Source organism: Rhizobacter koreensis (assembly GCF_013366375.1).
GTDB lineage: Bacteria > Pseudomonadota > Gammaproteobacteria > Burkholderiales > Burkholderiaceae_C > Schlegelella_A > Schlegelella_A koreensis.
Window position 1 is genome coordinate 281,647 of the sequence record NZ_JABWMJ010000003.1, and the last position, 56,655, is coordinate 338,301.

Annotated in this window: 50 protein-coding genes and 1 pseudogene (2 of these 51 cut by a window edge); 26 read left to right on the forward strand and 25 right to left on the reverse strand. The window is 70.3% G+C overall.

Annotated elements, in window-relative coordinates:
• A protein-coding gene (locus HQN59_RS08260) for an ATP-binding response regulator (protein WP_176068002.1) crosses the window boundary here: on the reverse strand, positions 1-776 show its 5' end (the start). The gene continues 913 nt to the left of window position 1, outside the view; the window shows 776 of its 1,689 coding nt (coding positions 1-776); the start codon lies at positions 774-776; its stop codon lies beyond the left edge, outside the window.
• Positions 777-953: 177 nt separating this feature from the next.
• Between HQN59_RS08260 and HQN59_RS08265 the strand changes: the two genes are divergently transcribed.
• On the forward strand, positions 954-2,741 hold the full coding sequence (locus tag HQN59_RS08265) for an ATP-binding protein (RefSeq protein ID WP_176068004.1): 1,788 nt from the start codon (positions 954-956) through the stop codon (positions 2,739-2,741).
• Between the two features lie 9 nt (positions 2,742-2,750).
• Here the strand turns inward: HQN59_RS08265 and HQN59_RS08270 are convergent, their stop codons facing one another.
• Together HQN59_RS08270 and HQN59_RS08275 are read right to left on the reverse strand one after the other, a co-directional pair.
• Positions 2,751-3,692 carry a crotonase/enoyl-CoA hydratase family protein gene (locus HQN59_RS08270; protein WP_176068006.1) on the reverse strand — a complete coding sequence of 314 codons (942 nt, stop codon included), beginning with the start codon at positions 3,690-3,692 and terminating at the stop codon, positions 2,751-2,753.
• Positions 3,693-3,697: 5 nt separating this feature from the next.
• The gene (locus HQN59_RS08275) at positions 3,698-4,402 is read right to left on the reverse strand and encodes an iron-containing redox enzyme family protein (RefSeq protein WP_176068008.1); all 705 of its coding nucleotides are present in this window, start codon (positions 4,400-4,402) and stop codon (positions 3,698-3,700) included.
• 38 nt (positions 4,403-4,440) lie between these two features.
• Between HQN59_RS08275 and argJ the strand changes: the two genes are divergently transcribed.
• A complete protein-coding gene (gene argJ, locus HQN59_RS08280; RefSeq protein WP_176068010.1) occupies positions 4,441-5,673 on the forward strand; it encodes a bifunctional glutamate N-acetyltransferase/amino-acid acetyltransferase ArgJ in 1,233 nt (410 codons plus the stop codon).
• A 143-nt stretch (positions 5,674-5,816) separates the two neighbouring features.
• On the opposite strand, the gene ugpQ is transcribed toward argJ, so the two are convergent.
• The 5 genes from ugpQ to ugpB form a co-directional block, all read right to left on the reverse strand.
• Complete coding sequence (ugpQ, locus tag HQN59_RS08285; RefSeq protein ID WP_176068012.1) at positions 5,817-6,590, reverse strand: glycerophosphodiester phosphodiesterase; 774 nt, start codon at positions 6,588-6,590, stop codon at positions 5,817-5,819.
• Positions 6,587-7,663 carry a sn-glycerol-3-phosphate ABC transporter ATP-binding protein UgpC gene (locus HQN59_RS08290; RefSeq protein WP_176068014.1) on the reverse strand — a complete coding sequence of 359 codons (1,077 nt, stop codon included), beginning with the start codon at positions 7,661-7,663 and terminating at the stop codon, positions 6,587-6,589. Before HQN59_RS08290 ends, ugpQ begins: the two co-directional genes overlap by 4 nt.
• A gap of 31 nt (positions 7,664-7,694) precedes the next feature.
• Complete coding sequence (ugpE, locus tag HQN59_RS08295; RefSeq protein WP_176068016.1) at positions 7,695-8,546, reverse strand: sn-glycerol-3-phosphate ABC transporter permease UgpE; 852 nt, start codon at positions 8,544-8,546, stop codon at positions 7,695-7,697.
• A 37-nt stretch (positions 8,547-8,583) separates the two neighbouring features.
• Positions 8,584-9,471, reverse strand: coding sequence for a sn-glycerol-3-phosphate ABC transporter permease UgpA (ugpA, locus tag HQN59_RS08300; RefSeq protein WP_176068018.1), 888 nt, complete (start codon positions 9,469-9,471; stop codon positions 8,584-8,586).
• A 149-nt stretch (positions 9,472-9,620) separates the two neighbouring features.
• Positions 9,621-10,934: a sn-glycerol-3-phosphate ABC transporter substrate-binding protein UgpB gene (gene ugpB / locus HQN59_RS08305; protein ID WP_176068020.1), complete on the reverse strand. Its 1,314-nt coding sequence runs from the start codon at positions 10,932-10,934 to the stop codon at positions 9,621-9,623.
• A gap of 216 nt (positions 10,935-11,150) precedes the next feature.
• Here ugpB and HQN59_RS08310 point away from each other — a divergent pair, with 216 nt between their 5' ends.
• From HQN59_RS08310 to HQN59_RS08325, 4 genes are all read left to right on the forward strand, one after another.
• Positions 11,151-15,206, forward strand: coding sequence for a DUF3683 domain-containing protein (locus tag HQN59_RS08310; RefSeq protein WP_176068022.1), 4,056 nt, complete (start codon positions 11,151-11,153; stop codon positions 15,204-15,206).
• 125 nt (positions 15,207-15,331) lie between these two features.
• On the forward strand, positions 15,332-15,754 hold the full coding sequence (locus HQN59_RS08315; RefSeq protein ID WP_176068024.1) for a gamma-butyrobetaine hydroxylase family protein: 423 nt from the start codon (positions 15,332-15,334) through the stop codon (positions 15,752-15,754).
• A 58-nt stretch (positions 15,755-15,812) separates the two neighbouring features.
• The gene (gene ubiE, locus HQN59_RS08320; RefSeq protein ID WP_176068026.1) at positions 15,813-16,544 is read left to right on the forward strand and encodes a bifunctional demethylmenaquinone methyltransferase/2-methoxy-6-polyprenyl-1,4-benzoquinol methylase UbiE; all 732 of its coding nucleotides are present in this window, start codon (positions 15,813-15,815) and stop codon (positions 16,542-16,544) included.
• Positions 16,538-17,407 carry a Tim44 domain-containing protein gene (locus HQN59_RS08325; RefSeq protein WP_176068028.1) on the forward strand — a complete coding sequence of 290 codons (870 nt, stop codon included), beginning with the start codon at positions 16,538-16,540 and terminating at the stop codon, positions 17,405-17,407. The genes ubiE and HQN59_RS08325 overlap by 7 nt, the downstream gene beginning before the upstream one ends.
• Before the next feature lie 79 nt (positions 17,408-17,486).
• Here HQN59_RS08325 and HQN59_RS08330 read toward each other — a convergent pair whose 3' ends face one another.
• On the reverse strand, positions 17,487-18,977 hold the full coding sequence (locus HQN59_RS08330) for a protein adenylyltransferase SelO (RefSeq protein WP_217703961.1): 1,491 nt from the start codon (positions 18,975-18,977) through the stop codon (positions 17,487-17,489).
• Between the two features lie 152 nt (positions 18,978-19,129).
• Between HQN59_RS08330 and HQN59_RS27010 the strand changes: the two genes are divergently transcribed.
• On the forward strand, positions 19,130-19,432 hold the full coding sequence (locus tag HQN59_RS27010) for a DUF1328 domain-containing protein (RefSeq protein ID WP_425342698.1): 303 nt from the start codon (positions 19,130-19,132) through the stop codon (positions 19,430-19,432).
• A 43-nt stretch (positions 19,433-19,475) separates the two neighbouring features.
• On the opposite strand, the gene rfbD is transcribed toward HQN59_RS27010, so the two are convergent.
• Complete coding sequence (gene rfbD / locus HQN59_RS08340; RefSeq protein ID WP_176068030.1) at positions 19,476-20,372, reverse strand: dTDP-4-dehydrorhamnose reductase; 897 nt, start codon at positions 20,370-20,372, stop codon at positions 19,476-19,478.
• A complete protein-coding gene (gene galE / locus HQN59_RS08345) occupies positions 20,369-21,403 on the reverse strand; it encodes a UDP-glucose 4-epimerase GalE (RefSeq protein WP_176068032.1) in 1,035 nt (344 codons plus the stop codon). The genes rfbD and galE overlap by 4 nt, the downstream gene beginning before the upstream one ends.
• 139 nt (positions 21,404-21,542) lie before the next feature.
• On the opposite strand from galE, the gene HQN59_RS08350 reads away from it, so the two are divergent.
• The 5 genes from HQN59_RS08350 (at position 21,543) to aspS (ending at position 26,737) form a co-directional block, all read left to right on the forward strand.
• A complete protein-coding gene (locus HQN59_RS08350; protein WP_176068034.1) occupies positions 21,543-22,085 on the forward strand; it encodes a hypothetical protein in 543 nt (180 codons plus the stop codon).
• A complete protein-coding gene (ubiB, locus tag HQN59_RS08355) occupies positions 22,082-23,629 on the forward strand; it encodes a ubiquinone biosynthesis regulatory protein kinase UbiB (protein WP_176068036.1) in 1,548 nt (515 codons plus the stop codon). The genes HQN59_RS08350 and ubiB overlap by 4 nt, the downstream gene beginning before the upstream one ends.
• A gap of 227 nt (positions 23,630-23,856) precedes the next feature.
• On the forward strand, positions 23,857-24,207 hold the full coding sequence (locus HQN59_RS08360; RefSeq protein ID WP_176068038.1) for an FmdB family zinc ribbon protein: 351 nt from the start codon (positions 23,857-23,859) through the stop codon (positions 24,205-24,207).
• Between the two features lie 7 nt (positions 24,208-24,214).
• Entirely contained in the window at positions 24,215-24,862 is a 648-nt protein-coding gene (locus tag HQN59_RS08365; RefSeq protein ID WP_176068040.1) for a DUF502 domain-containing protein, read from the forward strand.
• Positions 24,863-24,946: 84 nt separating this feature from the next.
• Positions 24,947-26,737, forward strand: a complete 1,791-nt coding sequence (aspS, locus tag HQN59_RS08370) for an aspartate--tRNA ligase (protein WP_176068042.1) — start codon at positions 24,947-24,949, stop codon at positions 26,735-26,737.
• Between the two features lie 44 nt (positions 26,738-26,781).
• On the opposite strand, the gene HQN59_RS08375 is transcribed toward aspS, so the two are convergent.
• Both HQN59_RS08375 and HQN59_RS08380 read right to left on the reverse strand, forming a co-directional pair.
• Positions 26,782-29,598 carry a putative bifunctional diguanylate cyclase/phosphodiesterase gene (locus HQN59_RS08375; protein WP_176068044.1) on the reverse strand — a complete coding sequence of 939 codons (2,817 nt, stop codon included), beginning with the start codon at positions 29,596-29,598 and terminating at the stop codon, positions 26,782-26,784.
• Between the two features lie 11 nt (positions 29,599-29,609).
• The gene (locus HQN59_RS08380) at positions 29,610-30,080 is read right to left on the reverse strand and encodes a type IV pilin protein (RefSeq protein WP_176068046.1); all 471 of its coding nucleotides are present in this window, start codon (positions 30,078-30,080) and stop codon (positions 29,610-29,612) included.
• A gap of 174 nt (positions 30,081-30,254) precedes the next feature.
• Here HQN59_RS08380 and nudB point away from each other — a divergent pair, with 174 nt between their 5' ends.
• The 6 genes from nudB to HQN59_RS08410 all read left to right on the forward strand — a co-directional run bounded on the left by nudB (position 30,255) and on the right by HQN59_RS08410 (position 36,403).
• A complete protein-coding gene (gene nudB, locus HQN59_RS08385) occupies positions 30,255-30,728 on the forward strand; it encodes a dihydroneopterin triphosphate diphosphatase (protein ID WP_176068048.1) in 474 nt (157 codons plus the stop codon).
• A gap of 4 nt (positions 30,729-30,732) precedes the next feature.
• The gene (locus HQN59_RS08390; RefSeq protein WP_176068051.1) at positions 30,733-31,521 is read left to right on the forward strand and encodes an endonuclease/exonuclease/phosphatase family protein; all 789 of its coding nucleotides are present in this window, start codon (positions 30,733-30,735) and stop codon (positions 31,519-31,521) included.
• Positions 31,522-31,604: 83 nt separating this feature from the next.
• A complete protein-coding gene (locus HQN59_RS08395; RefSeq protein WP_176068052.1) occupies positions 31,605-33,107 on the forward strand; it encodes a phospholipase D-like domain-containing protein in 1,503 nt (500 codons plus the stop codon).
• A gap of 27 nt (positions 33,108-33,134) precedes the next feature.
• Positions 33,135-34,538 (forward strand): non-homologous end-joining DNA ligase, encoded by a 1,404-nt coding sequence (gene ligD, locus HQN59_RS08400; protein ID WP_176068054.1) that lies wholly within the window; start codon positions 33,135-33,137, stop codon positions 34,536-34,538.
• A gap of 208 nt (positions 34,539-34,746) precedes the next feature.
• A complete protein-coding gene (locus HQN59_RS08405; RefSeq protein ID WP_176068056.1) occupies positions 34,747-35,121 on the forward strand; it encodes a DUF995 domain-containing protein in 375 nt (124 codons plus the stop codon).
• A gap of 115 nt (positions 35,122-35,236) precedes the next feature.
• Positions 35,237-36,403 (forward strand): ligase-associated DNA damage response exonuclease, encoded by a 1,167-nt coding sequence (locus HQN59_RS08410; protein ID WP_176068058.1) that lies wholly within the window; start codon positions 35,237-35,239, stop codon positions 36,401-36,403.
• 35 nt (positions 36,404-36,438) lie between these two features.
• Here the strand turns inward: HQN59_RS08410 and HQN59_RS08415 are convergent, their stop codons facing one another.
• Positions 36,439-37,098 carry a glutathione S-transferase family protein gene (locus HQN59_RS08415; protein ID WP_176068060.1) on the reverse strand — a complete coding sequence of 220 codons (660 nt, stop codon included), beginning with the start codon at positions 37,096-37,098 and terminating at the stop codon, positions 36,439-36,441.
• 86 nt (positions 37,099-37,184) lie between these two features.
• Here HQN59_RS08415 and HQN59_RS08420 point away from each other — a divergent pair, with 86 nt between their 5' ends.
• Positions 37,185-38,993: an ATP-dependent DNA ligase gene (locus HQN59_RS08420; RefSeq protein WP_176068062.1), complete on the forward strand. Its 1,809-nt coding sequence runs from the start codon at positions 37,185-37,187 to the stop codon at positions 38,991-38,993.
• An 18-nt stretch (positions 38,994-39,011) separates the two neighbouring features.
• Here the strand turns inward: HQN59_RS08420 and HQN59_RS08425 are convergent, their stop codons facing one another.
• Together HQN59_RS08425 and HQN59_RS08430 are read right to left on the reverse strand one after the other, a co-directional pair.
• On the reverse strand, positions 39,012-39,827 hold the full coding sequence (locus HQN59_RS08425) for a 2OG-Fe(II) oxygenase (RefSeq protein ID WP_176068064.1): 816 nt from the start codon (positions 39,825-39,827) through the stop codon (positions 39,012-39,014).
• Between the two features lie 97 nt (positions 39,828-39,924).
• Complete coding sequence (locus HQN59_RS08430; protein WP_176068066.1) at positions 39,925-40,971, reverse strand: asparaginase; 1,047 nt, start codon at positions 40,969-40,971, stop codon at positions 39,925-39,927.
• 330 nt (positions 40,972-41,301) lie between these two features.
• On the opposite strand from HQN59_RS08430, the gene HQN59_RS08435 reads away from it, so the two are divergent.
• The 6 genes from HQN59_RS08435 to HQN59_RS08460 all read left to right on the forward strand — a co-directional run bounded on the left by HQN59_RS08435 (position 41,302) and on the right by HQN59_RS08460 (position 49,946).
• Positions 41,302-42,186 (forward strand): EamA family transporter, encoded by an 885-nt coding sequence (locus tag HQN59_RS08435; RefSeq protein ID WP_176068068.1) that lies wholly within the window; start codon positions 41,302-41,304, stop codon positions 42,184-42,186.
• A 158-nt stretch (positions 42,187-42,344) separates the two neighbouring features.
• A complete protein-coding gene (locus HQN59_RS08440; RefSeq protein ID WP_176068070.1) occupies positions 42,345-43,751 on the forward strand; it encodes a cation:proton antiporter in 1,407 nt (468 codons plus the stop codon).
• A gap of 232 nt (positions 43,752-43,983) precedes the next feature.
• Positions 43,984-46,449 (forward strand): ligase-associated DNA damage response DEXH box helicase, encoded by a 2,466-nt coding sequence (locus HQN59_RS08445; protein ID WP_425342703.1) that lies wholly within the window; start codon positions 43,984-43,986, stop codon positions 46,447-46,449.
• Positions 46,450-46,668: 219 nt separating this feature from the next.
• Positions 46,669-47,895: an aspartate aminotransferase family protein gene (locus tag HQN59_RS08450; RefSeq protein ID WP_176068072.1), complete on the forward strand. Its 1,227-nt coding sequence runs from the start codon at positions 46,669-46,671 to the stop codon at positions 47,893-47,895.
• Between the two features lie 2 nt (positions 47,896-47,897).
• Positions 47,898-48,779: a class I SAM-dependent methyltransferase gene (locus HQN59_RS08455; protein WP_176068073.1), complete on the forward strand. Its 882-nt coding sequence runs from the start codon at positions 47,898-47,900 to the stop codon at positions 48,777-48,779.
• Between the two features lie 3 nt (positions 48,780-48,782).
• Positions 48,783-49,946 carry an ATP-grasp domain-containing protein gene (locus HQN59_RS08460; RefSeq protein ID WP_176068076.1) on the forward strand — a complete coding sequence of 388 codons (1,164 nt, stop codon included), beginning with the start codon at positions 48,783-48,785 and terminating at the stop codon, positions 49,944-49,946.
• A 39-nt stretch (positions 49,947-49,985) separates the two neighbouring features.
• On the opposite strand, the gene HQN59_RS08465 is transcribed toward HQN59_RS08460, so the two are convergent.
• A complete protein-coding gene (locus HQN59_RS08465) occupies positions 49,986-50,567 on the reverse strand; it encodes a putative glycolipid-binding domain-containing protein (protein ID WP_176068078.1) in 582 nt (193 codons plus the stop codon).
• Positions 50,568-50,636: 69 nt separating this feature from the next.
• On the opposite strand from HQN59_RS08465, the pseudogene HQN59_RS26030 reads away from it, so the two are divergent.
• Positions 50,637-50,768, forward strand: a pseudogene (locus HQN59_RS26030) (KUP/HAK/KT family potassium transporter); the annotation flags it as partial.
• 78 nt (positions 50,769-50,846) lie between these two features.
• On the opposite strand, the gene HQN59_RS08470 reads toward HQN59_RS26030, so the two are convergent.
• The 8 genes from HQN59_RS08470 to HQN59_RS08505 all read right to left on the reverse strand — a co-directional run.
• Positions 50,847-51,569, reverse strand: a complete 723-nt coding sequence (locus HQN59_RS08470) for a sulfite exporter TauE/SafE family protein (RefSeq protein ID WP_176068080.1) — start codon at positions 51,567-51,569, stop codon at positions 50,847-50,849.
• A 246-nt stretch (positions 51,570-51,815) separates the two neighbouring features.
• A complete protein-coding gene (locus tag HQN59_RS08475) occupies positions 51,816-52,763 on the reverse strand; it encodes an aldolase/citrate lyase family protein (RefSeq protein WP_176068082.1) in 948 nt (315 codons plus the stop codon).
• A gap of 369 nt (positions 52,764-53,132) precedes the next feature.
• Positions 53,133-53,843, reverse strand: coding sequence for an alpha/beta hydrolase (locus HQN59_RS08480; protein WP_176068083.1), 711 nt, complete (start codon positions 53,841-53,843; stop codon positions 53,133-53,135).
• Positions 53,844-54,259: 416 nt separating this feature from the next.
• A complete protein-coding gene (locus HQN59_RS08485; RefSeq protein ID WP_176068085.1) occupies positions 54,260-54,742 on the reverse strand; it encodes a DUF421 domain-containing protein in 483 nt (160 codons plus the stop codon).
• Positions 54,742-55,275: a hypothetical protein gene (locus tag HQN59_RS08490; RefSeq protein ID WP_176068087.1), complete on the reverse strand. Its 534-nt coding sequence runs from the start codon at positions 55,273-55,275 to the stop codon at positions 54,742-54,744. Before HQN59_RS08490 ends, HQN59_RS08485 begins: the two co-directional genes overlap by 1 nt.
• Before the next feature lie 354 nt (positions 55,276-55,629).
• Complete coding sequence (locus HQN59_RS08495; protein WP_176068089.1) at positions 55,630-55,932, reverse strand: BON domain-containing protein; 303 nt, start codon at positions 55,930-55,932, stop codon at positions 55,630-55,632.
• 179 nt (positions 55,933-56,111) lie between these two features.
• A complete protein-coding gene (locus tag HQN59_RS08500) occupies positions 56,112-56,465 on the reverse strand; it encodes a hypothetical protein (RefSeq protein WP_217703965.1) in 354 nt (117 codons plus the stop codon).
• Positions 56,466-56,579: 114 nt separating this feature from the next.
• Positions 56,580-56,655, reverse strand: the 3' end of a protein-coding gene (locus HQN59_RS08505) for a hybrid sensor histidine kinase/response regulator (RefSeq protein ID WP_176068091.1). 1,925 nt of this gene lie beyond the right edge of the window; only the last 76 of its 2,001 coding nucleotides appear in the window; the start codon falls outside the window, past its right edge; the stop codon is at positions 56,580-56,582.

A 56,655-nucleotide genomic window follows, 5' to 3' on the forward strand; every position in this document is an offset into this window, starting at 1 on the left:
GCGAGCGTCAACAGATCGCGCAGTTGCGCGTTCAGCAGGAGCGACGAACGACGTATCCGCGCAATCAGCTCGTCGCCGTCAGGCAACGCTCCGCGATGACGGTGCTCAAAGACGTCGAGGGTTGAGATGATCGCCTGCAGAGGGGATCGGAGCTCGTGACCGATCTTCGCTAGGAAGCTGCTCCGTGCGGCGACGTTTCGCTTAGCAGCCGCCAAACGGGCGCGCTCCTGCTCAATTTCGCGGACGCGGTGAATGCGATCGATCAAGGATACAAAGAACACGGGGATGAGCGCGATCATCAGAATATAGGACGCGGTGAGCTGAAAGTACAGCCGCCAGAAGTCATCCAGCAACAGTGCGGTCGCTGCGAGCAGGGTTGTCACCCACGTCAGATACATCGATCGAACCCCGAACCGGATTCCAGACTTCACGATGACGACCAGCAGAAACGGGTTCAGGAATGCGAACGTATCGGGGTCTTGAGCGAGCACTCCCGTCAGAAGCACCGGGTCGAGCAGAAGGCACAAGTACTGGCAAGCCACACACGCCGACGGTTTGGAACGCAAGCGAACCCAGTACCATAGTGTCCCTACGAAGTACCCGAGGGTGACCAAGACAAACCATCTAGAAACGCCGAAGGATTCACTCTGGAGAGCCTTTGCGCCCCAGAACAGAAGCAAGCCGCCGCTCACCAGCGCGCGCTGAGAAGCGCGTTCCTGCTCCTGCTCTCCTCGGTCGTCAATTTCGTGCGCCCCGAAGTAGCTTGCGAGTTTCATTGCCAAACCGCGTGCACCCTTCGGCGCGCGTTGGGTCGAGTCCGCGCTTCTCGATGAGTTCGTCATGTGCGAAATGCCTCGTCTGCCAAGCCCCTTTGCCGAGAACTTCCAGCGATTGAACCATACTCGTGGACCGAAGGCCTGACCGGTGCTCTCCAGGTGAGCAGTAACCCCAAGATGACTAACGAGACGCCGCCAAGCCCGGCAACAGAGATCGAGGTGCAGCGCGAGGTCATGCGTCTCGTGCTGCATAACTCGGCCCGCAGTGTTCCAGTCCAGATCGGCGCTGTCGTGGTACTGGTCCTTATCGGCGCGGAGAATGGGCGGTACCTTGCAGCCGGTGCAACCGCGGTGGTCGGCATTGCAGTCGCCATCTGGCGCCTTCAGATTTCACGCTGGTTTCAGCAAGGAGCACTGTCGAAGTATCAGTTACGCCGAGCACAGCTGCATCTCGAAGGTAACTCTCTTCTCTCGGGATGCATGTGGCTGATCAGCGCGTTTGGAATTTATGCGCATACCAGTGGGCAGACGGCGATCGCCTACATCATGTTCGCCTGTGGATCGGTGTGCGTGGCTGCCCTTTTCATGTCCCTCGTGGGCCGCTCCTTCCTGTTGCTCGCAATTCCGGAACTCGGCGGAATTATTGCAGTCACACTTGACGCAGGCGGTATTAGCGCCCTCCCACTGAGTCTCTTGACCGCCCTGTTCGGGTACACGATGTACAAGGCCTCTCGCAAGTTTACGGATACCACGGCAAGCGCCATTCGTCATCGTCTAATGGCAGAGTCGCTCATCGAGTCGCTGGCTGCAGCCAAAGAAGCGGCCGAAGCTGCCAACCGGGCGAAATCGCAGTTTCTTGCGACCATGAGTCACGAGATCAGGACGCCAATGAATGGTGTGCTGGGCGCGCTCGACTTGCTGCGCCACTCGCGGCTCGACGCGAACCAGCGAGCGCTCGTTCGAACTGCCGCCTCATCCGGTACGTCTCTTATGGCCATATTGAACGACGTGCTCGATCACTCAAAGATTGAGGCCGGTAAGCTCGCGCTCCACTCGGCGCCGTTCTCTCTTCGAGCCATGTGTGCTGCCGTAATCGGGCTTTTCGAGGCCAATGCCGAGGCCAAAGGCCTTTTGCTGCAGCTCGATTTTGATGCCGACACGGTGGATTGGGTGCTTGTCGACGGTCAGCGGCTAAAGCAGGTGGTTCTCAATCTGCTGGGCAACGCCATCAAGTTCACTGAGCGCGGCGAGGTGACTTTGCGCGTGAGTTCACGCCCGCATGGGGATGACCATCACCGCGTCTCATTCGAGGTGCTGGATACCGGCATCGGAATGACGCCCGACGCACTGACAGGGTTGTTTCAGCCGTTTCATCAGGTCGACGGCAAGCGCAACCGCCGCCAGAGTGGTACCGGCTTGGGGCTGGCGATCAGTCAGCGCATTGTGGAAGCAATGGGGGGACGCATCGTCGTGACGTCGAGTGTCGGCAGCGGCTCACGCTTTCATTTCTCCTTGCTTCTCGAGGCTGATCCGCAGCGTGAGCATCCGCCGGTGGCGGACTCGGCGATGGGTAGTCTTGACGCGTCCGGCACCGTCAGGGGCATTATCCTTCTGGTCGAAGACAACGAAGTGAATCGACTTATTGGAACGCAGACCTTGCATTCGATGGGTCTAGACGTCATCGAGGCGACCGACGGTTTGGAAGCGCTCTCCGTGCTTCAGGAACAGCACGTCGACTTGATTCTCATGGACTGCCAAATGCCCGTGATGGACGGTTATGAGGCGACGCGGGAGATTCGCAGGCGTGAGGCGGCGGCGGGCCGGGCGCGCACTCCCATTGTCGCCCTGACGGCGGATGCTTTCGACGACGATGCCGCGCGGTCTAGGCAGGCCGGGATGGACGCCCACCTTGCCAAGCCTTACACCCGAACCCAGCTGTTGTCGGTGATCAGCGCCTGGATCTGAAGCGCTCACTCAGGACAGGGCGGTCCACTCGGTGATGCCGGTGCGCTCTTCGCCCCATGCCGTGTCGAGTTCAATGCGCTTGATCTCTTCCACCGCGCCTTCCGAGCCTCCCCCGACTTTCTTGACCTGCGCCCTGGCAAGCCGCTCCATCAGGCGCAGGTCTCGATTGGTCAACCCGAGAGCCGATTCGGCCCACAGGTCGACGATGTCCTCGAGGTTCTTGAGAGAAATTGGAGAGGCGAGGCGCTGCGCGCGCAGCGCAGCCATCGTCCCGCGGAATTTGGTATCAACCGAATGGATGACGTACTCGATCGCGGATTCGCCAGCACCATCGTCGACCACCAGATCCACCATGCTGCGCCGGAACAGCTGATCCGCCGAGTAGAGGCGGCCCGACAGAATCATCTCGTTGGCGACCGCAAACCCTGCCTTTCGCACGGTGAAGTTCCACGCGCCCATGCCCGGGAAGAGGTTGAACAGCACCTCGGGAAATCCTGCTTGGGCGCTGCGCTCGAAAATGACCTTGTGAAAAGGCATGACCGATTCGAGCCCCCCGCCTAGGGTGTCACCCTGCACCAGAACGATGGTGTGCACGTTGCGCAGCGCGGCTTCCTCAAGCCACCAGACCATCTGGATGCACCGCCGGCCGTAGAGGCGCAGCGAGTCGACGTCCTGCGCGCGCACCAGAAGCACGAACAACGCTAAGTCGCCGCCGAAATTGAACACCCCGGCGACGTCCGACGACACGACGAGGTGCTTGATCAAACCGGGATTCGCGGAGATGTCATCGAGCACCCGCTGCATCTCGGAAATCCCCGCCAAGCTGAAGCACTGAATTGGGGTGACGCATGTTCGCACGCGCAAAAGTCTGAGGCTTTCGTTCCATGAGAGCCTCAAGAAGCGGTAGTGGCGCGCAAGCGCCGCAGGCGGTGGTCCGTATTCGACGGTCACGCTGCTTAGATCCCCGAGAAGATGCGCGTAACCATCTCGAAGTTCACGCGGGTCGAAGCGACGACGGCGCGCCGAGCAACTGGGTCTTCCACGGTGTTGAGGATCTCGCGCAAGTCCTTCATGTGCTCGGCATCGAGTTCCGCATGCGAGTTGATGAAGGATGTTCCCGCAGAACCTTCGAGCAGCAACGCTTCACGGATCGCCGAGCTGAAAGTGCCGCCGTAGACCGATGCGATCACCTCAAGGGTGTAGAGCATCCCGAGCGCGGAGCACGGGTGGCCGCGGTCCGCGCCCCAATAGTTGTAGCCAATGAGCGCGCGAGTCGTCGCGCACGCCTCGTACTCCGATACTGCGACCAAATCGACACCGACGGCGCGCAGATCGTTCGCGACCCACTGCTCGTGACCGCTTTCCTCCTGCATATGCGAGTAAAGGAAGTAGCGAACTTCGCGCTCCGAGTCCGCGATCCGACTGGCTGCAGCTGCGCAGATTGGATTGAAATGCCAGACGATCTGGTAGAGCTCGGATAGCAGGCGTCGATAGCGCTCGAGTGACATGCCTTCCGCCACCGCGGCAAGAATCACGGGATCTGTTTCAAAGCTTCTTCGAGCCTCGTCCGTCTGCAGGATCAACTCCGAAAAAAAGGCTGGCATGAGGTTCCAGTGTTGACGTAAGCGTCCGGCGGCGCCGTTTCGCTGCGGCAGATCCAACTCCTACAATGGTCTTCGAACCACTACACGCCCTCGGAATGCCTGTTCATCTGCAAGCCCCTGTCGCCTCGGATCTATACCCTGTCGCCGGTGTCGAGCTCGGCACTGCCAAGGCGGCGATCCGCAAGCCGAACCGCCGTGATCTGTTGGTGATTCGAGTGGCCGAGGGTGCGAGCGTTGCGGGGGTGTTCACGACGAACCGGTTTTCGGCTGCGCCGGTCCAATTGTGCCGCAGGCATCTGGCGGGGGAATACGGGGGGATCCGAGCGTTGCTCGTGAACACCGGCAACGCCAACGCGGGCACCGGCGCCGACGGGCTCGAGCGGGCGATGTCGACTTGCCGGGCGCTGGGTGGCCTGCTCGGCGTGGCCCCGGAGCAGGTGCTGCCGTTCTCGACCGGCGTGATCATGGAGACGCTGCCGAACGACCGCATCGAGGCGGGCTTGCCTGCCGCGATCGCCGACCTTGATCCGGCGCACTGGCTGGACGCCGCCGAGGCGATCATGACCACCGACACGGTGCCGAAGGCAGCGTCGCTGCAGGTGCGGCTCGGCGACCGGCTGGTCACCGTCACCGGCGTCAGCAAGGGCGCCGGGATGATCCGTCCGAACATGGCGACGATGCTCGGCTTCATCGCGACCGATGCCGCGATCGAGCCGCGCCTCCTCGACCAGCTGGTGCGCGAAGCGGCGGACGAGTCGTTCAACCGCATCACGATCGACGGCGACACGTCGACCAACGATTCGCTGGTGCTGATCGCGACGCAGCAGGCCGGCAACCCGCCGGTCGCTGACCTCGCCTCGGCCGACGGGCAGGTGCTGCGGCAGGCGATCAACGACGTCGCGGTCCGCCTCGCGCAGGCGATCGTCCGCGACGGCGAGGGCGCAACCAAGTTCATCACGGTGCGCATCGAGGGTGGGCGCGACGAAGCCGAGTGCCGCCGCGCCGCCTACGCAATCGCGCATTCGCCGCTCGTGAAGACGGCCTTCTATGCGAGCGACCCGAACCTCGGCCGCATCCTCGCGGCGGTCGGCTACGCAGGCATCGACGACCTTGATGCGACGCTGATCGATCTCTTCCTCGACGACGTGCGGGTCGTGACCGGTGGCGGGCGCGACCCCGCTTATCGCGAAGAGGACGGGCAGCGGGTGATGCGTCAGAGCGAGATCGTGGTCCGCGTCGAGCTGCACCGTGGCGGCGCGGCAACCAGCGTCTGGACCTGCGACCTCAGCCTCGACTACGTGAAGATCAACGCGGACTACCGCAGCTGATCGTGGCGGGCGGATGCGTGGCGCCCACGCTTCGCCCGACGTTTTTGTCCGCTTGCTTGCACTGCCCTGCCGGGAGCGTGGCACCGCCTGTTTCATCGCTGATCGGTGCCAGCGGGTGCGCTCAGCCTGCCGCGCGCTCGCCTTCAGACCAGTAGCTCCGCGCCCGGCGCGAACCGGTCGACCGCATCGGTGATCACGCCGTCGACGCCGCCGCTGCAGACGCGGACCGCTTCGGCCGGGTCGTTCACGGTGTAGACGAGGGCGCGCATGCCGATGGCGTGCAGTTGCTCGACCAGGGCCGCGTCCATCAGCGCCGATGCGGTGACGACGGCGACGCAGCCGAGCGCGCGTGCCTCGTCGAGCCAGCCGGCGCGCAGGCTGTCGAGCAGCAGCGCGCGTGGCAGCTCCGGCGCGGCCCGCTTCGCGGCGGCGAGCGCCGCCGGGCGGAACGAGCTCAGCAGGGGCAGCAAGGCCGACGGCGCCGCGCGCCAAAGCCGATCGGCGACCTCTGCAACCACCCCGCCGGTCCGCTCGTCATCGTCCGGGACCGGCTTGATCTCGACGTTGAGCGCGTGGCCGTTGCGCAGGCAGAAGGCCGTGACCGCGTCGAAGCTGGCCAGCGGCTCGCCGGCGTAGGCGCGGCTGTGCCAGCTGCCGGCGTCGAGCCGCGAGAGCTCGCCCCAGGTCAGCGCCCCGGCATCGCCGCGGCCGGAGGTCGTGCGCTCGAGCGTGGCGTCGTGCAGCAGGAACGGCACGCCGTCGGCGGACAGCTTCACGTCGCACTCGAATGCGCGATAGCCGTGACCGGCGCCGAGCCGGAACGCCGCGAGCGTGTTCTCCGGAGCGAGCTTGCCGGCGCCGCGATGCGCGATCCAGCGCGGGTAGGGCCAGGTCGCGCCGTCGAGGCCCGCCGTCATGAACCCAGCCGCTCCGACGTGCTCGCGTCGAACCAGTGCAGGTGATCGGCCGTGACCGCGAGGTTGACCACCGAGCCGATCTCTGGGTGCGCCTCGGTCGCGTCGAGTCGCGCGGTGAAGAGCGTGTCGCCGATGGCGCCGTAGATCAGCCGCTCGGCGCCCAGCATCTCGATCGCCTGCACGCGCAGCGGCCAACTCGTCGGCGACGCCGTGAAGCCGAGCTCGACGTGTTCGGGCCGCACACCGAGCACGAGCTCGCCGCTGCGCGGCGGCGCTGCCGGCAGGGCGAGCGGCTGCCCGCCGACCTCGAAGCCGCGTTCGGACGCGCGCCCGCGCAGCAGGTTCATCGGCGGCGAGCCGATGAAGCCGGCGACGAAGGTCGTCGCGGGGCGGTGGTAAACCTCGTCGGGAGTGCCGATCTGCTCCATGCGGCCGGCGTTCATGACGATCATCCGCTCGGCCAGCGTCATCGCCTCGACCTGATCGTGCGTGACGAACAGCGACGTGGTGCGCAGCTCGCGGTGCAGGTTCTGGATCTCGAGGCGGGTCTGCGCGCGCAGCTTGGCGTCGAGGTTCGAGAGCGGCTCGTCGAACAGGAACACCGCCGGTTGACGCACGATCGCTCTACCCATGGCGACGCGCTGGCGCTGGCCGCCCGAGAGCTCGCGCGGGCGGCGCTGCAGCAGGGCACCGAGCTCGAGGATCTTGGCCGCCTTGTCGACGCGGGCGCGGATCTCCGCAGCAGGAACCTTCTTGATCTTCAGCCCGTAGGCCATGTTGTCGAACACGCTCATGTGCGGATAGAGCGCGTAGTTCTGGAACACCATGGCGATGTCGCGACCCGCGGGCTCGACGTCGTTGACCACGCGGCCGGCGATCGCGATCTGCCCGCCCGAAATCTCCTCGAGGCCGGCGACCATGCGCAGCAGCGTCGACTTGCCGCAGCCCGACGGCCCGACGATGACGACGAACTCGCCATCGGCGATCTCGGCGTTGACGCCGTGGATGACCTGATTCGCGGTGGCGCCACGTCCGTAGCGCTTGACCACGTCCCTTATCGAGATGGCGCCCACGGCTCCCCTTCGTGCATCGGCTCGTGCATGTTCATTTCTCGGTGTCGACCAGGCCCTTGATGAACCAGCGCTGCATCAGGATCACGACGATCGCGGGCGGGAGCATGGCCAGCAGGGCGGTCGCCATCACGACGTTCCATTCGTTGGCGGCGTCGCCGCCGGCGATCATCCGCTTGATGCCGATCACGACCGGGTACATGTCCTCGCTCGTCGTCGCCAGCAGCGGCCAGAGGTACTGATTCCAGCCGTAGATGAACTGGATCACGAAGAGCGCCGCGATCGACGTCTTGGAGAGCGGAACCAGGATGTCCTTGAAGAAGCGCATCGGCCCCGCGCCGTCGATGCGGGCCGCCTCGACGAGCTCTTCCGGCACCGTGAGGAAGAACTGGCGGAAGAGGAAGGTCGCGGTCGCCGACGCGATCAGCGGAACCGTGAGGCCGGCGTAGCTGTTGAGCATCCCGAGGTCGGAAACGACCTTGTAGGTCGGCATGATGCGCACTTCGACCGGCAGCATCAGCGTGATGAAGATGGCCCAGAAGAAGAAGCCCTTGAGCGGAAACCGGAAGTAGACGATCGCGAACGCCGAGAGCAGCGAGATCGCGATCTTCCCGATCGTGATGACGAGCGCGGTGACCAGGCTCACCCACATCATGCGGGCGACCGGCGCCGTCGAGCCGGCGCCCTCGCCGCCGCCGAGCAGCGCGGTCTTGTAGGTCTCGATCAGGTTGCCGCCCGGCAGCAGCGGCATCGGCGCCTGCACGATGTCCTGCGCGGTGTGCGTCGAGGCGACGAACGCGAGGTAGAGCGGGAACATCACGATGAAGATGCCGAGCAGCATCACCACGTGGCTCAGCACGCGCAGGAACGGACTGCGGTCAACCATGATGCGATCGGCGGGCAGGCGTTTGGGGGTGGCCCATCTAGTACTGGACCTTCTTCTCGACGTAGCGGAACTGCACCACGGTGAGGGCGATGACGATTGCCATCAGCACCACCGACTGCGCCGCGGAGCCGCCGAGGTCGCCGTTCTTGAAGCCGTCGTTGTAGACCTTGTAGACCAGGATCATGGTGTCCTGGCCGGGGCCGCCCTGCGTGGTGGCATCGACGATCGAGAAGGTGTCGAAGAACGCGTAGACCACGTTGATGACGAGCAGGAAGAACGTGGTCGGCGAGAGCAGCGGGAACTGGATGCTCCAGAAGCGCCGCCAGGCGCCGGCACCGTCGATCGCGGCCGCCTCGATCAGCGACTTCGGGATCGACTGCAGGCCGGCGAGGAAGAACAGGAAGTTGTACGAGATCTGCTTCCAGACCGCCGCGATCACGATCAGCGTGACAGCATGGTTCGAGTTCAGCAGGTAGTTCCAGTCGTACCCGAGGCTGCGCAGGCCATAGGCGACGACGCCGAGCGTCGGCGAGAACAGGAACAGCCACAGCACGCCGGCCACCGCGGGTGCGACGGCGTAGGGCACGATCAGGAAGGTCTTGTAGACGAGCTCGCCGCGCACGATGCGATCGGCGAACACGGCAAGCATCAGCGAGATGGCGATGCCGAGGGCGGCGACGAGGACCGAGAAGAACGCCGTGATCTTGAACGACTGCAGGTAGGCCGGGTCGGCGAACAGGGCGCGGAAGTTCGCGAGGCCGACCCACTGGGTCGACATGCCGAACACGTCCTGCTCCTGGAACGACTGCAGCAACGCCTGGCCGGCGGGCCAGAAGAAGAACACCGCGATGACGATGACCTGCGGCGCCAGCAGCACCCATGGCAGCCAGGCCGACTTGAAGAGGACGCGTTTTTCGGCTGCCACGGGCGCGAGTCTAGCGTTCCCCCCGCCGCGCCGGCAGGGGAGGTGTAGGAGGTTCGAAGCGGCCCGCGGCGGGTGCGCCGCCAGGCCTCAAGCGACGTCGGGGCGGGCTCGGGCGGGGTCAGCCGGGTCGCGCGAGCCCGCCCGGACCGTCAGCCCTTGTTGGCGCGCTCGAAGCGCTCGAGCTGGTCGTTGCCGCGCTGGATGGCGGCGCCGAGCGCTTCCTTGGCGGTCTTCTTGCCGGTCCAGATCTGCTCGGTCTCCTCGTCGATGATCGTGCGGATCTGGTTGAAGTTGCCGAGGCGAATGCCGCGCGACTTGTCGGTGGTCTTGCGGATCATCTGCGTCACGGCGACGTCGGTGCCGGGGTTCTGCTTGTAGAAGCCGGACTTGTCGGTCAGCTCGTAGGCGGCCATCGTGACCGGGAGGTAGCCGGTGCGCTTGTGGCTCGCGGACTGGACGTCGGGCTTCGACAGATAGTTGAAGAACGCGGCGACGCCCTTGTAGGTGTCGGCCGATTTGCCGTTCATCACCCACAGGCTCGCCCCGCCGATCACGGTGTTCTGCGGCGCGCCCGGCACGTCGGGGTAGTACGGCAGCGTGGAGATGCCGTAGGCGAACTTGGCTTCCTTGCTGACGCGCGAGTACAGGCCCGACGAGGCCGTCTGCATCGCGCACTCGCCCGACGGGAACGCCACGTCGGCCTTGTTCTCGCGGCCCTTGTAGACGAACAGGCCCTGCTTGGCCATGTTGGCCAGGTTCTCGAAGTGACGGATGTGCAGCGCCGAGTCGAAGGCGAGGCGGGCGCTCGGGCCGCCGAAGCCGTTGTTTTGCGTCGCGAACAGCACGTTGTGCCAGGTCGAGAAGCTCTCGAGCTGGGTCCAGCTAATCCAGCTCGTGGTGAACGGGCACTTGTGGCCGCTCGCCTTCAGCTTGGCCGCTGCGAGCACGACCTCGGGCCAGGTCTTGGGCGCCTTCTCGGGGTCGAGGCCGGCCGCCTTGAAGGCGTCCTTGTTGTAATAGAAGATGGTCGTCGAGCTGTTGAGCGGGAAGCTCAGCATCTGGCCGTTCGGCGCGGTGTAGTAGCCCGCGACCGCCGGCACGTAAGCCTTGGCGTCGAACTTCGCGCCGCCGGTGGTCATGACCTCGCCGACCGGCTTGATGGCGCCCTTGGCGGCCATCATGGTCGCGGTGCCGACCTCGTACACCTGCAGGATGTCGGGCGCGTTGCCGGCGCGGAACGCCGCCATCGCCGCCGTGAAGGCTTCGCCATAGGTGCCCTTGTAGGTGGGCACGACGACGTACTGGTTCTGGCTGGCGTTGAATTCCTTGGCCAGGTCGTTGACCCATTCGCCGAGCGGGCCGCTCATGGCGTGCCACCACTGGATCTGGGTTTGCGCCTGCGCCGAGGCGAGCGGCATCAGCACGCCGGCGGCAGACAAGAGAACGAGCGACTTGAACTTCATTGAACCGGGCTCCAGGGGGGAAAGGCGCACGCGCGCAGCCGCGCATTTTCGGTGCGGATTGTGACAAGCGCGTTTATCCGGTGGAAGGCAGGACCCCGCCAGACGGGATAACCCCTTCGCAGCGGGCGTTCCGCCGGCGCCGCGCGGGCCCGCATGTTGCACTGCGGTACGATCCGCGGCCAAGTGCTCACACGGGCTCGAGGCAGCCCGAGCCCCATGAACGCACCCATCCAGCTGTCCCGGCTAGCCGCTGCGGCAGGTGCCGGCGACCCGGCTCCGCGCCTGCGCGAGATTCCCTACAACTACACGTCGTTCTCGGATCGCGAGATCGTGATCCGGCTGCTGGGCGCGCGCGCCTGGGAGCTGCTGTCGATGCTGCGCAGCGAGCGCCAGACCGGCCGCTCGGCGCGCATGCTGTACGAGGTGCTGGGCGACATCTGGGTGGTCCAGCGCAACCCCTACCTGCAGGACGACCTGCTCGACAACCCCAAGCGCCGAAAGCTGCTCGTCGATGCGCTGTGCCACCGGCTGGCCGAGATTGACAAGCGGCGCACGCCCGCGGCCGACGCCGACCGCGACCGCGCCGTCGAGGAACTGCTGCAGATGGCGCGCAAGGCGGTCAGCGCGTTCGGCGAGCAGTTCGACGAGGTCGCCGCGCTGCGCAAGCGCACCGTCAAGCTGCTCGGCCGCGTCACCGCCAAGGACAACATCCGCTTCGACGGCTTCGCGCGCGTCACGCACGTGACCGACGCCACCGACTGGCGCGTCGAATACCCGTTCGTCGTGCTGCTGCCCGATACCGAGGCCGAGATGGCCGCCATGGTCGCGGCCTGCATCGAGCTCGGCCTCACGATCATCCCGCGCGGCGGCGGCACCGGCTACACCGGTGGCGCGATCCCGCTGACGGCATTGTCGGCGGTCATCAACACCGAGAAGCTCGAGGCGATGACCGAGGTCGAGATGGTGCGCCTGCCCGGCGTCGCCGAGCCGGTCGCGACGGTCTGGACCGAGGCGGGCGTGGTCACCCAGCGCGTCGCCGATGCGGCCGACCGGGCGGGCTTCGTGTTCGCGGTCGACCCGACGTCGGCCGAGGCGTCGTGCATCGGCGGCAACATCGCGATGAACGCGGGCGGCAAGAAGGCCGTGCTGTGGGGCACCGCGCTCGACAACCTGGCGTCATGGCGCATGGTCACGCCCGACGCGAAGTGGCTCGAGGTGGTCCGCCTCGACCACAACCTCGGCAAGATCCACGACGCGCCCGTCGCGAGCTTCGAGCTGCGCTATTTCGACGCCAGCGGCAGGCACCTCGAGCGCACCGAGCGCCTCGACATCCCGGGCGCGACCTTCCGCAAGGAAGGCCTCGGCAAGGACGTCACCGACAAGTTCCTCGCAGGCCTCCCGGGCATCCAGAAGGAAGGCTGCGACGGCCTCATCACGTCGGCGCGCTGGATCGTGCACCGCATGCCCGGGCACACGCGCACCGTGTGCCTCGAGTTCTTCGGCAACCCGAAGGACGCGGTGCCGTCGATCGTCGACATCAAGGACTTCATGTTCGCGGCCGCGAAGGCCGACCCGCCGGTGTTCCTGGCCGGTCTCGAGCACCTGGACGATCGGTACCTCAAGGCGGTCGGCTACGCCACCAAGAGCAAGCGCGGCGCCGCCGCGGCGCCCGAAGGCGCGCTGCCGCGCGAGCCGAGCGACCGCGAAGCAGGCGGACGCGGCGGCAAGCACGGCTCGCGCGACAGCCCGGCGCGCGTTTCGCAGGTGCTGCCGAAGATGGTGCTGATCGGCGACATCGTCGGCGACGACCCCGATGCGGTCGCGCGCGTCACCAGCGAGGTCGTGCGGCTGGCCAACGGGCGCGCCGGCGAAGGCTTCGTGGCCGTGAGCCCGGAGGCGCGCAAGAAGTTCTGGCTCGATCGCAAGCGCACCGCGGCGATCAGCAAGCACACCAACGCGTTCAAGATCAACGAGGACGTCGTCATCCCGCTGCCGCGGATGGGCGAGTACACCGAGGGCATCGAGCGCATCAACATCGAGCTCAGCCTCGCCAACAAGCTGGCGCTGGCCGACGCGCTGACCGCGTTCTTCGAGAAAGGCCGGCTGCCCCTTGGCAAGAGCGACGATGCCGACGCGGTCGCCTCGGCCGAGCTGCTGGAAGACCGGGTGCAGCAGGCGCTCGCGCTGCTGCGCGAGGTCGGCGAGCGCTGGCGCGGCTGGCTAGCGAACCTCGATCGCGTCCCCCAGGGCGAGCAGCGCACCACGTTCCAGCTGCTGCAGGACCACACCTGGCGCGCCTCGTGGAAGATCGAGATTCGCGCGCGCCTGCGCGAGATCTTCGCCGGCCAGGCGCTCAGCCCGATCGTCGACGAGTGCCAGCGCATCCACGGCGAGGTGCTGCGCGGCCGCGTCTGGGTGGCCCTGCACATGCATGCCGGCGACGGCAACGTGCACACCAACATCCCGGTCAACAGCGACAACTACGCCATGCTGCAGACCGCGCACGACGCGGTGGTGCGCATCATGGCGCTGGCGCGCAGCCTCGACGGCGTGATCTCGGGCGAGCACGGCATCGGTCTGACCAAGCTCGAGTTCCTGGCGGCGCACGAGACTGCCGACTTCACCGCCTACAAGCTGCGCATCGACCCGGAAGGCCGCTTCAACAAGGGCAAGCTGCTGCGCGACGCCGCGTTCGACGGCACCGTGCTCAAGGCCGACCTGACGAACGCGTACACGCCGAGCTTCGGCCTCATGGGCCACGAGTCGCTGATCATGCAGCAGAGCGACATCGGCGAGATCGCGAACTCGATCAAGGACTGCCTGCGCTGCGGCAAGTGCAAGCCGGCGTGCGCGACCCACGTGCCGCGCGCCAACCTGCTGTACAGCCCGCGCAACAAGATCCTCGCGACCTCGCTGCTGGTCGAGGCGTTCCTCTACGAGGAGCAGACGCGGCGGGGCATCTCGATCAAGCACTGGGAGGAGTTCGAGGACGTCTCCGACCACTGCACGGTGTGCCACAAGTGCAAGTCGCCGTGCCCCGTCGACATCGACTTCGGCGACGTGTCGATGAACATGCGCAACCTGCTGCGCAAGATGGGGCAGAAGACGACGCGGCCCGCGAGCGCGGCGGCGATGATGTTCCTCAACGCGACCAGCCCGCAGACCATCAAGGTGATGCGCGCCGGCATGGTCGACATTGGCTTCAACGCGCAGCGTGCCGCGAACAACCTGCTGCGCGGCCTCGCCAACCGGCAGACCGCCGCGCCGCCGTCGACGACCGGGGATCCGCCGCTCAAGGAAGAGGTGATCCACTTCGTCAACAAGAAGATGCCGGGCGGGCTGCCCAAGCGCACCGCGCGCGCGCTGCTCGACATCGAAGACAAGAACTACGTCCCGATCATCCGCGACCCAGGCTCCGCGGTCGACGCGGAGGCGGTGTTCTACTTCCCCGGCTGCGGTTCGGAGCGCCTGTTCTCGCAGGTGGGCCTGGCCACGCAGGCGATGCTCTGGCACGCCGGCGTGCAGACCGTGCTGCCGCCGGGCTACCTGTGCTGCGGCTATCCGCAGCGCGGCTCGGGCCAGTACGACAAGGCCGAGAAGATCATCACCGACAACCGGGTGCTGTTCCATCGCGTCGCCAACACGCTGAACTACCTCGACATCAAGACGGTGGTGGTGAGCTGCGGCACCTGCTACGACCAGCTCCAGGGCTACGAGTTCGACAAGATCTTCCCCGGCTCGCGCATCGTCGACATCCACGAGTTCCTGCTCGAGAAGGGCATCCGGCTCGATGCGCAGAGCGGCGCCGATGCGGGTTATCTGTTTCACGACCCCTGCCACAGCCCGATGAAGCTGCAGGACCCGATGAAGACGGTGAAGGCGCTGGTGGGCGACACCGTGAGGAAGAGCGACCGCTGCTGCGGCGAGAGCGGCACGTTCGGCATCAACCGTCCCGACATCGCGACGCAGGTGCGCTTCAGCAAGGAAGAGTCGCTGCGCCGCGACGAGGTCGCGCTGCGCGGCATGGTCGCCGCGAAGGCGGCGGCCGAAGGTCGCGTCGATCCGGTCGCGGACAAGGGCAACCTCAAGATCCTGACGTCGTGCCCGAGCTGCCTGCAGGGCTTGTCGCGCTACCAGGGCGACCTGCAGAACGGCCTTCTCGAGGCCGACTACATCGTGGTCGAGATGGCCAACCGCATCCTCGGCGACGACTGGATGAAGAGCTTCGTCGCGCGCGCCAACGACGGCGGTATCGAGCGCGTGCTGGTCTGAGGCTCGGCGTTGGCGCGGCCCGCGCGGCATGCCCGCACGTGGCCTCGCGAGCGCTATCCCACACAGGCGCTTGGGGGAGGGGCCTTGGCTACACTGCGCCTCCACTCAACAGCCCCTCCGTGGCCATGCCGCCTGCACGAAGCCCTCAGCCGACAGCGATCACCGTGCACCAGCGGTCGCGGGTTCTCGAGGTGGGGTTCGATGACGGCGCCACCTACCGCATTCCGTTCGAGCTGATGCGCATCTATTCGCCGTCGGCCGAGGTCCAGGGCCACGGCCCCGGCCAGGAGGTGCTGCAGACCGGCAAGCGCGACGTCGTCGTGACCGACCTGCAGCAGGTCGGCAACTACGCGATCCAGCCGACCTTCAGCGACGGGCACAGCACCGGGCTCTTCACGTGGGAGTACCTGCACAGGCTCGGCCGCGAGCAGGACGAGCTCTGGCGGCGCTACGAGGAGCGCCTCGCCGAGGCCGGGGTCAGCCGCGACGCACCGATGAGCGCGGCCGCGCAGGGCCACGCCTGCGGCAGCCACGGGGTCGCGGCATGAGCGTGCCGGGCTTCCCCCAGTCGCTCATGCCGAAACGCGCACCGCGAAAGCTGGGCCGATGAGCGAGACCCACTTCGGTTTCCAGAAGGTCGACGAGACCCAGAAGGCGCGCCGCGTGCGCGGCGTGTTCGATTCGGTCGCACCCAAGTACGACCTGATGAACGACCTCATGTCGCTGGGGTTGCATCGCGCGTGGAAGGCTTACACCGTCGCGGTCGCCAATCTGCGCGCAGGCGATCGCGTGCTCGACGTCGCGGGCGGCACCGGCGACCTGGCGCGCTCGTTCGCCAAGCGGGTCGGATCGAGCGGGATGGTGGTCCACACCGACATCAACGAGGCCATGCTGCGCCAGGGCCGCGACCGCCTCATCGATGCCGGCGTCGTGCTGCCGACGCTGATCTGCGACGCCGAGCGGCTGCCGTTCGCGAACGAGACCTTCGACCTCGTCAGCGTGGCATTCGGCCTGCGCAACATGACGCACAAGGACAGCGCGCTGGCCTCGATGAACCGCGTGCTCAAGCCGGGCGGGCGCCTCCTGGTGCTCGAGTTCTCGAAGGTTGCCAAGCCGCTCGAGAAGGCCTACGACTGGTACTCGTTCAACGTGCTGCCGCGCATCGGGCAATGGGTCGCGCGCGATGGCGACAGCTACCGTTACCTCGCCGAGTCGATCCGCATGCACCCCGGTCAGGCCGAGCTGAAGTCGATGATGAAGTCGGCCGGATTCGGCCACGTCGACGTCCACAACCTCAGCGCCGGCGTGGTCGCGCTGCACGTGGGCATCAAGTGCTGAAGCTGCGCAGCGCACTTGGTCGCGGCGTCGGTTCGGCAACGGCGTCGGCCGCCGCGGCGCGCGGCGCGGGCCGCACGCTCGCCGAGAGCCTGGCACGCCGCACGCGGCTGCCGCGCCGCGCGCGCGCGCGCGACGCCGCTGCGCCACGACCGTGGAAGCGCCGCACCCTTGTCGGCGTCGCCGCGCCGCTGCTCTTCATGGCCGGGCCCGCGGGTGCGGCGAGCCTTACCGGCATCAGCATCGCGACCACCGTCGGCTTCGCGCTCGCCCTCTGGGCGATGCTGGTCGACAGCGCCCTGCCGTCGATGGAGACCGACGTCATCGCGGCGACGCTCGGCGGCGTCATGGTCGCCGGGCTGGGCTGGCGCCATGCGGCGCGCGGCCGACGCAGCCGCCTGCTCGCGCTCGGCGGCGCATCCGAAACGATCGCCGAGCGCGTGCCGCGCGCTCCGGTCGCCGCTCCCGATCTCGCGCCCCGCACGTCCGAATGCCCTGCCGGCGTCGATCGCGCGGAGGTCCTCGCCGCGGCGCGCGCCCGTTTCATCGGCCTGCAGGCCGCGTGGGATCGCCGCGACGTCGCTGCCCTGCGCGAGCTGACGACCCCGCCGATGCTCGAGGAGCTGCTCGGGCTGCTCGACGCACGCGGCGAGGCGCCGAACCGCACCGAGGTGCTCAAGCTCGATGTCGAGCTGCTCGGCATCGAGGAAGTCGGCACCGCCTACCTCGCCGGCGTCGAGTTCTCCGGCCTCATCCGCGAATGCGCGCACGAAGGCGCGGTGCCGTTCCGCGAGCTCTGGCTGCTCGCCGCGCTCAAGGACGACGCCGGCGTCTGGCGCCTCGCGCGTCAGCAGGCGCTCCTGTAAGCGTTCGAGACCGACGCCTTCGCGGAGTTGCCCGGCGGACGCCGCCCAGCTTCGCGGCGGCCACGACGCAGGGCTCTTCTCAGGTGCCGCAGAAGGTCCGGTAGCACGCGGTTACCGCCGCCGGCGCGGGCTCCGCATCGCGCGCGTGTTCGGGCATGGCGTCGTACGGGCGGCGCAGCGCCGCCAGCAGGCTTTCGAACGGCGCCAGATCGTCGTCGGCCGACGCGGCCGCCAAGGCTTCCTCGACCCGGTGGTTGCGCGGGATCACGAGCGGGTTGACGCGGCGCATGCGCGCGGCGCGCTCGGCCGCGTCGAGACCCGAAGCGTCGCGCGCGCAGCGCTCGCGCCAGCGTGCCAGCCAGGCGTCGGGTGACGGCGCGTTCTCGAACAGGGCCCGCAGCGGCGCCTCGTCGCCGGCGGCGGCGTCGGCAAGACGTCGCCACGCCAGCGTGAAGTCGACGTGGCCGGCGCGCAGCAGCTCGAGCCAGTCGTCGGCGAGCTGGGCGTCGCCGTCGTCGTCGCCGCCGGCCGTGAGACCGAGCTTGGCGCGCTGGCCTTCGAGCAGGTGGCGCTGGTAGGCCGCCGGAAAGCGTTCCAGCACCGCGGTCGCCTGCTCGGCGGCGCGCTCGGGATCTTCGGCGATCAGCGGCAGCAGCGTTTCCGCCAGGCGCGCCAGGTTCCACTGCGCGATCGACGGCTGGTTGCCGAACGCGTAGCGGCCGCGCTGGTCGATCGAGCTGAACACCGCGCGCGGGTCGTAGGCTTCGACGAAGGCGCACGGACCGTAGTCGATCGTCTCGCCCGACAGCGTCATGTTGTCGGTGTTCATCACGCCGTGGATGAAGCCGACGTTCATCCATTGCGCGATCAGCGCGGCCTGGCGCTCGGCCGCGTTCTCGAGGAGGCGCAGGTAGCGGTCGGGCACGTCGACGAGCGCCGGGTCGTGGCGCGCGATGGTGTAGTCGGCGAGCTGCTGCACGCGCTCGTCGTCGCCGCGCGCGGCGAAGAACTGGAACGTGCCGACGCGGATGTGACTGGCGGCAACGCGCGTCAGCACCGCGCCCGGCAGCGCCTCCTCGCGGAACACCGGTTCGCCGGTCGCCGCGACCGCGAGCGCGCGCGTGGTCGGGATGCCGAGCGCGTGCATCGCCTCGCCGATCAGCACCTCGCGCAGCATCGGTCCGACCGCGGCCTTGCCGTCGCCCCCGCGCGAGAACGGGGTTCGACCCGAGCCTTTGAACGCGATGTCGCGGCGCCGACCGTTGCGGTCGATCACCTCGCCGAGCAGCACCGCGCGGCCGTCGCCGAGCTGCGGCGAGAAGCCGCCGAACTGGTGACCGGCGTACGCCTGCGCCACCGGCTCCGCGCCTTCGGGCACCGCGTTGCCGGCGAAGAGGGCGGCGCCGGCCTCGCCTCTGAGCGCGTCGACGTCGAGCCCGAGCTCCTCGGCGAGCGCCTCGTTCAGGAAGAGCAGCCGCGGTGCCGGCACGCTCGCCGGGCGCCACGGCACCGAGAAGCCCGCGAGCTCGCGGGCGTAGGTGTTGTCGAACGGAATCGAGATTGCAGCCATGGGTCAGTTCGAGAGCGGATCGCGCGAGTCTCGCGCGCCGGTCACGCCAACGCTCGCGCAAGGCGATCGGCAGGCCATGTGCCTGCCGCCGCGAGGCGTCTGCGCATGTCGCTTCGGGGCGAAGGTACGCCGGTTGCTGTGGGTGCGAAGGCGTGGTCACGACCGCGCCCGTTCGTTCGCGCCCGGCGCGCGAGCGGTTCGATCCGGCGTCGTCAGCCGGGATCGCCGACACACGACCCGGCCTGGTCAGCCGGCATCGTCAACAACAGGGGGGGACCGTCATGCTCAAGTGGGCCATCATCTTCTTCGTGATCTCGCTGATCGCCGGCTTCTTCGGCTTCACGGGCGTGGCCTCCGGCACGCGCTCGATCGCGAAGGTGCTGTTCTTCATCGCACTGATCATCTTCCTGATCGTGCTGGTGTTCGGCGTCTTCCTCGGAACACTGGTGTTCTGACGCCGCGCCGGCCGCGGCTCTTCGCAGGCCGCGTGCCGGCAGCTCAGCCGAGGATCTCGGCCAGCATGCGGTCGACGCCGAGCCGCCACGGCGGCAGCACGAGCCCGAACGTGCGCTGAAAGCGCCTGGTGTCGAGCCGCGAGTTGAGCGGCCGCAGCGCCGGCGTCGGGAACGCGCTGGTCGGGACCGGCTGAATCGCCTCCGGCGCCACCTTGATCGGCCGGCCGGCGGCGCGCGCGCGCTCGATCACGTGGCAGGCGTAGCCGTGCCAGGTGGTCTGGCCGCCCGCGACCAGGTGATAGGTGCCCGAGACCTCGGGGCGTTGCGACGCGCTGCGCACCGCATGCGCGGTGGCGTCGGCGATCAGCTCGGCGCCGGTCGGCGCGCCAACCTGGTCGTCGATGACCGTCAGGCGGTCGCGCTCGGCCGCGAGCCTGAGCATGGTCTTGGCGAAGTTGCCGCCGCGCGCCGCGTAGACCCAGCTCGTGCGCAGGATCAGGTGCCGGCACCCGCTGGCGCGGATCGCTTCCTCGCCTGCGAGCTTGGTCCGGCCATACACGTTGAGCGGCGCGGTCGGCGCGTCCTCGTCGCGGGGCGTGTCGCCGCTGCCGTCGAACACGTAGTCGGTGCTGTAATGGACCACCCAGGCGCCCAGCACGGCGGCTTCGCGCGCGAGCACGCCGGGGGCGGTCCCGTTCAGCGTCTCGGCGCGCGCGGGCTCGCTCTCGCAGCGGTCCACCGCGGTGTGCGCCGCGGCGTTGACGATCACGTCCGGCCGCACCGCTCGCACGGTGGCGGCGAGCGCTTCGGGTTCATCGAAATTGCCGTTCAGCGGCTCGCGATCCGCGGAGCCGAGCGCGACCACCTCGCCGAGCGGCATCAGCGCGCGCTGCAGTTCCCAGCCGACCTGGCCATTCCGGCCGAACAGCAGGACCTTCATCGGCCCGCCTCGCCGGCGTAGCCGTTCGGATTCATGCTCTGCCAGCGCCAGCTGTCGGCGCACATGGCATCGACGTCGCGGCGCGCGCGCCAGCCGAGCAGCTCGTGCGCCAGCGACGGGTCGGCGTAGCAGGAATCGACGTCGCCCGGCCGCCGCGCGACCAGCTGGTACGGGATCGGCCGGCCGCTCGCGCGCTCGAACGCGCGCACCAGCTCGAGCACGCTGACGCCGTTGCCGGTGCCCAGGTTGACGGTGAGCGAACCCTTGCCGGCCAGCAGGTAGCTCAGCGCCGCCGCGTGGCCTTCGGCGAGGTCCTGCACGTGCAGGTAGTCGCGCACGCCGGTGCCGTCCGGGGTGTCGTAGTCGCTGCCGAACACCTGCAGGGCTGGGCGCTTGCCGACGGCGACCTGCGTCACGTACGGCATCAGGTTGTTCGGGGTGCCGCGCGGGTCCTCGCCGATGAGGCCGCTCTCGTGCGCGCCGACCGGGTTGAAGTAGCGCAAGAGGGCCGCACTCCAGCTCGGCTCGGCCTTGAGCAGGTCGCGCAGCAGGTTCTCGCCGATCAGCTTGGTCGCGCCGTAGGGGCTGGTCGTCGAGAGCGCCGAGTCCTCGCGGATCGGCAGCCGCTCCGGCTTGCCGTAGACCGTCGCGCTCGAGCTGAACACGATGCGGCGGCAGGCGTGGCGCTGCATCGTCTCGAGCAGCGTGATGAGGCCGCCGACGTTGTTGGCGTAGTAGGCGAGCGGCTGCGCGGTGCTCTCGCCCACTGCCTTCAGCGCGGCGAAGTGCACCACCGCGTCGATCGGATGGCGCTCGAACACGCGGTCGAGCGCGCCGGCATCGCGCACGTCGGCCTGCTCGAAACGCGACACGTCCGCGCCGAGCTGGCGCAGGCGCTCGAGCACGAGGGCCGAGCTGTTGGCGAAGTTGTCGATGCCGACGACGCGCATGCCGGCCGCTTCGAGCGCGAGCCAGGTGTGCGAAGCGATGTAGCCGGTCGCGCCGGTCAGCAGGATGAGGGGTGCGGTCATGGGGGCTGGATTGTGGGCGATCGGGCCGCGCGCACGGTTCGCCGCGCGTCGCGGCAGCCCGCGAATGGCGAAGCCGCCAGGGCGCGCCGCGCGCGCCGTGGCGAGGCTGCCGGGCAGGGCACGTGCCTACAATCGTTCGATGTTCGACGCTGCAAGAGCCCTCGCGGCTCGCTCCGTGATGGAGCGCCTGGTGCTGATGATCAACCACGTCGTCGGCGCCGAGCCGGTCGCCTGCGAGCGTCTGCGGCCGCACGCGGGGCGCAGCATCCGCTTCCGCTTCGAAGGCTGGCCGCGCCTGCTGCCGCCGCTGCCGACCACGGTGTTCCGCGTCACGCCTGCCGGGCTGCTCGAATGGACCGACGACGAGTCGCTCGGCGGCGTCGACGATCTGGTGGTCAGCATCGACGCGTCGAACCCGGCGCTCGCCGCGCTGCGCGCGCTCGGCGGCGCGCGGCCGACGATCACGATCGCCGGCGACGCTGCGTTCGCGGCCGACGTGAACTGGCTGTTCGATAACCTGCGCTGGGACATCGAGGACGATGTCGCCCGCCTCATCGGCGACGTGCCGGCGCGCCAGCTCGGGCGGCTCGCCTCGGGCTTCGGTGCGGCCCTGCGCAGGCTCGCGCAGACCTTCGGCGGCAGCGGCCCGTTCGGCGAGCCCGGCGGACCGCCCGTGCGATGAGGCACGTCGCCCGACTCGCCTTCATCTGGATCACGGTACTGCGTTTCGGGCTCGACGAGCTCGCGCTCTCGGGCTTTCGCCATCCGTGGATCAGGCTGCTGAGCCGCGTCATCACGACCGGGCGCCGGCTCGACCTGCCGCGCGGCGTGCGGCTGCGGCTCGCCCTCGAGCGGCTGGGGCCGATCTTCGTCAAGTTCGGCCAGGTGCTGTCGACCCGGCGCGACCTGGTGCCGCCCGACATCGTCGTGGAGCTCGCCAAGCTGCAGGACCGGGTGCCGCCGTTCCCGGCCCAGGTCGCCCGGATGATCGTCGAGCGCGCGTTCGGCCATCCGCTCGAGAGGTTGTTCGCGAGCTTCGACGCCGAGCCGGTGGCGAGCGCATCGATCGCACAGGTGCACTTCGCGGTGCTCAACGACGGTCGCGAGGTCGCGGTCAAGGTGCTGCGGCCGGGCATGCTCGCCGCGATCGACGACGACATCGCGCTGATGCGCCAGCTCGCGCGCTGGATCGAGCGCGCCTCGGCCGACGCCAAGCGGCTCAAGCCGCGCGAGGTGGTCGCCGAGTTCGACAACTACCTGCACGACGAGCTCGACCTCATCCGCGAGGCGGCGAATGCCGCCCAGCTGCGCCGCAACATGGAAGGCATCGACCTCATCATGGTGCCGCAGATGGAGTGGGCGCTCTGCGCCAAGGACGTGATCGTGATGGAGCGCATGAAGGGCGTTCCGATCAGCCAGGTGCAGCGCCTGCGCGACGCAGGCGTCGACATTCCGAAGCTGGCACGCGACGGGGTCACCATCTTCTTCACCCAGGTGTTCCGCGATGGCTTCTTCCATGCCGACATGCACCCGGGGAACATCCAGGTCTCCATCGATCCGGAGACGTTCGGGCGCTACATCGCGCTCGACTTCGGCATCGTCGGCACGCTGACCGAGTTCGACAAGGACTACCTCGCGCAGAACTTCATCGCGTTCTTCCGGCGCGACTACAAGCGCGTCGCCGAGCTGCACGTCGAGAGCGGCTGGGTGCCGCCGGCGACCCGCATCGACGAGCTCGAAGGCGCGATCCGCGCGGTCTGCGAGCCGCAGTTCGACCGGCCGCTCAAGGACATCTCGCTCGGGCAGGTGCTGCTCAGGCTGTTTCAGACCTCGCGCCGCTTCAACGTCGAGATCCAGCCGCAGCTCGTGCTGCTGCAGAAGACGCTGCTCAACGTCGAAGGGCTCGGCCGCGATCTCGACCCCGAGCTCGACCTCTGGAGCACCGCCAAGCCGTTCCTCGAACGCTGGATGAACGAGCAGGTCGGCTGGCGCGGCTTCGTGGAGAACCTCAAGCGCGAGGCGCCGCGTTACGTGCAGCTGATCCCCGAGCTGCCGCGCCTCCTGCACGGCGCGCTGCAGCCGCGCACCTCGCACAGCCAGCGGGTGCTCGAGGCTTTGCTGATCGAGCAGCAGCGCACCAACCGTCTGCTGCAGGCGGCGATCTACATCGCGCTCGGCTTCGTGCTCGGCCTCATCGCGATGGTGGTGCTGCAGCGCTGGCACTGAGGCGGCCGCACCGGCGCGCTCGCGGCGCGCATCGTCGATGAAGCGGCGGCCGCCGCGTGGCGCGCGGATCTCGTGAGGACGGCGCGCGACGTGCATGGCGATGCGGGTGCGCCGGCATGTCCGCTGCGGCGCGCGGTCTTCGCGTCGACGACCGGACCGCCTGTCGGGAGCCGCGAAGGCGCGGGATATACTGTCGGGTTTCCCGAATTTCCAACCAGGTATCTCGAATGCCGATCTACGCATACCGCTGCGCGTCGTGCGGGCACGCGCAGGATGTGCTGCAGAAGATGTCCGACCCGGTTCTCACGGTCTGCCCCGCGTGCGGCGCGGCGACCTACCAGAAGCAGGTGACGGCGGCCGGGTTCCAGCTCAAGGGCTCGGGCTGGTACGTCACCGACTTCCGCGACGGCCCCAAGAAGCCCGATGCCGGCGCGCCGAAGTCCGACGGCGGCGATGCCGGCAAGCCCGCCGAACCGGCGCCCGCGAGCACGGCGTCCGAGAGCAAGGCCGAGCCGGCGAGCACGCCGGCGGCCAGCCCCGCGCCCGCTGCCGCGCCGCCGGCCAAGCCGAACACCTAGGCGCCGGGTGAAGCGATACCTCATCGCCGGGCTGCTGGTGTGGTTGCCGCTCGCGGTCACGATCTTCGTGCTGCAGGCGGTGCTCGGCCTCCTGGACGGCATGTTCGTGTGGCTGCTCGACAGCACCCAGATCGTGGTGCCGGCGGCCGCACATTCGACGATCGCGACGCTGCGCCGCATCCCGGGCCTCGGCGTCGTGGTGATGCTGCTGGGTCTGCTGCTCACCGGCATGTTCGCGACCAACATGGTCGGCCAGTGGGCGCTCCGCAAGGGGCACCGGCTGCTCAACAAGATCCCGATCGTCAAGCAGATCTACAGCTCGGTGAAGCAGGTGTCGGACACCCTGTTCTCGTCGAGCGGCAACGCGTTCCGCGAGGCGGTGCTGGTCGAGTACCCGCGGCCGGGCGCCTGGACCATCGCGTTCGTCACCGGCAAGCCCGGCGGCGAGGCCGCCGAGCACCTGAGCGGCGACTACCTCAGCGTGTACGTGCCGACGACGCCGAACCCGACGTCCGGCTTTTTCCTGATGGTGTCGCGTGCCGACGTGATCGCGCTGCAGATGTCGGTCGACGACGCGCTGAAGTACGTGATCTCGATGGGTGTCGTCGCACCGTCGCTGCCGCGTTCGCGCGGCCCCGCTGCCGTGCGCCGCTAAGCGCCGCGCCGCGGGTGCGCCGCCTGGCGGCGCCATCGTCGCGAGCGCCTGGCGTCGCGGCCTGACCCCGATTTCGGAGCCAACATGAGAACAACGTATTGCGGCCTCGTCAGCGAGGCGCTGATGGACCAGACCGTCACCCTGATGGGCTGGGCGCATCGCCGGCGCGACCACGGCGGCGTGATCTTCATCGACCTGCGCGACCGCGAAGGCATGGTGCAGATCGTGTGCGACCCCGATCGTGCCGAGACCTTCGCGGTCGCCGAAGGGATTCGCAACGAGTTCTGCCTGAAGGTCGAGGGCCGCGTGCGCGCACGCCCGGCCGGGACCGAGAACACCAACCTCACGAGCGGCAAGGTCGAGGTGCTGTGCCACAGCCTCGAGGTGCTGAACCCGAGCGTGACGCCGCCGTTCCAGCTCGACGAGGAGAACCTTTCGGAGACGACGCGCCTCACGCACCGCGTCCTCGACCTGCGCCGCCCGGCGATGCAGCGCAACATGAAGCTGCGCTATCGCGTCGCGATGGAGATCCGCAAGTTCCTCGACGCCAACGGCTTCATCGACATCGAGACGCCGATGCTGACGCGCAGCACGCCCGAGGGCGCGCGCGACTACCTGGTGCCGAGCCGCGTCCACGCCGGGCAGTTCTTCGCGTTGCCGCAGAGCCCGCAGCTCTTCAAGCAGCTGCTCATGGTGGCGGGCTTCGACCGCTACTACCAGATCGTCAAGTGCTTCCGTGACGAGGACCTGCGCGCCGACCGGCAGCCCGAGTTCACGCAGATCGACATCGAGACCTCGTTCCTCACCGAGGAAGAGATCCGCGCGATGTTCGAGGAGATGATCCGCAGCACGTTCCAGCACGCGATCGGGGTCGAGCTGCCGGCGTTCCCGGTCATGAAGTGGGCCGACGCGATGCGGCTCTACGGCTCCGACAAGCCCGACCTGCGGGTCAAGCTCGAGCTCACCGAGCTTACCGACGCGATGCGCGACGTTGACTTCAAGGTGTTCTCGGGCCCGGCGCAGAGCCCCACCGGCCGCGTGGTCGCGCTGCGCATCCCGGGCGGCGGCGAGATGACGCGCGGCGAGATCGACGGCTACACCGAGTTCGTCAAGATCTACGGCGCCAAGGGCCTGGCCTGGATCAAGGTCAACGACGTGGCCAAGGGCCGCGAGGGCCTGCAGTCGCCGATCGTCAAGAACCTGCACGACGCGGCGATCGCCGAGATCCTGCAGCGCAGCGGCGCGAGCGACGGCGACCTGCTGTTCTTCGGCGCCGACAAGGCGACGGTCGTCAACGACGCGATGGGCGCGCTGCGCGTCAAGGTCGGCCACAGCGAGTTCGGGCGCGCGCGCGGGCTCATGCAGGGCGAGTGGGAGCCGCTCTGGGTGGTCGACTTCCCGATGTTCGAGCACGACGAAGCGGCCGGCCGCTGGAACGCGGTGCACCACCCGTTCACGTCGCCCAAGGACGGCCACGAGGACTGGCTCGAGAGCGATCCGGGCCGCTGCATCGCCAAGGCCTACGACATGGTGCTGAACGGCATCGAACTCGGCGGCGGTTCGGTGCGTATCCACCGCGAGGACGTGCAGAGCAAGGTGTTCCGCGCGCTCAAGATCGACGCCGAGGAGGCCAAGGCCAAGTTCGGCTTCCTGCTCGACGCGCTGCAGTACGGCGCACCGCCGCACGGCGGCATCGCGATCGGCCTCGACCGCTTCGTCATGCTGATGACCGGCGCCGAGTCGCTGCGCGACGTGATCGCGTTCCCGAAGACGCAGCGCGCGCAGGACCTGCTGACGAACGCGCCGAACGCGGTCGACGAGAAGCAGCTGCGCGAGCTGCACATCCGTCTGCGCAACACGCAAGCGGCGGCCTGACGCCGCCGGCGGCGGGCGCCCGGGAGGGCAGCGGATCGCCGCCCTCAGCCGTGGCTGAACGCGAGCTCGCTCGCGGTCGCCGCCGCGCAGAAGCGCGAGAACTCCGCCGGCGCCAGCGGCCTGCTGTAGAGATAGCCCTGGAACTCGTGGCAGCCGAGCCCGCGCAGCTGGCTCGCCTGGGTTTCGTTCTCGACGCCTTCGGCGACCAGGTGCAGGCCCATCGCCTGCGCGAGCGTCGCGATTGCGCGGGTGATCGGCAGCGCGCTGCTCTCGCGGTGCAGGTCCTTGACGAAGGCGCGGTCGATCTTCATCACGTCGATCGGCAGGTTGCGCAGCATCGCCATCGACGAGTAGCCGGTGCCGAAGTCGTCGAGGGCGATCGAGACGCCGATGCGGCGCAGCTCCTCGAGCTGCTCGCGCGCGTCGCCGCCCGAATCGATGAGCAGGCTCTCGGTCACCTCGAGCTCGAGCGCGGCCGGGTCCAGCCCATGGCGCGCGAGGGTGTCGCGCACCTGCGTCGGCAGCGCCCCCGAGAGCAGCTGGCGCGCCGACACGTTGACCGACACGCGCAAGAGGCCGGGGTGGCGGCGCTGCCACGCCTTCATGCGCGAGCACGCGTCGTCGAGCATGAAGCAGCCGATCGCGTCGATGAGGTCGGACTCCTCGGCCAGCTCGATGAAGCCGTCGGGCATCAGGAGACCGCGCTCCGGGTGCTGCCAGCGCACCAGCGCCTCGGCGGAGGTCACGCGGCCGTCGAGCGCCGACACGCGCGGCTGGTAGTGCGCGCGCAGCTCGCCGTTCTCGACCGCACGGCGCAGTTCGCCCGGCAGACGCAGGCGTCGCTGTGCGGCTGCCTCGAGTGCATCGTCGAACACGGCGAAGCGACCGCGCCCGGCGCTCTTGGCCGCATACATCGCGATGTCGGCGCGGCGCAGCAGCTCGGCGCGTGCCCGCCCGTGCGCCGGCGCGAGCGCGACGCCGACGCTCGCGCCGAAGCCGTGCATCTCGCGCCCGATCGCGAACGGCGCGCCGAGCCGGTTCACCACGCCGGCCGCGACGGTGCGGGCGGCGAGCTCGTCGGCATCGGGCAGCACGATCACGAACTCGTCGCCGCCCTGGCGCGCGAGCAGGGCACCGGCCGGCGCGCAATCCGCGAGGCGCGCCGCGGCTTCGCACAGCACCTGGTCGCCGACCTCGTGGCCGAGGCTGTCGTTGGCATCCTTGAAGTTGTCGAGGTCGACGAAGAGGATCGCCGCGCGCCGCGCCGCGTCGGCGCCGCCGAGCAGCGCGTCGACGAATTCGTTGAGCCCGTGCCGGTTGGCGAGGCCGGTGAGGCTGTCGTGGCTGGCACGCCAGACCATCTCGCGGACCCGGGCGCTTGCCGAGAACGCCACCGCGAGGCGGTCGCGCAGCTCGGCGATCGCCTTCAGCGTCGCCGCGTCGAGGGCGCCGGGCGCGCCGAGGATCAGCGCGGCGCGCGTGCTCGCGTTCCAGCGCAGCGGCAGCAGCGCCTGCCACGTGTCTCCGGCGTGGGCATCGGGCGCGATGCCGTGCAGCAGGCCCGATGCGCGTGCGCCGAAGCGATCGTCGACGCTGCTCGCGAAGGCGTCGAGCTGCGCGACGCTCAGCGTCAGCACGCTGCGCCCGACCGATCCGTCGGCGGGTGCATGGCTGACGCGATGGAGGGCGGACGGCGCCTCGTCGTCGAGCCAGACGATGCTGGCGGCGAGCCGCGGATGGGCGGCGCCGAGCTGTGCGACGACGCGCGCGGCGACGACGTCGATCGGCGTCCCCGACAGCACGTCGCGGTCGATCGACGCCAGGCTCTCGAGCGCGCGGAACTGGTCCTCGATCCGCACCGCCATCGCGTTGAACGACGCGCCGAGCACCGCGAACTCGTCGCTGCCGGCGATCGCCACCCGGGCGCCGCTGTCGCCGGCGGCGAGGCGCCGCGTGCCGGCGGTGAGCGCCTCGAGCGGCACCAGGGTGCGCTGGATCTGGCGCAGGCTGAGCAGCGCCGCGGCGAGCATGGTCGCTGCGGCGACGAGGGCCAGCCACTGGTTGAGCGGCGCGCCGTACCAGAGCACGTCGGCTGCCAGCTTCTGCTGCTGGAAGACCCAGTCGCCGGCGCCGAACTCGGCGCCCAGGAAAAGGCGCGTGCGGTGCGTGGTCACGGTGCCCGCGGGCAGGGTGGCTGCCGACGCACCGGTCGGCCGGGAGGCCGCGGGGTCGGCCGGGATCAGGCCCTCGTCGCCCTGCGCGGCGAGCACCCGTTCGCGCCCGTCGGTGACCAGCCAGCCACTGTTGACGACCGCGTCGGCCAGTGGCGACCAGACGTAGTCGGGGCGCAGCTCGCCGACCGCGACCAGGCGGCCGCCGGCGCTCTCGCCCATCAGGAGGCGCGGCGCGCCGCGCGGCACCGGCAGGGTGCGAAGCTCGAAACGTTCCTGCGATCTCGGCTCGGTCAGCATCGGCAGCGGCCCGCCCGGGGTGCCGTGGTCGGCGCGCGCCCAGGCGTCGACCAGCGGGTCGGGCCGTCCGCCCGACGCATCCGCACGGCTGACGCGGACGAAGGCGCGCGCGGTGTGCGCGTCGAGCGCGCTCTCGTCGGCGTGGTGCCCCGGCATCGCCGCCACCACGCCGAGCGTCGCCTTGGCGGCGAGCAGGCGGTCGAAGACCTGCAGCGCCGTCTGCCGCGTCGACTGCGCGTGGCTGCGGCTCTGCAGCTGGTGCGCGAGGTCGGCAATGGCCGAGGTCGACAGCCAGTCCGAGACGGCCAGCGGGAGCAGCGTCGCCAGGACGAACAGCCAGAAGATGCGCCGGGCGACCCGGCTGCCGAGGAAACGCGTGTCGAGGCGCAAGGCGGGCGTCGTCAGAAGTCGGCGCCGCGGCCGACGAACTTGCCGTTGCTGCCGCGGATGATGTCGTCGGCGCTGTCGCGGTTGCTCACCTGCTTGTGCGTCACCCCGTCGGGGCCGACGCTGTAGAGGTCGAAGTCGCTGTTGATCGGCGACAGGCGCCGGTCCTTGCGCGCCGGGCCCGGCGGGTTGCCCGCGATCTTGTAGTAGCGGTACGCGCGACCCCAGGGGTCGAGCTTGCTCGCGAGGCCGACCTGCTCGAGCGTCTCCGGCAGCTCGCGGTTGTCGCGCGCGTAGAGCTCGATCAGCGTCGACATGGTTCCGATGTCGGTGGTCGCCTGCGCACTGCGGATGCGGTCGCGGTACTTGCCGTACGACGGCAGCGCGATGGCCGCGAGCACCGCGACCAGGATCAGCACGATCATCAGCTCGATGACGGTGAGGCCGCGCTCGAGACGGCGGCGGATGAAGGCAGGCAGGCGCATGGAACGGGATTCGGGGTGCACCCTCCTGATCGGCATTCCGGCGCACACCTGTAGCCATGCCCATGCGGCGCAGCGGCGTTTCGCACGTTTGTGGTGCATGCCGCTGGCGCCGCCTGCTTCGGCAGGCCGCTGCGGAGCCGGCTATCGTGCGGACCGAGTTCCCGTCCGCCGTCCGTGAAGCCGTTCAAGATCCCCGAATCCGTGCTCGTCGTGATCCACACGCCGGACCTCGACGTGCTGCTGCTCGAGCGCGCCGACCACCCCGGCTTCTGGCAGAGCGTCACCGGCTCCAAGGACCGTGCCGACGAGCCGCTGGTCGAGACCTGCGTCCGCGAGGTTGCCGAGGAGACCGGCATCGTGATCGGCTCGGCCGACGTGCCGCTCGCCAACCTGCACGACTGGCAGCTCGGCAATCGCTACGAGATCTACCCGGTGTGGCGCCATCGCTATGCTCCGGGCGTGACGAGCAACCTCGAGCACGTGTTCGGACTTACCGTGCCGCCGGGCGTCGCGATCACCCTCGCGCCGCGCGAGCACCTGCGCTACCGCTGGCTGCCCTACGCCGCGGCGGCCGACGCCTGCTTCTCACCGTCCAACGCGGAGGCGATCCTCCAGCTGCCGCGCCTGCGGCCCACCACCTCACGCTGACCCGATGCGCCCGTTCCATTCCACCCAACACCCGATCGACGTGCTGCGGGTCGCCACCTACAACATCCACAAGGGCGTGCGCGGCGTCGGCCCGCGGCGCCGTCTCGAGATCCACAACCTGGTGCTCGGCATCGAGGCGCTCGACGCCGATCTGGTGTTCCTGCAGGAGGTGCGCCGGATGAACCGCAAGGCGGCGCGCCACTTCCCCGAGACCATCGGCGGCTGGCCGCGCGAGCCGCAGGCCGAGTACCTGGCGCCCGAGGGCTACGAGGTGGCGTACCGCACCAACGCGATCACCCGCGACGGCGAGCACGGCAACGCGCTGCTGTCGCGCTGGCCGCTCGGCGACGTCGGTCATCACGACGTGTCGGACCACCGCTTCGAGCAGCGCGGCCTGCTGCACGTGCGCGTGCACTGGAACGGCACCCTGGTGCACGCCATCGTGGCGCACTTCGGTCTCATCCATGCGAGCCGGGTGCGCCAGGTCCAGCGCCTCGCGGAATTCATCGCCCGCGAGGTGCCGGAGAAGGAGCCCGTGGTCGTCGCCGGCGACTTCAACGACTGGGGCGACAAGCTCGACGTGCCGATGACCGACTGCGACCTGGTGCGTGCGATGGTGCCGGGCGATCCGCCGTCGCGCTGCAACACGTTCCCGTCGCGCATTCCGGTGTTCTCGATGGACCGCATCTACGTGCGCGGCTTTCGCTGCATCTCGTCGGCGGTGCCGCGCGGCACCGCGTGGGCGCGCATGTCCGACCACCTTCCGCTCATCGCCGAGCTCGAACTCGTTTGAACCACGGGACGGGCGATCGATCGGGCCCACCAGGCGACGCCAACGGCCAAACGGGGGCGCCCCCGACGGCGAAGCGCCGCGCGGTGCGTGACAGCCGCAGGCTGCGCGCCGAGAAGCGCGCGAGCCGCGACACGCGTGCGCTGCGGCCGGGCCATCGCCTGCAGCTGCTCAAGGGCGCGGCGGCGTTCTTCGATGCGCTGATCCGCGAGGTGGACGGTGCGCGCGCCGAGGTGCTGCTGGAGACCTACATCCTCGAGCTGAGCGGCGGCGTGATCGCGGTCGCCGAGGCGCTCGAGCGCGCGGCGCGGCGCGGCGTCAAGGTCCGCATGGTCGTCGACGGCGTCGGCACCCCGGCCGTCGCGGCCGAGTGGCAGGCGCGCTGGCGCGACGCCGGGCTCGAGTGGCGCACCTTCAACCCGGCGAGCGGCTGGCGCCTGCTGCTGCCGGCGCGCTGGCGGCGCCTGCATCGCAAGCTCTGCGTGGTCGACGGCCGAGTCGCCTTCTGCGGCGGCATCAACCTGCTCGACGACTACGAGGACCCGAACCACGGCGCGCTCCAGGAGCCGCGCTTCGACTTCGCGGTGCGCGTCGAGGGTCCGCTGGTCGCCGACGTGCACGAGACCATGGCCCGGCTCTGGCTGCGCATGGACGTCGCGAGCGAGGCGCGCTCGCACGACTTCGCCGGCGCACTCGACGCGGTTCGCAAGGCCGCCGAGGCCGGCGCCGACATGAGCGACGCGCAGATCGCGCGGCCGATCGAGCCGCCGGAGGTCGGAGCGGACGGCGACGGCGGTGCCGATGAGGGCGCCGCCCCGGCGCTCGATCAGGCGCTGCGCGGCAGCGGGTCGGGGAGGTCGGCGTCGTCCAGCGCGGGTTCGGGCTCGACACGGGCAGCCGGCCGTCGCATCGCGGGCAGCGGGTCGGCCGGGAGCGGCGACGCACGGAGCGTGTCCGCTGGCGCCGACCCGACGCGGTCGAGCGGCGCTGCGGCCCCGCCCGAAGGCGTCATGGCGGCCCTCGTGCTGCGCGACAACCTGCGCTTCCGGCGCCGCATCGAGCGCACCTACCGCTACGCGATCGGGCAGGCCCGGAGCGAGATCATCATCGCCAACGCCTACTTCGTGCCGGGGGTGACGCTGCAGCGCGCGCTGCTGCGCGCGGCCAAGCGCGGCGTCAAGGTCACGCTGCTGCTGCAGGGGCGCTACGAGTACTTCATGCAGCACCACACGACGCGCGCGCTGTACGGTCCGCTGCTCGACGCCGGCATCCGCATCATCGAGTACCGCGCGAGCTTCCTGCACGCCAAGGTGGCGGTGATGGACAGCGCCCAGGTCGCGATCGCGACCGTCGGCTCGTCGAACCTCGACCCCCTGAGCCTGCTGCTGGCGCGCGAGGCCAACATCTTCGTGCTCGACGACGCGTTCGCCGCCGAGCTGCGCGGGCATCTCGTCGACGCGATGTCGAAGCACAGCGAGAGCGTCGAGACCGCCACCTACCTCAAGCGCCCGTGGCACGCGCGCGGCCTGAGCTGGCTCGCCTACGCGCTGATGCGGATCGCGCTGTTCGCGACGCGCAACCGCTACTGATCGGCGCGCGCTGCGTACCATCGAACGATGCCCGCGGACGACGCCCTCACGCTCGACATCGACGGCCGCACGGTCGCCGTCACGCACCCCGACAAGCTCCTGATCGCCGAGGCCCAGGTCCGCAAGATCGACCTCGTGAACTACATGGTCGCGGTCGCCGAGGGGGCGCTGCGCGGCGCCGGTGGCCGCCCGTGCGTGCTGGTGCGCCACCCCGACGGCATCGGCGGCGAGTTCTTCTTCCAGAAACGCGCACCGGCGAACCGGCCCGACTGGCTCGAGGTCGCGTCGATCCGCTTTCCGTCGGGCCGCAGCGCCGACGAGGTGGTGCCGCGCCACGCGTCCGACCTCGCGTGGATGGCGAACCTCGCGTGCCTCGAGCTGCATCCGCACCCGGTGCGTGCCGACGACCTCGAGCATCCCGACGAGCTGCGCGTCGACCTCGACCCGGTCCCGGGCGTCGAGTGGCCGCAGATCCGCGAGGTGGCGCGCGTGGTGCATGCGGTGCTCGACGAGTTCGGCCTCGTCGGCTGGCCCAAGACGTCGGGCTCGCGCGGCGTGCACGTGCTGGTGCGCATCGAGCGACGCTGGAGCTTCGATCAGGTGCGGCGCGCCGCGCTCGCGCTCGCCCGCGAGGTCGAGCGCCGCGCGCCCAGTCTTGCGACGAGCGCGTGGTGGAAGGAAGAGCGCCACGGCGTCTTCATCGACTACAACCAGAACGCCAAGGATCGCACCGTCGCGTCGGCGTACTCGGTGCGGCCGCGCTCCGACGCGCGGGTCTCGGCGCCGGTGAGCTGGGCCGAGCTCGACGCCTGCGATCCGGCCGACTTCACGCTGTGGACGATGCCGAAGCGCGTCGCCGCGATCGGCGATCCGCATGCCGACATCGACCGCCTGCCGGCAGGGTCCATCGAGGCGCTGCTGGAGCTGTCGGCACGCCACGAGGCCGAAGGGCAGGGCGACGCGCCGTGGCCGCCGCACTACCGCAAGGCCGCCGGCGAGCCCCGCCGCGCGCCGCCGTCGACCGGCAAGGGCAGCGCCGGTGCGAAGACGCGCGAGGCGCCGGGAGCCGAGGGAAAGAGCGCTGCGGCCGGCGCGGGGGGCGCGAGCAAGACGCCGGGCCGCAAGCGCGCCTCGCCGCCGGCACCGAGCCGTGGCGCCGAGGGCTCGGCCGGCGCCGGGTCCCCCCCGGCGAGCGGCCGGCGCCGTCCCAAGGTGCCGCTGATCGAGATCGCCCGCGCCGAGCGCGAGGACGACGCCATCGCCGCGGCCGAGGCGTGGAAGGCGAGCCACCCCGACGCGGCCGCGCACCTCGCGCCGGCCGACGTGCTGGTCGATCGCATGCGCGGCAGCTCGTCGCTCTGGTACCGGGTGCGCATCAACCTCGAGCGGGTGCCGCCCGAACTGCGGCCACAGGTGCCGCGGCCCGGCTGAACCGGTCGCCGGCTGCGAGCGCCGCGCCGCTCGTCGCCGCAGCCGGGCAATCCCTATCGTCGCCGCGCGAGCCGCACCTATAGTGAAAGCCTGCCTCGGAGCGCCGCCGCGCGCGGCGCCGTGGTGCCAGCCGCCACCGCCTCTTGGCCCGCAGGCAGCGCTCATGTTCCGGCGCTTCGACCGGCGCCGCTTTTCCGGGGAGACCGAGATGACCGTTGTGCGTTCGATCGTCGCGATGCTGGGTTGGGCAGTGCTGGCCGGCGTGGCCCATGCCGCCGACCCGATGAAGGTCGCGAAGGGCGACCTCGAGCAACTGCTGCCGGGCAAGACGCTGAGCTACCGCAACGTCAACGGCGTCGGCGCGGTGGTGTATTTCGAGCCGGGCGGGCGCGCGACCTACCGGACCGGCAACGCGCGCGAGGCGACCGGCACCTGGACCGTCGAGGGCGACGGCCGCTACTGCATCAAGATCACCTCGGGCCGCACCCAGGATCACTGCCGCCACGTCTGGAAGACCGACAGCGGCTACGCGACCGGCAACGGCAAGGGCGAAGACCTGCAGCCGCTGAGCGGGCTCGACTGACGCGAGCTCCCTCGGCTTGCGGACGGGCGCGCCGCGCTCGCCGCAAGGCCTTGCAGGGGCGCCGGCTCTCGGCGGCGCCGCCAGCTGCTCTGCCGGAAGTCCCTAGCATCGCGGGATGCCCGCGCCCCCCGCCGACCTCGTCGTCCAGCGCCCGGAAGGCCTCTACTGCCCGCCGGGCGACTTCTACATCGACCCGTGGCGGCCGGTCGATCGCGCGGTGATCACGCACGCGCATGCCGACCATTCACGGCGTGGCCACGCGCACTACCTGGCGGCGGCGCCGGCCGAGGGCGTGCTGCGCACCCGGCTCGGCGAGATCGACCTGCAGACGCTCGCCTACGGCGACGCCATCGACCATTTCGGGGTGCGCGTCAGCCTGCACCCGGCCGGCCACGTGCTCGGTTCGGCGCAAATCCGCCTCGAGTGGCGCGGCCAGGTCTGGGTCGCGTCCGGCGACTACTACGTCGCCGGCTCGCGCGACGACCCGGCCGAAGGCAACGCGACCTGCGACCCGTTCGAGCCGGTGCGCTGCCATTGCTTCATCACCGAGTCGACGTTCGGGCTGCCGATCTACCGCTGGCAGGCGCAGCGCGAGCTGTTCGCGTCGATCGACGCCTGGTGGCGCGCGAATGCCGATGCCGGTCGCGCGAGCCTCCTGATGGGCTACAGCTTCGGCAAGGCGCAGCGCATCCTCAAGGGCGTCGATCGCTCGATCGGACCGATCTACGTGCACGGCGCGGTCGAGCCGCTCAACCGCGCGTACCGTGCCGCTGGCGTCGACATCCCGGCGACGCCGCTCGTCACCGAGGTCAAGGACAAGGCCCTGTTCCGGCGCGCGCTGATCGTCGCGCCGCCATCGGTGCAGGGCTCGACGTGGACGCGCCGCTTCGGCGAGCACAGCGACGCCTTCGCGAGCGGCTGGATGCAGCTGCGCGGCGCGCGCCGGCGGCGCGCGGTCGACCGCGGCTTCGTGCTCAGCGACCATGCCGACTGGCCCGGCCTGCAGCGCGCGATCGGCGCGACCGGTGCCGACCGGGTGATCGTCACCCATGGCTACGAGGCGGTGATGGTGCGCTGGCTCGGCGACCAGGGCCTCGAGGCGGGTTCGTTCGCGACCGAGTACGGCGCCGACGACGACGAGCTGCCGGGCGGCGCGAGCGGCGCGGTCGCGGCGTCCGAGGAGGCCGCCGAGCGGGTCGCCGTCGAGGTGTCGGACGCGGCGGCGGCACGCGTCGCCGAGGCGATCGCCGACACCGCGCCGGTCGACGACGCCGGCACATGAGCGCGCCGCGCCGGCCTTTCGTGCCGCCCCGCGCCCTAGCGGATCGCGTCGACCGTCATGCCGAGCCGCTCGGCCGTGAGCGCGAGCGTGCGCTGCCACGCCGGGCGTGCCTGGCAGCGGACGTGATAGGCCCGGATGCCGGGATACGGCTCCAGCAGGTCGGACTTGCGGATGGTGCGCAGCACGCCGGCCATCATGATGTCGGCCACCGTGAAGCCGGCGCAGGCGATCCACTCGCGGCCGTCGAGGCGGCGCTCGACGCCGGTGAGCCAGCGGTTCGCGATCTGGCGCGCCTCGCTCTCGAGGCGGCTGCCGGAGCGCTCGGCGTCGAACATCGCGATCAGGTCGAGACACGAGAGGATCGGTTCGACCGTGGCGATCGCGCTGCAGCACCACTGCACGACCCGCGTGCGGCCTTCGAAGTCGGTCGGCATCAGCTGGCTCGACTTCTCGGCGAGGTAGAGCACGATGGCCGCGGACTCGGCGAGCACGAAGCCGTGGTCGTCGATCACCGGCGCCTGGCGGAACGGGTTGAGGCGGCCATAGGCCTCGGTGTCGAGTTCGCCAGCGGTGTGATCGAGCGCATGCACGCGGTAGGGCAGGCCGGTCTCCTCGAGCGCCCACTGCACCCGCAGGTCCTTGGTCTCGCCGCGCCCTTCGGGAAAGATCCGGCCGAAGCCGTAGAGCGTGATCATGTCGACCCCTCCGCGCGGGCTGGCGTGCCGCCCCGGGCGCGAGCGTACATGCGGCGAGGCGTGCCCGGCGCCGCGAGTTCGCGCGCATGAAGCGGTTCGCGCAGCTTTTCGCCGAGCTCGACCGCAGCACCGCGACGCTCGCCAAGGTCGACGCCTTGAAGCGCTACTTCGCGGTCGCCGAGCCGCGCGACGCGGCGTGGGCGGTCTATTTCCTCGCCGGCGGCAAGCCGCGCCAGGTGGTGCCGAGCACGGTGCTGTGGCAGACCGCCTGTCGCGCCGCGGGCATCGACGACTGGCTGTTCGACGCCTGCTACCAGGCGGTCGGCGATTTCGCCGAAACCGTGGCCCACGTGCTGCCGCCGCCGCGCCGCGAGAGCGACCTCGGCCTGGCCGACTGGATCGAGGAGCGCCTGCTCGCGCTGCGTGGCCTCTCGCCCGAGGAGCAGTCGGCGCGCGTCGCCGCCTACTGGGACGAGCTCGACACCGGCGGGCGTTTCCTGCTCAACAAGCTGATCGGCGGGAGCTTTCGCGTCGGCGTCAGCAAGCTGCTGGTGCAGCGCGCGCTCGCCGAGGGCGCCGGCATCGACGCCAAGCTGGTGGCGCAGCGGATGATGGGCTACACCGACGCGCGCACCGCGCCGAGCCCCGAGCGCTACCGCCAGCTCACCGCCGGCGAGGGCGCCGGGCCGCTCGATGCCGGGCAGCCGTACCCGTTCTTCCTCGCCCACCAGCTCGACGCGCCCCTGGCCGAGTTCGACGTGCGGCTCGCCGCCCCCGACGCCTGGATCGTCGAGTGGAAGTACGACGGCATCCGCGCTCAGGTGGTGCGGCGCGCGAGCCAGGTCTGGATCTGGTCGCGCGGCGAAGAGCTCGTGACCGAACGCTTCCCCGAGGTCTGCGCACTCGCGAAGACGCTGCCCGACGGCACGGTGCTCGACGGCGAGATCGTGGTCTGGAAGGACGGCCGGGTCGCGCCGTTCGCGTTGCTGCAGCAGCGCATCGGCCGCAAGGTGCTGACGAAGAAGGTGCTCGCCGATGCGCCGGTGGGCTTCATCGCCTACGACGTGCTCGAGTGGCAAGGCGCCGACCTGCGCGAGCGGCCGCAGGGCGAGCGCCGCGCCGTGCTGGAGGCGATCGCCGCCCAGCATCCGGCGCTGCGGTTGTCGCCGGTCGAGACGCGCGGCAGCTGGACCGAGTATGCGAGCCTGCGGGCCGAGTCGCGGGCGCGCGGCGTCGAGGGCTTCATGCTCAAGCACCGCGAGGCGCGTTACGGCACCGGGCGGCGCAAGCAGGACGACCTCGCCGGCGGCACCTGGTGGAAGTGGAAGATCGACCCGCTCGCCGTCGACTGCGTGCTGATCTACGCCCAGGCCGGCCACGGACGTCGTGCCAGCGTCTACACCGACTACACCTTCGCGGTGTGGAGCCGCACGCCGGAAAGCGCCGACGAGGCCGCCGCGGTGGTCGACGCGATGGCGCGCCGCGAGCCGCCGGCTCCGGGCGCGCTGCAGCTGGTGCCGTTCGCCAAGGCGTACTCGGGGCTCACCGACGAGGAGTTCCGTCGCATCGACCGCGTGATCCGGCAGACCACGCTCGAGAAGTTCGGGCCGGTGCGCAGCGTGCGGCCGAGCCTGGTGTTCGAGCTCGGCTTCGAAGGCATCAACCGCAGCAGCCGCCACAAGAGCGGCATCGCGGTGCGCTTTCCCCGCATGCTGCGCATCCGCGACGACAAGCCCTTGCACGAGGCCGACACGCTGCAGACGCTCGAGGCGCTGCTCGAGCTGCAGCACGGCGCGGCCGCAGGCGACGGCGCCGACCCTGGTGGCGCGCGCAGCCTGGTCTCCGACGACGACGCTGCCGGATCAAGCGACCCGCTCGCTGCCGCGCCGGCGTGATCGCCGCCCGGTCGGTCGTCAGCCGCCGAGCCGCTTCTTCCAGCGCGTCCAGCGGCGCCGCCACGGCACCGACCACTTCTGCGTCTTGACGAACAGGCCGTCGGGCAGCGCCCGGTAGACCTCGCCGATCAGGTTGACGAGGCGGCGGCTGTGCGGCGTCGGCGAGCGCGGCGACACGGCGTGCAGCGACTCGTCGGAATTGACGAACGCAACCAGGGTGTTGGCACGGTACGGAATCGTCGCGACGAGCTCGGCATCGTCCGCGTCGCACTCCGAGCCGACGAAGCGGCGCGCGCGGCCCGGCTTCCAGCGCCGGATCTCGAGCTCGCCGCCGGTCGAGTCGTCCTCGTCGCGACGGAAGTAGAGCAGCATCGCGAACAGCTCCTCGGGCGCGTCGGTGTGCACGCGCACGCTGCCCGGGTGCGTCACCGGCGTGTTGATCCCGATCTGGCAGTCGAGCGAGATCGGGCCGGCGTCGCCGTCCGGATCGAAGCGCACGCCGCTCGCCAGGTGTTCGAGCCGGCCGCCGAGGCGTTGCTCGAGGTCGGGGTAGGTGGCGCGCAGGGCCGGCCCGAACACCCGCACCACGTCAGCCCAGAACGCCGCCGACGCGTGGTGGCGCACGAACGCCTCCCAGACCGGCGCGACGAGCCCGGGTGCGCGCAGCACCTGGTGAGCGCCGATGTCGTTGCGCTGGTTCGGCTGCACCGGGCCGCCGCGCCGCCAGGCGTCGAGCTCGAGCACCTGCGCGTCGGGCGGGTAGGCGTCGGCGAGCGCGCGGTAGTAGTCGGCCGGCAGGCAGTTCTCGATCACCAGATGGGCGAACGGCTCCATCCGAACGTCCGCCGCGCTCGCCCGCCCGAGCACGCTGTGCACCGGCACGTCGGCGCTGCGGCGCAGGGTGTCCGCAGCGCGTGCGCCGCCGCGCGCCTCAGGCGCGCCGCCGATCACAGGCCCGGCGCAGCGCGTGGGTCGCGCGCAGCGACCCGACGCTGATGCCGTTCCAGTTGCGCAGCGTCACGTCGCTGAGGTCGCGCATGAACGCCGCCTCGTTCGCATCGAGCGGAACGAAGGCCTCGATCACCGCGGCCATCGTCACCTCGGCGGCGCGCGCGTTGTTGCCGTCGTCGATCTTGATCGCGACGCCGAGGCCGCGTTCGGGCAGCGCGGCGCAGAAAACGCCTTCGGCGCCGACCTTGCAGAACACGCGCTCGCCGAGCTGCTGCATCACGCGGGTGTCGAAGCGCTCGGTGCCGCCGACCATGAACGGCGACCGCGCGACCGCGCGGCGCAGCCGCGTCACCGCCTCGGCTCGCGCCGGGCTGAGGCCCTGGCCCGTTGCGACGCGGGCGAACGCGAGTGCCAGGTTCTTGAGGGGGATCGCGAAGGTGGGGATCGAGCAGCCGTCGGTGCCGCGCGGCGCGGTGCCGAGGTCGTAGCCGGTCGCTGCCTGCAGTGCCGCGGTCACCTCGCGCATCACCGGGTGCTGCGGCGCGACGTAGCCGCGCGCGAAGCGGGCGAGGTCGCCGCCGTTGGCGCGCTGACACGCGACGCACAGGAAGCCGGCGTGCTTGCCGGAACAGTTGTTGTTGAGCGCCGACGGCTCGCCGCCCGCGGTGGCCAGCGAGCGTGCCGCGCTGTCGAGGTACGGCCAGTGCGTGCCGCACTCGAGCGCGTCGACGTCGAGCCCGGCCTTGGCCAGCATGCCGGCGACGACGCGGGTGTGCGCCGGCTCGCCGTTGTGCGACGCGCAGGCGATCGCGAGCTCCTCGTCGGTGAGGGCGAGCCGGTCGGCCGCGCCGCTCTCGACCAGCGGGATCGCCTGCAGCACCTTGACCGCCGAGCGCGGAAAGATCGGCCGGTCGACGTCGCCGATCGCGACCACCACCTCGCCGGCGGCGTCGATCACCGCGAGCGCTCCGCGATGCGACGACTCGACCGTGCCGCCGCGCAGCGCCTCCACCAGGATCGGGTTCATCGAGCGCTTCCTCCGGTCGCGAGCAGGGGAAGGTGGCCGGTCAGCGAAGCGCGTGTCATGGACGGGAACGAGGCTCGTGTGGTGGGAGGCGCCGATCTTACGGAGCGCCGACGCGGTGCGCGCGTCGGCGGCACCATCGAGCCGCGCGCGACGCTGCCGCCGAGGCGTCGAACCGACGGCGGCCCGGCGGCGCACAGCCTGCAGGCGAGCGGCGCTGACCGGGCGCCCTGGAGCCGAATCCGCGACGCCCGGCGTCGCGCTCCGGACGGCACGCCTGCCGCGCTCGCCGGTGCTGCAGTCCTGACCGGCGGCGCCGCGACAATCGCGCCCGTGTCGACTGCCGCGCTCGCGCTCGTCCTCGTCGCCGCGCTGCTGCACGCGGCGTGGAACGTCCTCGCCAAGAAGGTCGGCGGCGACGCCCGCTTCGCGTTGATGACCGCGCTGATCGTCGTCGTGCTGTGGGCGCCGGTGTGCCTTGCCGTCGGCCTCGTCGACGCGATGACGCGCTGGGGCGTGCTCGAGTGGGGCGTGCTGCTCGCGAGCGCGGTGATCCATGTGGCCTACTTCATCGCCCTGCTGCGCGGCTATCGCGCCGCCGACCTCACCGTGGTGTACCCCGTCGCACGCGGCACGGGGCCGCTGCTGTCGTCGATCGGCGCCGTGCTATGGCTCGGGGAAAGCCTGTCGCTCGCCGCCGCCGCGGGCGTCGCCGGCGTCGTGTTCGGCGTGTTCTGCATCGCCGGCGGTCCGGCACTGCTGACGCGTGCGCGCGATCCCGCGCAGCGCGCGCGAGTCGTCGCGGGGCTCGGCTGGGGCGGCCTGACGGGCGGGCTGATCGCGGCCTACACGCTGGTCGATGGCTACGCTGTCAAGGTGCTGCTGATCTCGCCGATCGTGGTCGACTACGTCGGCAACGTGCTGCGCGTGCCGTTCCTGCTGCCGACCGCGCTGCACGACCGCACCGCCTTCGCGGCGCTCTGGCGCCTGCAGTGGCGCGCCGCCTTCGTGATTGCGCTGATCGGCCCGCTCGCCTACGTGCTGGTGCTCTACGCCGTGCAGCTCGCGCCGCTCAGCCACGTCGCGCCGGCGCGCGAGGTGTCGATGCTGTTCGCGGCGCTGCTCGGCGGGCGCCTGCTCGGCGAGGGCGACACGCGCATGCGCCTCATCGGCGCGGCGTGCATCGCCGGCGGCGTGGCCGGCCTCGCGCTCGGCTGAGCGACGGCAGGAACCGGTCCGGGCTCCCTGATCCTGGCCGCGGGGCGCGGATCGACCCACGCCATCAGGGCGAGCGAGCCTCTGCTAACGTGCCGCAGGCCGCGGGCTCCCCCGCGGCGGCCACGCCCCCCGGCGCGGCGCACCGGTGCAGCGCACGCATGAACTTCTCGTTGTGGTCGGCCATCGTGGGCCTGCTGCTGGTCTCGATGGCGCTCGGCTACACGCGGCTGGCGCGCCTGCCGCTCAGCACCTCGCTGCTCTACCTGCTGGTCGGCGCGGCGTTGAGCCCGCTCTGGCTCGACCTGGTCGCGCTCGACCCGATGGCGCATTCCGAGGGTCTCGAGCGCCTGGCCGAGGTGGTGGTGCTGCTGTCGCTGTTCACGTCGGGGCTGAAGATGAGCCTGACCGTCAGTGACGGCCGCTGGGCCTTGCCGCTGCGCCTGGCGACGCTGTCGATGCTGGTCACCGCCGGCCTCATCGCCGCGCTCGGCGTCTTCATGCTCGGGCTGCCGCTCGGTGCCGCGGTGCTGCTCGGCGGCATCCTGGCGCCCACCGACCCGGTGCTCGCCGCCGACGTGCAGGTCAGCCAGGCCGGGGATCGCGACCGCCTGCGCCTCTCGCTTACCGGGGAAGCCGGCCTCAACGACGGCACCGCGTTCCCGATCGTCATGCTCGGCCTCGGCCTGCTCGGCCTGCACGAGCTCGGCCCCTACCACTCGCGCTGGGTCGCGGTCGACGTGCTGTGGGCGGTCGGCGCAGGGCTCGGCATCGGCGGCCTCCTCGGCACGCTGGTCGGGCGCGTGGTGCTGCACCTGCGAAGCACCCGACAGGAAGCGATCGGCCTCGACAACTTCCTCGCTCTCGGCCTGATCGGTCTTTCTTACGGACTCGCCAACCTGGCGCATGGCTACGGCTTTTTGGCGGTGTTCGCGGCCGGGCTCGCGCTGCGCCGGCTCGAGGAGAAGCCGGTCGGCGGCGCCGCCGATCAGGCCCTGCAGCAGGGCGCGCGGCCCGACCAGGCGCCGCCGGCCGCGGCGATCGCCGAGGCGTTGGCCAGCCCCGACCGCGCCAGCGCAGAGAAGGCGGCCAGCGACCCGGCCAAGGCGCCCGCCTTCATGGCGCACGCGGTGCTCAGCTTCAACGAGCAGGTCGAGCGCATCGGCGAGTTCGCCGCGGTGGCGGCGGTCGGCATGCTGCTGTGGGCGCTCGACTGGGGCCATGCGTCCTGGGCCTTCGTCGCCGTGGTGCTGCTCGTCATCCGACCGGTGTCGGTCGTGGCCGGCTTGCTGCGCTCCGACTCGTCGCGGACTCAGCGCGCGCTGATCGGCTGGTTCGGCATCCGCGGCATCGGCTCGCTGTTCTACCTGGCGTATGCAATGAACCACGGCCTCGACACCGACCTGGCGTCGCAGCTGGCGACGCTGACGTTCTCGGTGATGGTGGTGTCGATCGTCGTCCACGGCATCTCGGTGACGCCGCTGATGAACCTTTACGAGCGGCGCAAGGAGCAGCGCCGCAGCGCCGACGCCGCGCGGGCCGCTTCGACGGGCTCGCGTGGTGGCTAGAGCCGGGCGTCCGCCGCTGCCGCGCCGGATCGCGTCGCCCGACGCGCCGGGGGTGCGTGACGACGGCAGCCGGGCCGCGCGCGATCTCGGCCCCGACGCGAATGCGGCGAACGACGCCGCTGCGATCGGCTCCAGCGGCGACGAGCCCGCGCCTGCCGAGGCACCGTCGTCGAGTGCCGAGGTCGGGGCCGCACCGCGCGAAAACGCACCGCCGCCGCAGCCGATCCCCGGCATCGACGCCACGAAGCTGACCGGCGTCGAGCTCGCGGCAGCCTGGTTCGCCGCGCGCGGCTGGCAGCCGTTCGCGTTCCAGCGCGAGGTGTGGGACGCGATGGCGGCCGGAACGAGCGGCCTGCTGCACGCCACCACCGGTTCGGGCAAGACCTACGCGGTGTGGTTCGGCGCGATCGCGCGCGCCCGCGCGATCGGCATGCCGATGCGCGCGGCGACGCCGCCGCGCCTCGGCATCCTCTGGCTCACGCCGATGCGCGCGCTCGCCGCCGACTCCGCGCGCGCGCTGCGCGAGCCGGTGGCCGGGCTCGGCATCGGCTGGTCGATCGGCATCCGCACCGGCGACACGCCGCCTGCCGAACGCGCAAGACAGGATCGGCGCTTTCCGACCGCGCTGGTGACGACACCCGAGTCGCTGTCGCTGATGCTCACGCGCGAGAGCGCGCACGACGAGCTCGGCGGCATCCACACCGTGATCGTCGACGAGTGGCACGAGCTGATGGGCAGCAAGCGCGGCGTGCAGGTGCAGCTCGCGCTGGCGCGCCTCAAGCGCTGGAACCCGGCGCTGGTGGTGTGGGGCCTCAGCGCGACGCTCGGCAACCTCGAGGAGGCGATGCAGGTGCTGCTCGGCCATTCCGACGGCGCGATGGTGCGCGGCCGCCTCGACAAGGCGCTGGTCATCGACACCCTGCTGCCGGCGAACCCGGGCCGCTTTTCGTGGGGCGGGCATCTGGGCAAGCAGATGCAGCAGCCGGTGGTCGAGGAGATCGCCAGGTCGTCGACCACGCTGGTGTTCGTCAACATGCGCTCGCAGGCCGAGGCCTGGTACCAGCTGCTGCTCGAGCAACGGCCCGAGTGGGCCGGGCTCGTCGCGCTGCATCACGGCTCGCTCGACAAGGACGTGCGCGACTGGGTCGAGATGGGGCTCAAGGAAGGGCGCCTGAAGGCGGTCGTCGCGACGTCGTCGCTCGACCTCGGGGTCGACTTCCTGCCGGTCGAGCGCGTGCTGCAGATCGGCTCGGCCAAGGGCGTCGCGCGCCTCCTGCAGCGCGCGGGGCGCAGCGGTCACGCGCCCGGGCGCGCCAGCCGCATCACGCTGGTGCCGACCAACACGCTCGAGCTGGTCGAAGCCGCGGCCGCCAGACGCGCCGCGCAGGCCGGCAACATCGAGAAGCGCGCGACCCACGACAAGCCGTTCGACGTGCTGGTGCAGCACCTGGTGACGGTGGCACTCGGCGGCGGCTTCACGCCCGACGCGATGTTCGACGAGGTGCGTCAGGCCTGGGCGTACCGCACGCTCACGCGCGCCGAGTTCGACTGGGCGCTCGACTTCGTGGTGAAAGGCGGGACCAGCCTCACTGCGTATCCCGAATACCACCGCGTGCGCGAGGTCGACGGCATCTATCGCGTGCCCGACCGCGGCGTGGCGCGACGCCACAAGCTCGGCGTCGGAACCATCGTCAGCGACTCGTCGATGCAGGTGAAGTACCTGAGCGGCGGCCGCATCGGCACGGTGGAAGAGGGCTTCGTCGCACGGCTGAGGAAGGGCGACTGCTTCATCTTCGCCGGCCGCAACCTCGAGTTCATCCGTGCCGAGGAGATGACGGCCTACGTCAAGCGCGCCGAGAACAGGAAGGCCGCGATGATCAGCTGGGCCGGCGCCAAGATGCCGCTCTCGAGCGAGCTGGCCGACGCGGTGCTCGATGTGCTGGCGGGTGCCGCGCAGGGCGACTCCTCGGAGCCCGAGCTCGAGGCGGCAAGGCCGATGCTCGAGACGCAGGCGCGCCTCTCGCGGCTGCCGACGCCGAAGCTGCTGCTGATCGAGCGCCTGCTCTCGCGCGAGGGCCAGCACCTCTTCATCTACCCGTTCGCGGGGCGCAATGCGCACATCGGCCTCGGCAGCCTGCTCGCGTGGCGCCTCGCGAGGGACGCGCCGAACACGTTCAGCATCTCGATCAACGACTACGGCCTCGAGCTGCTGAGCGCGCTGCCGGTCGACCCGGCGCCGCTCGTCGACCAAAGCCTCTTCGAGGAAGGCGACCTGCTGCACGACGTGTTCGCGAGCCTGAACTCGAGCGAGCTCGCGCGCCGGCGCTTTCGCGAGATCGCGCGGGTGAGCGGCCTCATCTCGCAGGGCTATCCCGGCCAGCCCAAGAGCACGCGCCAGCTGCAGGCGTCGAGCACGCTGTTCTACGAGGTGTTCCGGAAGTACGACGCCGACAACATGCTGCTCACGCAGGCGCAGAGCGAGGTGCTGAGCCAGGAGCTCGACATCAGGCGCCTCGCCGAAGTGCTGGCCCGCATGCGCCAGCAGAAGGTCGCCTACGTCGACCTCGCGGTGCCGAGCCCGTTCGCGCTGCCGCTGATGGTCGAGCGCTTCCGCGAGAAGCTGACCACCGAGAAGCTGAACGTGCGGCTCGAGCGGATGCTGAAGGAGATGGAGAAGGAGGCCGAGAGCGCCGGCTGACCGCGCTTCCCGGCCGGGGCGGCTACGCGCGAGCCCTAACCCGGCTGCGGCCGGGTGCAGACCGCCGGCCGCGACGCCGGACGTCGAACCGCTCGCGGCGCCACTAAGATCGATCGAATCGTCCGGCGCCCGCGCGTCGGCGTGTCAACCCATGGGCCGCAAGGCCGGTCGAGCCTGCAGCGCGAACGCTGAACGGCATCCGGAGGCAAGGGCGAACGAATGACTGACCGCTACAAGTCTTCCCGCGAGTGGCTCGCACGCGCCGAGCGCGTCATCCCGGGCGCGCATCACTTGTCGGGGAGGGTGCTGACGACCCCGGAACGATCGCCCATGTACATCCAGAGCGGCCGGGGCTGCCGGATCAGGGACGTCGACGGCAACGAGTACATCGACTACCTGATGGCGTTCGGTGCGTTCCTGCTCGGCTACGCGCACCCCGAGGTGGATGCCGCGGCGCGGGCCGAGCTCGAGCGCGGGCCGCTGCTCTCGATGAACCGGCCGCAGCACGTGCTCTTCGCCGAGGCGCTGGTCGAGCGGTTCGACAGCGCCGACATGGCCGTGTTTCTGAAAACGGGGAGCGAGGCGACCACCGCCGCGCTGCGCATCGCGCGCCGGGCGACCGGACGGCGCCGCGTCGTGCGGGCGGGCTATCACGGCTGGCACGATTGGTGTCTGCCGCTCGACCCTTCGGTGCCGGCCGGCCTCGACACGCAGGTGCTCGAGTTCGACAGCAACGCCCCGGGCACGCTCGAGGCGCACTTCGCGGCCTACCCCGGCGAGATCGCCGCGGTGATCCTCGCGCCCGAGATGGTGCTGCCGCCCAGGCGCGAGGTGTTCGAGGCGGTCCAGGCCATGGTCCGTCGACATGGCGCGGTCTTCATCCTCGACGAGGTGAAGACCGCGTTCCGCACCGCGCCCGGTTCGGTGCAGGCGCGCTTCGGGCTCACACCCGACCTCACGACCGTGAGCAAGGCGATGGGCAACGGCTGGCCGGTCGCCGCCGTGCTCGGCCGACGCGAGGTGATGAGCAGCGCGGCCGGCATGCACCTCTCGGCGACGTATCACGGCGACACCGCCGCGATGGCCGCCGCGCTCGCGACGCTGCGCATCGTCGACGAGCGCGGCGTCGCCGAGCACGTGTGGGCGCTCGGGCAGCGCCTCATCGACGGCCTGAACGCGATCGCGCGCGAGTTCGACGTGCCCGCCACGAGCTACGGCGAGCCCTTTGCGCCGATGCCGTTCCTGCGCTTCGAGCACCCGAACCCGGCGACCAACGACGCCGTGCGGGGCGCCTTCTACGACGCGATGCTGGCCCGTGGCGTGCTGCTGCACCCGCGCCACATGTGGTTCATCAGCCATGCGCATCAGCCCGCCGACATCGACACCACGCTCGAGCACGCGCGCAGCGCGATGAAGCTCGCCCGCGAGCAATGCCGCGCGGACTGAGCATGGTCGTACCGATCGAGGACATCCAGCGCATCGTCGACGGCTACCTGCGCCAGGAGGCCTCGGCGGCGATGGTGTTGATGGAGCTGATCCAGCGCACCGAAGATCCGGAAGCGGTCGCGCAGGCGCTTCCCGGGCTGCACGGCGATGCCGCGAAGCTCGCCGAACTCGCGCGGCACCTCGCCGCCCATCGTGAGGGCTGCGACACCATCGTGCGCATGATCCGGCAGCGGCTCGACTCGCCCGAGCTCGCACGCGACGCCGAGGAGGGCATCGAGCGGGCTCGCAAGCTGTTCGATGCATCGGTCGCGCAAAGCGAGGAGTCGAGCGTCGCGCTCTATTCGCTCGGCAGCCCCGAACTCCTCGCGGCCGCGACCGACGAAGTGATCGGCGTGCTCGACGACTGGGGCGTGCTCGGCGTCGAACGCGACGCGCTCGAGATCGGCTGCGGCATCGGGCGCCTGATGGCGCCGCTCTGCGCGCGCGTACGCTCGGTGGTCGGCACCGACGTCTCGCCCGGGATGATCGCGGCCGCCACGCGCCGGCTCGCGGGCTTCTCGAACGCCAGGGTCGTGCTGACGAGCGGTCAGGACCTCTCCGCTTTCGGCTCGGCATCGATGGACCTCGTCTACAGCGTCGACACGTTCCCCTACCTGGTGCTCGGCGGCCCTGCGCTGGTCGAGCGCCATTTCCGTGAGGTGCGGCGCGTGCTTCGCCCCGGCGGCGACTTCGTGCTCTTCAACTACGCCTACGGGCTGCCGCGGGACGAGGCCGATCGCGAGGTGCGCGCGCTCGCCCAGGGCGCGGATCTCGAGATCGTGCGTGCCGACGAGTCGCCGTTCCGCATCTGGAACGGCATCGGCTGGCTGCTGCGGCGAGGCTAGTCGATGCGCATCCTCTACCTGTCGCCCGGCTTCCCGCCGGGGTCGCACCTGTTCTGCGCGGCGGCGCGCGCGCGCGGCGCCAGCGTCGTCGGCGTCGGCGACATGCCCGAGAGCGACATGCCGCCCGGCGCGCGCGACGCGCTCGACCGCTACGTGTTCGAGCCGCGCATGGGCGAGTACGACGTGCTGCTCGGCATCGTCCGAACGCTGGTCGCCGAGCACGGCCCGATCGACTTCGTCGAATCGAACGGCGAGCACTGGCTCGAGGTCGAGGGGCGCCTGCGCGACGACCTCGGCATCGCCGGGCTCGGCGCGAGCGACGTGCGGCGCCTGCGCAGCAAGCTCGCGATGGCCGAGGCGTTCCAGCGAGCCGGCGTCCCGCACCCGCCCGGCATCCGGTGCGGGTCGCCCGACGCCGTGCGGGCGTTCGCCGCCGAGCACGGCTTTCCGCTCGTGTTCAAGCCCGACAGCGGATCGGGCGCCAGCCACACCTTTCGCGTGTCGAGCGCCGCCGAGCTCGATGCCGCGCTCCGCCAGCCGCTCGACGGCCACGTGGTCCAACCGTTCGTCGAGGGCGTCATCACCACCTTCGACGGCCTCGTGGACCAGGCCGGCCGCGTCGTGTTTTGCACCTCGCACACCTACGACCGCGGGATCATGGAGGTGCGAACCGGCACGCTCGACGGCTACTACTACTCGCGCCGCGACATCCCCGCGGCGCTCGAGCGTCTCGGCCGCCAGGCGCTCGCCGCCTTCGAGCTGCGCCGGCGCTTCTTCCACCTCGAGTTCTTCGAGCGCCCCGACGGCTCGTACGTCGCGCTCGAGATGAACGTGCGGCCGCCGGGCGGGTTCACGACCGACATGATGAGCATCGCGTGCGGGTTCGACGTCTACGACCTCTGGGCCGCGGTGCTGCTCGGCCAACCGCTCGACGGCTTCGCGTACGAACGCCGGTTCCACACGGCACACGCCGGCCGCCGCCACGATCGCGCGTACGAGGTCGCGGCCGAGGCGCTGCCGGGTTTGCTGGGCGAGACGCTGGCGCTCGTGAGGCCCATCCCGGCCGCGTTCGCGGTGACGATGGGCGACACGATGTACCTGCTGCGCCATCGTGAACTCGAGCGCCTGCTTGCCGCGATTCACACGGTCCAGCAGCCGAGGCGATAGGTCGGTGCCGGCTCGCCGCCGAGCCCGTCGGCGGGACCTTCAGCGCCGCAGCGCGACGCGCCGAAACAGGCCCGGGTAGTCGACGACCAGTCCGTCGTTGTCGACCGCCAGGCTCGCCTTGAACCCGGTCTCGTCGAGGCTTTCGAAGACGAACAGGTGCTCCTCCTGTCGCGTGTAGGCCTGCGCCCTGGCTTCGACCGTGAGGCCGGGTGCCGCGACCCACGCCATCCGGAACTCGCGCCGTTCACCGATCTGCAGCGCGCTGCGCCAGATCGGAAAGCTGTTGGTCAGCGGCGTCGGCCAGATGTCGATGTCGGTGCAGCCGTCGAGCCCGTGGAGGGGCTCGCCGCGATGGTCGGTCCATCGGCCGGCGTCGACGCGCAGCAGCAGGCGTCGCTGCTCGGCACCCTTGTGCGTGCGCAGCTCGGCGCGGCGCAGCAGGCCGTGATGGTCCCAGGCGAGTCGATAGGTCAGGCGAAACGGCTCGCCGTCCTCGTCGATCGCGAGCAAGGTGCTGTCGGCCGACCCGGTCGTGAGCACCACGTGCTCGAGGCCGATTCCGGAATGGTCCGCGTTCCAGATCGGCGTCCAGCACACGTGGCGCAGAGTATCGAATCGCATGCCGAACAGCCCAGGGAGTGGACGCGCGTGATACCGCGAAGCGGCTCGAGTCGCAAGAGGAACCGTCGCCTGGTCGCGGTGCTGATCGCGACCGTCGCCTTCGGCGGCTGGGCCGACCTCGCCGCCGCGTCTGGCATCGCGGTGATCGGAACGATGCTGGTCACCACCGTGCTCACGTTCTTCGTCGTGCGGCACGGCTGGGACCCCTGTGGGTCGAGCCGAAGCAGCCGCTCGCGAACGACCGCGTGCGTGCCGCCCGTGCACGCGCCCGATCGGCGCTCAGCGGAACGCGACCCACAGCAACGATGTGCCGGAGACCGCCATGAGGGCGTCGATCAGCGAACGGTAGCTCGCCGAGCTCAGGCGCAGCACGACGGAGCGACCGACGAACGAGCCCGCCATCAGCGTCGCGCCGACCACGAGGCCGTGGAGCAGCAGATCGAGCGGCAGCGCGCCGAGCGCGCGGAACGTCGTCGCCTTGGCGCCGTACACCGCGAGCGAACTCGCCGCCTCGGTGCCGAGGAACGCGCCGCGCTCGAGCCCGTAGAACGTGAAGAGCGGCACCGTCAGCGGCCCGGTCGAGACCACGATGCCCGTGAGCAGCCCGAGCGGCGCGCCGAGCAGCATCAGGTGCGTGCGTGAAAGGCGGAACCGGCGGCGGGCCAGCCAGCGCCGCGCCGGGATCAGCGCGAGAAAGAAGACGCCGAGCGCGCTCTCCGCCGCGCCGGCCGGGAGCGCGAGCAACAGGCGCGCGCCGAGCATCGCGCCGGGTACCGCAGTGACGCAGTACGCGCCGCACGCCTGCCAGTCGATCTCGCGGCGCCACGCCAGGACCCGCCCGAGATTCCCCGCGAACGCAGCGACCGCCATGATCGGAACCGCCTGGCGCGGCCCGAACATCACCACCAGGATCGGCATCAGGACGAGGGACGAGCCGGTGCCGACGATGCCGCCCAGCGTGCCCGCGAAGAGGCCGCATGCCAGCATCAGGAGGTAGTCCATGCGGCCAGCTTACGGCATCGGTCGAGCGCACCGGGCCGCGGCGGCGCGAGCCCTGCTGGCCGACGAAGGCAGCTCAGGCCCCGGATGCGGGTAGCTTCGGGGGCGCGTGGGGCGCCGGCTTGCCGCCGCTGCAGCGAGTGGTGAACCCCGATCTGCAGCGCCGCGGTACCGCCTCGCTTGCGCGGACTCTCGATCGAAGCCTTCGCGCCTGCCGCGCTGCACCACGCGGCAAGGCGCTTGAACGCCTCAGTTCTGGAAGCAGGTGAAGTCCGGCCGCGCCGGCGCGCCGGGTGCCGGGTTCTGCCACGCGATCGGGCCGCAGAGTCGCTTGCCGGCGCCGATGGCAGCGTCGTGCACCGCCTTGACGAGCCGCTCGTACTGCGGGTCGCCCTGGGTCCAGCCCGAGAAGTTTCCGAGGTCGCTCGACGCGGCGAACACGCCGTGGATGCCCGCCACCTTGGCGATCTGAGCCGCGTTCTTCACGCCCTCGATGGTCTCGATCATCACGATCAGCACGAGGTTGTTGTTGAAGGTCTGCCGGTAGTTGGCGCCCTGCAGCCACGGCCCCAGCACCTGCGCGGTCTGCGAGCCGCCCTGGCTGCGCCGGCCGAACGGCGGGTAGTAGGCCCACTGCACCACCTCCCGGGCTTCCTCGACGGTGTCGACGGTCGGCACCACCAGCACCATGGCACCGCCGTCGAGCGCGTGCTGGATCTCGCGCTCGTCGGTGTAGGCAACGCGCACCCCCGGAATGGCGCGCCGCGTGGGGCATGCGGTCGACGAGCCGTACGCCCACATGCGCCACGCATCGCCCCACGTGAGGCCCGAGTGCTGCATCTCGGTCCACGTGAAGTCGGCATTCGCCTGGCTGGCCTGGTTGCAGTAGGTGGTGTCGGAGGTGGCCGGGAAGGTGCCCTGAACGGTCCGACCGATCACGTGCTGGCCCGCCAGCATCTTCTGCTTCACGGGGTTCCAGATCAGCCCGCCCGACGTGTCGTCGTTGCGTGGCCCGTAGACCCAGGTCTTCGGGTCGATGCCGTTGCCCTGGTTGAACGGAAAGCCCGGACCGAAGTCGATGCCGACGTTGACGGTAACGCCGCTCTGGGCGCGTGCGTCAAGCGACGTGACCGTCACGGCGCCGCACAGCACGCCGGCGGCCAGCAGGGAACAGGTGGAAACGAGGGAACGCCTCATCATGACTCCTCCGTGGTTCTTGTGGATGGTGTGGCCGAGGTCCAACCACGCGGACGGCGGCGGTCCATGTTGCGCAGCGGTCCGCGCCGTGACCTGCATGCGGATGTCGCGACTGTCACCAACTGCAGCGCACCTGTTTGGCAGGACCGCTTACAACGCGTTGCCGATTGGGCGCCTGTTGCGGCGCCTCAACGGGCGCGCTGGCTTCCGAAGGCGTGCCGCCGCCTGGGTTCGTGACCGGCACGGCCGGCAAGACGCCGGCCGGCGTCGACGAGCGCGCCTTGCGCGAGACGCTGGTCGCGAGAGGTGCTTACGTTCGCGTTCGATGCGATGGCGCGGGGCCTGCTTCGGACGCGCTCGACGAGCGCGTCACGCGCCTGGCGGGAACGCGAATCCGATGGCGTCGCGCAGCACCTGCGGGACGATGCCGCCATGCGTGCCGCTGTATCCCTGCGCGGTGAATGCGAGGCGCTCGTAGCGACGCTGGGTGATTCGGTTGGCGTACTCGATGTTGGCAGCGGCGTTGCCGAGCGAGGCATGGGAAAGATGCAGTCGCACCGGCAGCTCGCGATAGGCCGACGCATAGCCCTGCTCCCAGCCTTCGGCCTGGCTGGACAGGCAACTGATCGACGCGTCGCTCGAGAGATAGGCCTTGAACGTGTGGCGTCCCGGAGCCTCCGAGAACATCGCATAGAGAACGAACGCGCCGCCGTGCGAGTGGCCGAACAGCCCGCGCTGGCTCGGGCTGCCGCCGATGCTGGTCTCGATGTGGGGAACGAGCTCCTGGCGCACGAAGTCGAAGTACGCCGCCTGGCCGCCGCCATTGCCGGTGCAGAGGTTCGCAGGCACGTAGTCGCGCTCGCGCTGCCGTGCACTTTCGACGGCGACGACGATGATGCGGGCTCGTGCCGACTCGACGATCTCCACGAGCGTCTGGAACCAGCTCTCGCCGTCGAGCACGTAGAGCACCGGCAGGCTGGCGCGCGGCCCCGCGCTCGCGGGCGGCACGTAGATGCTGAGGGGGTAAGCCGTTCCGGTGATCCGGGACGTGAGCGACCTCGATTCGGTCGCGCCCTCCATCGCCGGCGCGTCCTCTCCGGAAGATGAACCGCTGCCACCGCCGCCGCAGCCCCCCAGCAGGGCACCGAGAATCGAGAGGGCCGCCGAGCGGCGCGTGCACGTTGACCTCATCCCGGCGAGGCTAGCGCAGCTTGACGCGCAAGCCGCCTCGAGGCCGAGTTCAAGATCGTCCGGGTGGCAGCCGAGCGTGAAAACAGTCACGTGCCGGCGACCACGCCCGGTCAGTGCAATCTGGCGGCGGCGACTCCGTGAAAGCGGGCCGCAGCCGGACGCTCGATCCACCTTCGGCCGAACGAATTGCTCGGATACTCGCGATCCGTTTCGGCCGTCCGTTCATGTCCAGCACGTCGACGCCCGTTCGCGTCAGCTGAGCACGTCAAGAGAGAAAAGACGGGAGGACCGCTCGCGGGCCTCGATCAGTCGACTCCATGATCGCCCGCTCCCGGATTCGCTGCCTTCCCGTCCTTGCGGATGAAGCTGATCTTCCCGCCCGGCTCGAGCACGGCCCAGGCGACGTCCTGCAGCTTGGCGATGCCCGCCAGGCGCATCTCGGACTCGACCTCGGCCGGGGTCATGCGGTCGCGGCGCAGGTTGTCGCGCAGCAGCTCGCCGTTGCGGACGATCACGCGGGGCTCGCCTTCGAGCAGGCGCTCGACGCGCGGCGAGAGGTACGAGAGCCAGTTCATCACCAGCGCCCAGAACATGAAGGTGCCGATCGCGAGCAGCGCACCGACGAGGCTGGTGTCGGTGTGCGTCACGCCCTGCTGGATGAGGTCACCGATGACGACCAGCGCGACCAGTTCGAACGGCGTCATCTGGCCGAGCTGGCGCTTGCCCATCAGGCGGATCAGCAGGTAGACCACGGCGAACATCACCGAGGCGCGCAGCACGATGTCCATCAGGGCAGCACTCTCAGTTGCAGCGGCAGGTCCGCGAGCTTGCGGTTGCCGTCGAACACGGCCACGACGCCGCGCTCCGACCCGATCCGCGTGGGGTTGATCTGCAGGTCGAACTTGGCCTCGAACGTCTGGCCCGCCTCCACCGGGCCGTACGTGAAGCGGAACAGGTCGTCCTCGTGGCTCTCCTCGGCCGGCGCGGGCACCAGCGAGTTGACGGTGCTGTCGCGCCAGAGCGCGGGGCTGATGCCGACGACGAGCTTGCCGATGCGTTCACGCGCGGCGACGCTGACGCGGGTCTCGTAGATCTCGCCGTTCCTGGCGCGGGTCGGCGTCGACACGTGCAGCGCGAGCGCCGCCGCATCGACCGCGAAATCTTCGTTGCGGCTGCCGGCGAAGCCGCTCGCGCCCCAGGCGACGAGCGCGCCGAGCACGATCAACGACAGGGTGCTCGCGTGATGGTGCTGGGAGCTGCGCTCCTCGATCTCTCGCCCGATGCCGTCGGGCCGCTTCGCGTCGGTGGCGTCGTCGGTCATGGCCGCGAATCTAACCGGGCCTCACGCGTTGATGGGGTCCGCCGGTGCGACGCGCGTCGCGCCCGCTGCGTCGACCCGGTGGCCGGACGTTCGTGTGGGCGACGTCCGCCATGGCGCTGCGCCGGCGTCGCGTCGCGGGGCGAGGTGTCCGGCGGCGCTCTTGCCGCCGCCGGACCCGCCACCGGTTCGTCTCGGGCAGCCCCGCATCACGCGGCGCGGTGGCCACCCGTGCGGCGGCATGCAGGCTTCAGCCGGCGCCTGGTCCGGTGACGGCACCGCCCCCGCGCTCGTGGCCCGACGATGCGAACGGCTCACGCTGCCGGCGCCCGCGGGCGCCATGCAGCGTGCGAGTCGTCAGGGTGCGATGACCAGCTGGTTGTCGACGCTCTTGACGCCTTTGATCTCGCGGGCCATCGCTTCGGCCTTGCGGCGGATGGCGAGACTCTTGACCTCGCCGCGCAGCGACACGGCGCCTTCGCGCGTATCGATGTTGACCTTGAGCGCGCTGATGTCGGGGTCGGCCGCGTACTTGGCCTTGAGCTGCGTGCCGATGCTCACGTCGTCGACGACTTCGCCCACGGTGCGCGAGTTCGGGTCGCTGGCGCAGCCGGCCGTCAGCGCCGCGACGAGTGCAAGTGCGAAGAGATTGCTTTTCATGAATGTGCCTCCCGTGGTTGCTTCGATGGGAGCGGCGACGCGTGATCCGCGGCCCGCCCTCGGCGCACCTGGCAGCAATCGGCGTACCTGTCTGCCAAGCGTGCCGGGCAGCCCGACGCCCGTCGGGTCGGCGCAGCGCCGTCCGCGGAGTTCGTCGCCGGCGCCGCGTCAGAGGGCGATCAGCCCGCGTCGGCGACGCACTTCTTGACGAAGCTGTTCCTGGCTGCGCCGGCGAGCTTCTTGTCGGCAGCCTGCGCGTCGCACTTGTCCTGCGCGCTCTTGGCGGCGGGCTGCGCGTCGGCGTTGCATTTCTTGAGAAAGCTGGTCTTGGCGGCGCCCGCCAGCTTCTTGTCGGCCGCCTGCGCGTCGCACGACTTGGCCGAATCGGCCTCGCACTTCTTCAGGAAGCTGGTCCGGGCCGCGCCGGCCAGCTTCTTGTCGGCGGCCTGCGCCTCGCAGGTGGCATCGGCCGCGTGCGCGGAGAAGGCGACAAGGCCGGCGGCCAGGGCGCAAAGATGGAGGGCTTGCTTCATGATCTTCCTTCGCGAGTGGGGACGGGGCCCCAACGTTTCGCCCTGCAGGGGGGTTGACGCTCGCGGGTAAGCCCCGACGGCAGTTCGCGACCGCAACGCCCGCATCCGCAGCGCTCAGCCGGGCTCCAGCGCCGTCAGCAGCCGCTCGACCTCGGCCGGGTCGACCGGCTTGACGAGATGTCGATCGAAG

Bases quoted from the DNA above. Each gene is read 5' to 3' on its own strand.
- HQN59_RS08265 (WP_176068004.1), top strand. From the start codon at position 954: ATGACTAACGAGACGCCGCCAAGCCCGGCAACAGAGATCGAGGTGCAG.
- argJ (WP_176068010.1), top strand. From the start codon at position 4,441: ATGCCTGTTCATCTGCAAGCCCCTGTCGCCTCGGATCTATACCCTGTC.
- ugpQ (WP_176068012.1), bottom strand. From the start codon at position 6,590: ATGACGGCGGGCCTCGACGGCGCGACCTGGCCCTACCCGCGCTGGATC.
- ugpE (WP_176068016.1), bottom strand. From the start codon at position 8,546: ATGGTTGACCGCAGTCCGTTCCTGCGCGTGCTGAGCCACGTGGTGATG.
- ugpB (WP_176068020.1), bottom strand. From the start codon at position 10,934: ATGAAGTTCAAGTCGCTCGTTCTCTTGTCTGCCGCCGGCGTGCTGATG.
- HQN59_RS08310 (WP_176068022.1), top strand. From the start codon at position 11,151: ATGAACGCACCCATCCAGCTGTCCCGGCTAGCCGCTGCGGCAGGTGCC.
- HQN59_RS08315 (WP_176068024.1), top strand. From the start codon at position 15,332: ATGCCGCCTGCACGAAGCCCTCAGCCGACAGCGATCACCGTGCACCAG.
- ubiE (WP_176068026.1), top strand. From the start codon at position 15,813: ATGAGCGAGACCCACTTCGGTTTCCAGAAGGTCGACGAGACCCAGAAG.
- HQN59_RS08330 (WP_217703961.1), bottom strand. From the start codon at position 18,977: ATGGCTGCAATCTCGATTCCGTTCGACAACACCTACGCCCGCGAGCTC.
- rfbD (WP_176068030.1), bottom strand. From the start codon at position 20,372: ATGAAGGTCCTGCTGTTCGGCCGGAATGGCCAGGTCGGCTGGGAACTG.
- galE (WP_176068032.1), bottom strand. From the start codon at position 21,403: ATGACCGCACCCCTCATCCTGCTGACCGGCGCGACCGGCTACATCGCT.
- HQN59_RS08350 (WP_176068034.1), top strand. From the start codon at position 21,543: ATGTTCGACGCTGCAAGAGCCCTCGCGGCTCGCTCCGTGATGGAGCGC.
- ubiB (WP_176068036.1), top strand. From the start codon at position 22,082: ATGAGGCACGTCGCCCGACTCGCCTTCATCTGGATCACGGTACTGCGT.
- HQN59_RS08360 (WP_176068038.1), top strand. From the start codon at position 23,857: ATGCCGATCTACGCATACCGCTGCGCGTCGTGCGGGCACGCGCAGGAT.
- aspS (WP_176068042.1), top strand. From the start codon at position 24,947: ATGAGAACAACGTATTGCGGCCTCGTCAGCGAGGCGCTGATGGACCAG.
- HQN59_RS08380 (WP_176068046.1), bottom strand. From the start codon at position 30,080: ATGCGCCTGCCTGCCTTCATCCGCCGCCGTCTCGAGCGCGGCCTCACC.
- HQN59_RS08390 (WP_176068051.1), top strand. From the start codon at position 30,733: ATGCGCCCGTTCCATTCCACCCAACACCCGATCGACGTGCTGCGGGTC.
- ligD (WP_176068054.1), top strand. From the start codon at position 33,135: ATGCCCGCGGACGACGCCCTCACGCTCGACATCGACGGCCGCACGGTC.
- HQN59_RS08405 (WP_176068056.1), top strand. From the start codon at position 34,747: ATGACCGTTGTGCGTTCGATCGTCGCGATGCTGGGTTGGGCAGTGCTG.
- HQN59_RS08410 (WP_176068058.1), top strand. From the start codon at position 35,237: ATGCCCGCGCCCCCCGCCGACCTCGTCGTCCAGCGCCCGGAAGGCCTC.
- HQN59_RS08415 (WP_176068060.1), bottom strand. From the start codon at position 37,098: ATGATCACGCTCTACGGCTTCGGCCGGATCTTTCCCGAAGGGCGCGGC.
- HQN59_RS08420 (WP_176068062.1), top strand. From the start codon at position 37,185: ATGAAGCGGTTCGCGCAGCTTTTCGCCGAGCTCGACCGCAGCACCGCG.
- HQN59_RS08425 (WP_176068064.1), bottom strand. From the start codon at position 39,827: ATGGAGCCGTTCGCCCATCTGGTGATCGAGAACTGCCTGCCGGCCGAC.
- HQN59_RS08430 (WP_176068066.1), bottom strand. From the start codon at position 40,971: ATGAACCCGATCCTGGTGGAGGCGCTGCGCGGCGGCACGGTCGAGTCG.
- HQN59_RS08440 (WP_176068070.1), top strand. From the start codon at position 42,345: ATGAACTTCTCGTTGTGGTCGGCCATCGTGGGCCTGCTGCTGGTCTCG.
- HQN59_RS08450 (WP_176068072.1), top strand. From the start codon at position 46,669: ATGACTGACCGCTACAAGTCTTCCCGCGAGTGGCTCGCACGCGCCGAG.
- HQN59_RS08455 (WP_176068073.1), top strand. From the start codon at position 47,898: ATGGTCGTACCGATCGAGGACATCCAGCGCATCGTCGACGGCTACCTG.
- HQN59_RS08460 (WP_176068076.1), top strand. From the start codon at position 48,783: ATGCGCATCCTCTACCTGTCGCCCGGCTTCCCGCCGGGGTCGCACCTG.
- HQN59_RS08465 (WP_176068078.1), bottom strand. From the start codon at position 50,567: ATGCGATTCGATACTCTGCGCCACGTGTGCTGGACGCCGATCTGGAAC.
- HQN59_RS08470 (WP_176068080.1), bottom strand. From the start codon at position 51,569: ATGGACTACCTCCTGATGCTGGCATGCGGCCTCTTCGCGGGCACGCTG.
- HQN59_RS08475 (WP_176068082.1), bottom strand. From the start codon at position 52,763: ATGAGGCGTTCCCTCGTTTCCACCTGTTCCCTGCTGGCCGCCGGCGTG.
- HQN59_RS08480 (WP_176068083.1), bottom strand. From the start codon at position 53,843: ATGGAGGGCGCGACCGAATCGAGGTCGCTCACGTCCCGGATCACCGGA.
- HQN59_RS08485 (WP_176068085.1), bottom strand. From the start codon at position 54,742: ATGGACATCGTGCTGCGCGCCTCGGTGATGTTCGCCGTGGTCTACCTG.
- HQN59_RS08490 (WP_176068087.1), bottom strand. From the start codon at position 55,275: ATGACCGACGACGCCACCGACGCGAAGCGGCCCGACGGCATCGGGCGA.
- HQN59_RS08495 (WP_176068089.1), bottom strand. From the start codon at position 55,932: ATGAAAAGCAATCTCTTCGCACTTGCACTCGTCGCGGCGCTGACGGCC.
- HQN59_RS08500 (WP_217703965.1), bottom strand. From the start codon at position 56,465: ATGAAGCAAGCCCTCCATCTTTGCGCCCTGGCCGCCGGCCTTGTCGCC.